Annotated in this window: 47 protein-coding genes (1 of these 47 running past the window's edge); 29 read left to right on the plus strand and 18 right to left on the minus strand. The window is 69.3% G+C overall.

Going from position 1 to position 55,394, the window contains the following annotated elements; all coding sequences use genetic code 11:
* Positions 1-334, minus strand: partial view of an amino acid ABC transporter substrate-binding protein gene (locus HV742_RS17460; protein ID WP_175145988.1) — the start only. It extends 830 nt beyond the left edge of the window; 334 of the gene's 1,164 nt are visible here — the first part of the coding sequence; the start codon lies at positions 332-334; the stop codon falls past the left edge of the window.
* Positions 335-477: 143 nt separating this feature from the next.
* Positions 478-1,626, minus strand: coding sequence for a cystathionine beta-lyase (gene metC, locus HV742_RS17465; RefSeq protein ID WP_175145989.1), 1,149 nt, complete (start codon positions 1,624-1,626; stop codon positions 478-480).
* Positions 1,627-1,734: 108 nt separating this feature from the next.
* Between metC and HV742_RS17470 the strand changes: the two genes are divergently transcribed.
* A complete protein-coding gene (locus HV742_RS17470) occupies positions 1,735-2,649 on the plus strand; it encodes a LysR substrate-binding domain-containing protein (protein WP_175145990.1) in 915 nt (304 codons plus the stop codon).
* Here the strand turns inward: HV742_RS17470 and HV742_RS17475 are convergent.
* The 3 genes from HV742_RS17475 to HV742_RS17485 form a co-directional block, all read right to left on the minus strand.
* Positions 2,639-4,756: a TonB-dependent copper receptor gene (locus HV742_RS17475; protein ID WP_175145991.1), complete on the minus strand. Its 2,118-nt coding sequence runs from the start codon at positions 4,754-4,756 to the stop codon at positions 2,639-2,641. The two genes, HV742_RS17470 and HV742_RS17475, sit on opposite strands and share 11 nt — an antisense overlap.
* Positions 4,757-4,844: 88 nt before the next feature.
* Complete coding sequence (locus tag HV742_RS17480; RefSeq protein WP_175145992.1) at positions 4,845-5,243, minus strand: DUF2946 family protein; 399 nt, start codon at positions 5,241-5,243, stop codon at positions 4,845-4,847.
* The gene (locus HV742_RS17485; RefSeq protein WP_175145993.1) at positions 5,244-5,510 is read right to left on the minus strand and encodes a hypothetical protein; all 267 of its coding nucleotides are present in this window, start codon (positions 5,508-5,510) and stop codon (positions 5,244-5,246) included. It abuts the gene before it with no gap.
* 231 nt (positions 5,511-5,741) lie between these two features.
* Between HV742_RS17485 and cysP the strand changes: the two genes are divergently transcribed.
* From cysP to cysW, 3 genes are all read left to right on the plus strand, one after another.
* On the plus strand, positions 5,742-6,758 hold the full coding sequence (gene cysP / locus HV742_RS17490; RefSeq protein ID WP_054474425.1) for a thiosulfate ABC transporter substrate-binding protein CysP: 1,017 nt from the start codon (positions 5,742-5,744) through the stop codon (positions 6,756-6,758).
* An 80-nt stretch (positions 6,759-6,838) separates the two neighbouring features.
* Entirely contained in the window at positions 6,839-7,681 is an 843-nt protein-coding gene (cysT, locus tag HV742_RS17495) for a sulfate ABC transporter permease subunit CysT (RefSeq protein WP_059270443.1), read from the plus strand.
* Positions 7,682-7,684: 3 nt separating this feature from the next.
* Positions 7,685-8,512 carry a sulfate ABC transporter permease subunit CysW gene (gene cysW / locus HV742_RS17500; RefSeq protein WP_175145994.1) on the plus strand — a complete coding sequence of 276 codons (828 nt, stop codon included), beginning with the start codon at positions 7,685-7,687 and terminating at the stop codon, positions 8,510-8,512.
* Between the two features lie 12 nt (positions 8,513-8,524).
* Here cysW and HV742_RS17505 read toward each other — a convergent pair whose 3' ends face one another.
* Positions 8,525-9,853 carry an LLM class flavin-dependent oxidoreductase gene (locus HV742_RS17505; RefSeq protein ID WP_175145995.1) on the minus strand — a complete coding sequence of 443 codons (1,329 nt, stop codon included), beginning with the start codon at positions 9,851-9,853 and terminating at the stop codon, positions 8,525-8,527.
* A 237-nt stretch (positions 9,854-10,090) separates the two neighbouring features.
* Between HV742_RS17505 and HV742_RS17510 the strand changes: the two genes are divergently transcribed.
* From HV742_RS17510 to HV742_RS17545, 8 genes are all read left to right on the plus strand, one after another.
* Positions 10,091-11,617 (plus strand): amidohydrolase family protein, encoded by a 1,527-nt coding sequence (locus tag HV742_RS17510; RefSeq protein ID WP_175145996.1) that lies wholly within the window; start codon positions 10,091-10,093, stop codon positions 11,615-11,617.
* An 81-nt stretch (positions 11,618-11,698) separates the two neighbouring features.
* Positions 11,699-12,790, plus strand: coding sequence for an ABC transporter substrate-binding protein (locus tag HV742_RS17515; protein WP_169536147.1), 1,092 nt, complete (start codon positions 11,699-11,701; stop codon positions 12,788-12,790).
* Between the two features lie 12 nt (positions 12,791-12,802).
* A complete protein-coding gene (locus tag HV742_RS17520; protein WP_254601156.1) occupies positions 12,803-13,636 on the plus strand; it encodes an ABC transporter permease in 834 nt (277 codons plus the stop codon).
* Positions 13,633-14,457: an ABC transporter permease gene (locus HV742_RS17525; protein WP_169536149.1), complete on the plus strand. Its 825-nt coding sequence runs from the start codon at positions 13,633-13,635 to the stop codon at positions 14,455-14,457. The genes HV742_RS17520 and HV742_RS17525 overlap by 4 nt, the downstream gene beginning before the upstream one ends.
* An 18-nt stretch (positions 14,458-14,475) precedes the next feature.
* On the plus strand, positions 14,476-15,342 hold the full coding sequence (locus HV742_RS17530; protein ID WP_063583901.1) for an ABC transporter ATP-binding protein: 867 nt from the start codon (positions 14,476-14,478) through the stop codon (positions 15,340-15,342).
* 104 nt (positions 15,343-15,446) lie between these two features.
* Complete coding sequence (locus tag HV742_RS17535) at positions 15,447-16,823, plus strand: LLM class flavin-dependent oxidoreductase (RefSeq protein ID WP_175145997.1); 1,377 nt, start codon at positions 15,447-15,449, stop codon at positions 16,821-16,823.
* 164 nt (positions 16,824-16,987) lie between these two features.
* On the plus strand, positions 16,988-17,701 hold the full coding sequence (locus HV742_RS17540; RefSeq protein WP_175145998.1) for a glutamine amidotransferase: 714 nt from the start codon (positions 16,988-16,990) through the stop codon (positions 17,699-17,701).
* 68 nt (positions 17,702-17,769) lie between these two features.
* A complete protein-coding gene (locus HV742_RS17545; RefSeq protein ID WP_175145999.1) occupies positions 17,770-19,257 on the plus strand; it encodes a hypothetical protein in 1,488 nt (495 codons plus the stop codon).
* A 43-nt stretch (positions 19,258-19,300) separates the two neighbouring features.
* Here HV742_RS17545 and copD read toward each other — a convergent pair whose 3' ends face one another.
* The 3 genes from copD to HV742_RS17560 all read right to left on the minus strand — a co-directional run bounded on the left by copD (position 19,301) and on the right by HV742_RS17560 (position 21,135).
* Complete coding sequence (gene copD, locus HV742_RS17550) at positions 19,301-20,188, minus strand: copper homeostasis membrane protein CopD (protein WP_068952028.1); 888 nt, start codon at positions 20,186-20,188, stop codon at positions 19,301-19,303.
* A gap of 1 nt (position 20,189) precedes the next feature.
* Positions 20,190-20,546 (minus strand): copper homeostasis periplasmic binding protein CopC, encoded by a 357-nt coding sequence (copC, locus tag HV742_RS17555; RefSeq protein WP_049073851.1) that lies wholly within the window; start codon positions 20,544-20,546, stop codon positions 20,190-20,192.
* A 160-nt stretch (positions 20,547-20,706) separates the two neighbouring features.
* Entirely contained in the window at positions 20,707-21,135 is a 429-nt protein-coding gene (locus HV742_RS17560; RefSeq protein WP_063580875.1) for a hypothetical protein, read from the minus strand.
* 130 nt (positions 21,136-21,265) lie between these two features.
* Between HV742_RS17560 and HV742_RS17565 the strand changes: the two genes are divergently transcribed.
* Entirely contained in the window at positions 21,266-21,970 is a 705-nt protein-coding gene (locus HV742_RS17565) for a ProQ/FinO family protein (protein WP_068952026.1), read from the plus strand.
* Between the two features lie 90 nt (positions 21,971-22,060).
* On the opposite strand, the gene HV742_RS17570 is transcribed toward HV742_RS17565, so the two are convergent.
* On the minus strand, positions 22,061-23,038 hold the full coding sequence (locus tag HV742_RS17570) for a Bug family tripartite tricarboxylate transporter substrate binding protein (protein WP_175146000.1): 978 nt from the start codon (positions 23,036-23,038) through the stop codon (positions 22,061-22,063).
* Positions 23,039-23,168: 130 nt separating this feature from the next.
* The gene (gene garD / locus HV742_RS17575) at positions 23,169-24,743 is read right to left on the minus strand and encodes a galactarate dehydratase (protein WP_175146001.1); all 1,575 of its coding nucleotides are present in this window, start codon (positions 24,741-24,743) and stop codon (positions 23,169-23,171) included.
* 244 nt (positions 24,744-24,987) lie between these two features.
* Here garD and kdgD point away from each other — a divergent pair, with 244 nt between their 5' ends.
* From kdgD to HV742_RS17590, 3 genes are all read left to right on the plus strand, one after another.
* Complete coding sequence (kdgD, locus tag HV742_RS17580; RefSeq protein WP_049073860.1) at positions 24,988-25,902, plus strand: 5-dehydro-4-deoxyglucarate dehydratase; 915 nt, start codon at positions 24,988-24,990, stop codon at positions 25,900-25,902.
* A 61-nt stretch (positions 25,903-25,963) separates the two neighbouring features.
* On the plus strand, positions 25,964-27,544 hold the full coding sequence (locus HV742_RS17585) for an aldehyde dehydrogenase (NADP(+)) (protein WP_175146002.1): 1,581 nt from the start codon (positions 25,964-25,966) through the stop codon (positions 27,542-27,544).
* A 268-nt stretch (positions 27,545-27,812) separates the two neighbouring features.
* Positions 27,813-30,092, plus strand: a complete 2,280-nt coding sequence (locus HV742_RS17590) for a TonB-dependent receptor (protein ID WP_175146020.1) — start codon at positions 27,813-27,815, stop codon at positions 30,090-30,092.
* Here the strand turns inward: HV742_RS17590 and HV742_RS17595 are convergent.
* Together HV742_RS17595 and HV742_RS17600 are read right to left on the minus strand one after the other, a co-directional pair.
* Entirely contained in the window at positions 30,070-31,422 is a 1,353-nt protein-coding gene (locus tag HV742_RS17595) for a sensor histidine kinase (RefSeq protein WP_254601160.1), read from the minus strand. The genes HV742_RS17590 and HV742_RS17595 overlap by 23 nt on opposite strands.
* Complete coding sequence (locus tag HV742_RS17600) at positions 31,382-32,065, minus strand: response regulator transcription factor (protein WP_175146003.1); 684 nt, start codon at positions 32,063-32,065, stop codon at positions 31,382-31,384. The genes HV742_RS17595 and HV742_RS17600 overlap by 41 nt, the downstream gene beginning before the upstream one ends.
* Positions 32,066-32,278: 213 nt before the next feature.
* Between HV742_RS17600 and HV742_RS17605 the strand changes: the two genes are divergently transcribed.
* Genes HV742_RS17605 through HV742_RS17620 form a run of 4 tightly spaced genes read left to right on the plus strand, consistent with a single transcriptional unit; the run spans position 32,279 to position 35,813 of the window.
* On the plus strand, positions 32,279-33,400 hold the full coding sequence (locus tag HV742_RS17605) for an ABC transporter substrate-binding protein (protein ID WP_175146004.1): 1,122 nt from the start codon (positions 32,279-32,281) through the stop codon (positions 33,398-33,400).
* A gap of 20 nt (positions 33,401-33,420) precedes the next feature.
* Positions 33,421-34,497, plus strand: a complete 1,077-nt coding sequence (locus HV742_RS17610) for a FecCD family ABC transporter permease (protein WP_175146005.1) — start codon at positions 33,421-33,423, stop codon at positions 34,495-34,497.
* Between the two features lie 31 nt (positions 34,498-34,528).
* Entirely contained in the window at positions 34,529-34,984 is a 456-nt protein-coding gene (gene azu / locus HV742_RS17615; protein WP_175146006.1) for an azurin, read from the plus strand.
* Between the two features lie 4 nt (positions 34,985-34,988).
* On the plus strand, positions 34,989-35,813 hold the full coding sequence (locus HV742_RS17620; RefSeq protein WP_175146007.1) for an ABC transporter ATP-binding protein: 825 nt from the start codon (positions 34,989-34,991) through the stop codon (positions 35,811-35,813).
* On the opposite strand, the gene ilvA is transcribed toward HV742_RS17620, so the two are convergent.
* Positions 35,810-37,396 (minus strand): threonine ammonia-lyase, biosynthetic, encoded by a 1,587-nt coding sequence (gene ilvA, locus HV742_RS17625; protein ID WP_175146008.1) that lies wholly within the window; start codon positions 37,394-37,396, stop codon positions 35,810-35,812. The genes HV742_RS17620 and ilvA overlap by 4 nt on opposite strands.
* Positions 37,397-37,675: 279 nt before the next feature.
* Positions 37,676-39,202: a winged helix-turn-helix domain-containing protein gene (locus HV742_RS17630; RefSeq protein ID WP_068980817.1), complete on the minus strand. Its 1,527-nt coding sequence runs from the start codon at positions 39,200-39,202 to the stop codon at positions 37,676-37,678.
* Between the two features lie 442 nt (positions 39,203-39,644).
* Between HV742_RS17630 and HV742_RS17635 the strand changes: the two genes are divergently transcribed.
* The gene (locus HV742_RS17635; protein ID WP_054416996.1) at positions 39,645-41,873 is read left to right on the plus strand and encodes an NADP-dependent isocitrate dehydrogenase; all 2,229 of its coding nucleotides are present in this window, start codon (positions 39,645-39,647) and stop codon (positions 41,871-41,873) included.
* Positions 41,874-42,007: 134 nt separating this feature from the next.
* Here HV742_RS17635 and HV742_RS17640 read toward each other — a convergent pair whose 3' ends face one another.
* From HV742_RS17640 to HV742_RS17650, 3 genes are all read right to left on the minus strand, one after another.
* Positions 42,008-42,649 carry a VTT domain-containing protein gene (locus HV742_RS17640; protein WP_175146009.1) on the minus strand — a complete coding sequence of 214 codons (642 nt, stop codon included), beginning with the start codon at positions 42,647-42,649 and terminating at the stop codon, positions 42,008-42,010.
* A 140-nt stretch (positions 42,650-42,789) separates the two neighbouring features.
* Positions 42,790-43,590 (minus strand): ABC transporter permease, encoded by an 801-nt coding sequence (locus HV742_RS17645; RefSeq protein ID WP_175146010.1) that lies wholly within the window; start codon positions 43,588-43,590, stop codon positions 42,790-42,792.
* Entirely contained in the window at positions 43,581-44,195 is a 615-nt protein-coding gene (locus HV742_RS17650) for an ABC transporter ATP-binding protein (protein WP_254601161.1), read from the minus strand. The genes HV742_RS17645 and HV742_RS17650 overlap by 10 nt, the downstream gene beginning before the upstream one ends.
* Before the next feature lie 375 nt (positions 44,196-44,570).
* Here HV742_RS17650 and HV742_RS17655 point away from each other — a divergent pair, with 375 nt between their 5' ends.
* From HV742_RS17655 to fauA, 8 genes are all read left to right on the plus strand, one after another.
* Positions 44,571-45,968 carry a lysine N(6)-hydroxylase/L-ornithine N(5)-oxygenase family protein gene (locus HV742_RS17655; protein ID WP_175146012.1) on the plus strand — a complete coding sequence of 466 codons (1,398 nt, stop codon included), beginning with the start codon at positions 44,571-44,573 and terminating at the stop codon, positions 45,966-45,968.
* A 17-nt stretch (positions 45,969-45,985) separates the two neighbouring features.
* Positions 45,986-46,591, plus strand: coding sequence for a GNAT family N-acetyltransferase (locus HV742_RS17660; RefSeq protein ID WP_049073894.1), 606 nt, complete (start codon positions 45,986-45,988; stop codon positions 46,589-46,591).
* Positions 46,588-48,441 (plus strand): IucA/IucC family protein, encoded by a 1,854-nt coding sequence (locus HV742_RS17665; RefSeq protein ID WP_175146013.1) that lies wholly within the window; start codon positions 46,588-46,590, stop codon positions 48,439-48,441. Before HV742_RS17660 ends, HV742_RS17665 begins: the two co-directional genes overlap by 4 nt.
* Positions 48,396-49,187 carry a siderophore ferric iron reductase gene (locus HV742_RS17670; RefSeq protein WP_063581818.1) on the plus strand — a complete coding sequence of 264 codons (792 nt, stop codon included), beginning with the start codon at positions 48,396-48,398 and terminating at the stop codon, positions 49,185-49,187. The genes HV742_RS17665 and HV742_RS17670 overlap by 46 nt, the downstream gene beginning before the upstream one ends.
* 39 nt (positions 49,188-49,226) lie before the next feature.
* Entirely contained in the window at positions 49,227-50,393 is a 1,167-nt protein-coding gene (locus HV742_RS17675) for an aromatic ring-hydroxylating oxygenase subunit alpha (RefSeq protein ID WP_054416988.1), read from the plus strand.
* 207 nt (positions 50,394-50,600) lie between these two features.
* Positions 50,601-51,515 carry a helix-turn-helix transcriptional regulator gene (locus HV742_RS17680; protein ID WP_254601165.1) on the plus strand — a complete coding sequence of 305 codons (915 nt, stop codon included), beginning with the start codon at positions 50,601-50,603 and terminating at the stop codon, positions 51,513-51,515.
* Between the two features lie 131 nt (positions 51,516-51,646).
* Entirely contained in the window at positions 51,647-52,876 is a 1,230-nt protein-coding gene (locus HV742_RS17685; RefSeq protein WP_054504313.1) for a multidrug effflux MFS transporter, read from the plus strand.
* A gap of 155 nt (positions 52,877-53,031) precedes the next feature.
* On the plus strand, positions 53,032-55,248 hold the full coding sequence (fauA, locus tag HV742_RS17690; protein ID WP_175146014.1) for a TonB-dependent alcaligin siderophore receptor FauA: 2,217 nt from the start codon (positions 53,032-53,034) through the stop codon (positions 55,246-55,248).
* Positions 55,249-55,394 lie beyond the last annotated feature (146 nt).

Raw genomic sequence — 55,394 nt, forward strand, 5'->3', positions numbered from 1 at the left:
AGGTGTCGACGTCCAGGCCCTTCCAGTTGCCGTCCTTGTCGGGCGCCGAGAAGCCGGTGGTGCCATGGCCGGAACCGCAGATGACGTAGCCGCGGGCGCGGATCTGGTCGACGGTGGGGCTGTTGGCCTGGGTGACGGCCGCCGCCACCGGCGAGGCGCCGGCGGCGGGCGCTTGTGTCGCGGTTTGTGTCGCGGTTTGTGTCGTGGCTTGTGTCGCGGTTTGTGCCTCGGGTTGCGCCGCGGACTGGGCGGCGGCCTGGGCCGGCACGACGGTCGGCACGCAGGCCGCGATGGCCAGGGCGAGACAACGGTAAGTCTGCTTGAAGCTGAACATGGCAATTCCCCTTGCTATGTGGTGAGCGCCTCGGGGCGCTTCGTGCCGGTCGGCCATGCGCGGCCGGCCGGTGTGTTGAACTGGATTCGGCGCAAAGCGCCGTCCGGGCGGGTCGGGCGCCCGCCTCGCGCCCGGCCGCGCGCTCAGCGTCGCGCCTGGTACGCCGCCAGCGCGCCGCGCAGGTCGTCCTTGAGCGTGTCCACATCCTCCAGCCCGATCGATAGCCGCACGATCGGCCGGTCGGTCGCCGGGTAGGCGCGGCCCGCCTGCAAGTCGGCCGGGTAATAGGCCGCCAGGCTGTGCACCCCGCCCCAGCTGGCGCCGATGGCGAAATGGCGCAGCGAATCGAAGAAGCCGTTGAAGGCCGCCTCGGGCGCCGGCGCCAGCACCATCGAGAACAGGCAGCCGTTGGTGTGGAAGTCGCGCCGCCACAGGGCGTGGCCCGGGTCCGACGGCAGCGGCGGGTACAGCAGGCGCTCGACCTGCGGCTGGCTTTGCAGCCACTTGGCCACGCGCAGCGTCGCGTCGCTCTGCGCGCGCAGCCGCAGCGCCAGCGTCTCCAGGCCGCGCAGCACCAGGAAGCAATCGTCCGGGCTGACCTGCTGGCCCAGGATGCTCTGGGTCTCGCGCAGCACGGCGTAGTGGCCGGCGTCGTTCATGCTGATGCTGCCCATCAGCACGTCGGAGTGGCCGCCGAAGAACTTGGTGGCGGCCTCGACGCTGAAGTCGACACCGTGCGCCAGCGGCTGGAAGCCGAGCGGGCTGGCCCAGGTGTTGTCCATCATGGTCAGCACGCCATGGCGGCGCGCGGCGGCGGCGATGGCGGGCACGTCGACCATTTCCATGGTGACGGTGCCGGGCGCCTCCATGCAGATCATGCGGGTGGCCGGGCGGATCAAGGCCTCGATGCCGGCGCCGATGGACGGGTCGTACAGCTCCACGTCCACGCCCATGTGCGCCAGCCATTTCTCGCCGAAGGTCTTGAGCGCGCCATAGCAGGCGGCCGACAGCAGCAGGTGGTCGCCGCCGCGCACGAAGCCCATCACCACCGTCATCAGCGCCGCCGCGCCGGACGGCGTGATGACGCAATGGCGGCCGCCTTCCAGCGCGGCGATGCGGTCTTCCAGCAGGCGCGCCGTGGGCGTGCCGGTGACGCCGTAGCTGAAGCCGTCGGGCTGGCGGTGCTTGCGGTTGACGAAGGCGTCGAGCGAATCGAACACCACGGTGGAGGCCCGCTGGACGGCGGGCGAGAGACTGGCGAAATCTCTATTAGTCTGATTGATAGCTTTCATCTACTCTATTTGCTGGGCTTAGGAGTGATCGGGAACAGCGCCAGTGTCTGTCTTTCCCACCATTGCCTCAACAATCGAAAAAACTTAGTCAATAAGCGGGACTTATAGATGGACATGCGCGAGATCCAGGTCTTCCGGGCCGTGATGCAGGCCGGCACCACCAGCAAGGCCGCCACCCTGCTGGGCATTTCGCAGCCGGCGGTGAGCCAGGCCATCCGCAAGCTGGAAACCTCGTCGGAACTGCGCCTGTTCGAGCGCGTGCGCGGCCGGCTGGTGCCGACCCAGGAGGCCGGCGCGCTGATGGAGGAAGTGGACCGCTGCTTCGCCGGCTTCGAGCTGATCGAGCACCGCATCCGCAGCCTGAAATCGTTCGGCGTCGGGCGCCTGGCGGTCGGCTCGCTGCCGGCGCTGGGCACCGGTTTCATGCCGCGCGCCATTGCCGCCTTCGGCCTGCAGGACCGCCGCATCCAGATGTCGTTCCAGATCATGAGTTCGCGCGAGGTGCTGCGGCAGGTCGCGGCCGGCCAGCTCGATTTCGGCCTGATGGCCGACGAGCTGTCGGTGGCCGGCCTGGAGCACTCGGAATTCCTGCGGCTGCCGGGCGTGATCGCCATGCACAGCCGCCATCCGCTGGCGGCGCGGCCGCGCATCACGCTGCGCGACCTGACCGAACACCCCTTCATCGCGCTCAACCCCGAGGACGCCAGCCGTCGACGGCTGGAAGCCGCGCTGCACGACCAGGGCCTGGCGCTGCGGCCGGTGCTGGAGACGCCCTACTCCAATTCCGTCTGCGAGTTCGCCCTGCACGGGGTGGGCATCGGCATGGTGCATCCGGTCATGGCGCTGGACTACCTGGCGCGCGGGCTGGCCATCAAGCCGCTGGAACTGGACATCGGTTTCACCTGCCTGCTGGTGTTCCGGCCCGGCACACCGCTTTCGGAAAACGCGCGGGCGTTGCTGAAAGCGATGCGCATCGAGCTGGAACGGGACCTCAAGCGGATCCGGACGGCGCTCAGTACTTGAAGCTCAGGCGCGCCCAGAGGGTGCGGCCGGGTTCATTGAAGGCCGTGTTGGCGGCAAAGCCGAAGCCGGCGTCGCCCGCCAGGTTCAGGTGCTCGGCGTAGGTCTTGTTGAACAGGTTGTCCACGCCCAGCGACAGCTTGACCTGCTTGCTGACCGCGTAGCCGCCGTTCAGCGAGAACACGCCGAAGCCGGCGCTGGGGCCGAAGTCCTTGCCCACCACGTTGCCCTGGTTCAACGCGTAGCGGCGCTGCGCCGCCACCAGCCGCCACAGCGCGCCGGCAGACCACGTGCCGTCGTCGTAGGCCGCGCTGAGCTTGGCTTCCAATGGCGGCATCTGCGGCAAGGCGCGGCCGTCGCTGCGATTCTGGCCCCAGGCATACGCCAGCGTCGCGCCCAGCTTCCAGCGCGGCGCCGCCTGGTAGGACAGCCCCAGTTCGCCGCCGGCGATGCGGGCGTCGATGTTGGCGGCCTGCGTCGAGCCGCCGTGCATGCCATGGCCCCCATGCATGCCACCCATGCCCCCCATGCCCCCCATGCCCCCCATGCGGCTCTTGGCGTAGTCGAACAGGATGAAGTCGTCGACATAGCCGGCGTAGCCGGACACCCAGGCATCCACGGTCTCGGTCTTGTACTGCGCGCCGAAATCGATCTGCGTCGTCTTCTCGGGCTTGACGCCGCGGAACGCGTTGACCGACCCGTCGGGCCCCTTTTTCGGCGAGAACAGCTCCCAGTAGTCCGGGAAGCGTTCCGCGTGGCCCAGGCCGACGTACACCGTGGCCGGCAGGTCCGCCAGGTCCCGCTCGTAGCGCAGGAACCCGCTGGGCAGCGTCTCATTGCGGCGTTCGCCGGCCGTGGGGTTGGGCCTGGCCATCATCATGGACCCGCTGCTGAGCCGGAAGTCCTTGGCCGAGGCCCAGTCCACCCGCGCGCCGCCGATGACCCGACTGTCCTGCGTGGCGTGCCAGGTCAGTTCGCCGAACAGGCCGGTGTTGGCGAAGCTCGCGTCCTTGACCCAGCTCTGCGAGCGGTACGAGACCGTGTCCGTGCCGCTGCGCGAGCGGTGCCGGCTCTGCTGGAAATCCAGGCCGGTCACCAGGCTCAGGTCCGGCGCCAGGTTCCAGGTGCCGGCGATGCGGCCGCCCCAGGTCGCGCGATCCACGTCCGAGGCCATCGCCATCGGCATCATGCCGTGCGGGTCCGGCGTGCGCAGCGTGTAGTTGTCCATCACGTGATCGGCGTAGTTGTAGTAGAGCTGCGCCTCCAGCTTGTCCAGCACGCCGCCCAGGTTGCGCTTCTCGAAGCGCAGGCCGAAGCTTTCGCGCTTGAACTGCGAGCCGTCCATGCCGCGCCCGGCGTAGCGCGCGTTGCCATCGCCGGTGCCGGCGGTCAGCTCGTACAGGGTGTCGGCGTCGGGCGTGAAACCCAGCGCCAGGTCGGCGTTCCACTTATCCCAGCGCGACGGCACCTTGTTGCCGTCGCCGTCCTTGTAGTCCTGGGCGTGCGAATGGTTGGCGGTGATGCGGGTGTAGACCTTGTCGTTGCCCACGGTCAGGTCGGCGGCCTGGTCGTTGCGGCCGTTTGATCCGCCCACGAGGCTGCCGTCGAAGCGCACGCCAGGCTCGGTGAAACGCGGCGTGTCGCGGTCGAAGCGGATGGTGCCGGCCGAGGCGCCCGGCCCCCACAGCACCGTCTGCGGGCCCTTGATGACGGTCAGCTTGTCGAAGTTCTCGGGCGAGATGTACGAGCTGGGCGCGTCCATGCGCGCCGGGCAGGCGCCGGGCATCGAGGTGCCGTTGGTCAGGATGTTCAGGCGCGAGCCGAACATGCCGCGCAATACCGGATCGCCGTTGGTGCCGCCGTTGCGGATGGCCGAAAAACCGGGAATGGTCTTGAGGTAGTCGGTGCCGTCGCTGGCCGGCAGGGGCTGGCGCGGGATCTTCGGGTCGGTGGTGAAGGTCAGCGGCGCGCTCGGGGCGACGCCCGTGATCACCACCGGATCGGTGATGGTGATGGCGTCGGCGCCGGCGGCCTGCGACCAGGCGGGAAACGACGCGGCCAGGGCGGTGACCAGGCAGGTCGCCCGCAGGATGTCCTTGTTCTTGTGCATGAGAGTCTCTGGATCTGAACGGGCTGGACGCGCGCGACCGCGCGGGCCGCAAGCAAGGCGCGCCAGCAACAACGGGAACGGGTGGGGTTCAGGCCAGGACGGGCGGCGCGCGCGACTGCCGTGGCAATCGCGCCTGCGCGCTGGAGAAGTGGATGTCGACAGTGGGCGCCGGCAGCGCCTGTCGCGTCGGGGGCAGGCGCCAGGCCAGCGGCAACGGTCCGGGTAGCGCGGCGGCGCCGAGCATGGCGCAGCCGGCGAAGCAGCAATGCGGCAAGGCGCCACTGTGTTGTTGCGCGTCCTGCGCGACGCCGCCCTCGGCGTCCAACGTGACCACGCGCGGACCGCTGGCCGTGCAGATGATGGTGGTGGCGCCCGGCGCGGCGCCGGGACCGGGCAAGGCGGCGGAGGCGATCAGCGCCTGGAACACGAACAGGAACGCCGCGACTAGCGCGGTCCATCGTCTCCCGGTATTGGCGCCCGTGTGCATTCACATCCCCTCGAAGGCGCCGATGGTAGCACGCAGGATCCGGCCCAAAAGATGCGCGGCTCCTTGTAGGACGCTCGGAGACGTGCCATCGGCCGCGGCCGATGCGCGGGCTTGATCCGCATCAAGCCCGCGCATCGGATCAGGCCGGCTGGCGCAGGCGGGCTGGCCGTTGATGGCGCCATGGATCCGCATGACTTCGGCCATCTGGCCGCCGACACTGCGGCCCGGCTTGAGCGCGGTCATCGGCCCCCGAAAGACCGTGGCCATGTCCTTGCCGCGCAGCCTACCCGTCCCGGGACGCATCGTGAGCGCCTCCGGTCCGAGAAACCGCCACATGCCGGAAAACGCGGGTGCGGCGGGCCGGTTACAACGCCCGGCTATGAGTTAACGGTAATTGAATATTTCCAAATACCGGGCGGCATAAGCATCATGCGGTATCGGGGCCTTCCGCCCCGGCCGCGGGTTTCCCGCGTAGCGCCTTTCATCCGGAGAAGCCCTTTGCTCAAACGACTGCTCGCCTCGGCCCTGACGCTGACGGCCCTGGCCGCCAGCGCCGCGCAAGCCCAGCAAGCGCCCCAGGCCCTGCTCAATACGTCCTATGACATCGCGCGCGAACTGTTCGCCGCCATCAATCCGAAATTCCAGGCCGACTGGAAGGCCAGGACCGGGCAGGACGTCACGATCGAACAGTCGTTCGCCGGCACCTCGCGCCAGGCGCAGTCGATCATCCAGGGCCTGAAGGCCGACGTGGTCACCTTCAACCAGGTGCCCGACGTCGACATCCTGGCGCAGAACAAGCTGCTGGCCGCCGACTGGCAGAAGAAGTTCGCCAACAACAGCTCGCCCTACTACAGCACCATCGCCTTCCTGGTGCGCAAGGGCAATCCCAAGAACATCAAGACCTGGGACGACCTGGTGCGCGACGACGTCAAGCTGGTGTTCCCGAATCCCAAGACCTCGGGCAACGCGCGCTACTCGTACCTGGGCGCCTGGCTCTACGCCAACGAGAAGTTCAAGGGCGATGACGCGCAGACCCGCGCCTTCGTCGGCAAGCTGCTCAAGAACGTGGAGAGCTTTCCCACGGGCGGCCGCGGCGCGACCGTGGCGTTCGCCCAGAACAACCAGGGCGACGCGCTGCTGACCTTCGAATCCGAGGTCAACAACATCGCCAAGGGCGACGAGTTCAAGGCGCAGGGCTTCGAGGTGGTGGTGCCGCCGGTCAGCGTGCTGGCCGAGTTCCCGGTGGCGGTGGTCGACAAGGTCGCCGACGAGAAAGGCACGCGCAAGGTCGCCGAGGCCTATCTGCAGTTCCAGTACTCGCCCGCCATCCAGAAGCTGCTGACCGACTTCAACTACCGGGTGCATGACCCGGAGGCGGTCAAGGCCGCGGCCAGCCGCTTTCCGTCGATCCGGCTGATCAATCCGCAGGACGTGCTGGGCTCGTGGGACCAGATCACCAAGACCCACTTCGCCGCCAACGGCGTGCTCGACCAACTGCTGGGCGCCGGCCGCTGACACGCCGCGTCGATCCCCGCCTTCCGTCTCGTCAGCCGGCCGCCCGCGAGGGTGGCTGGCGTTTTTACGTTCAGGTCCGCATGTCCACGTTCTTCCGGCAGCATCCCGTCCTGCCCGGCTTCGGTCTCAGTTTCGGCGTCAGCAGCCTGTTCATCACGCTCGTGATCCTGTTGCCGCTGTCGGCCCTGCCGCTCTACAGCAGCCAGATGAGCTGGGGCCAGTACTGGCAGGCCGTCACCGACCCGCGCGTGCTCGCCAGCTACCGCGTCACGCTGCTGGCGGCGTTCTATTCGACCGCCGTGGTGCTGGTCATCGGCCTGTTGCTGGCCTGGATCCTGGTGCGCTACCGCTTCCCCGGGCGGGCCCTGCTGGACGCCGCCATCGACCTGCCGTTCGCGCTGCCCACGGCCGTGGCCGGGCTGACCCTGTCTGTGCTGCTGGCGCCGGGCGGCTGGGTCGGCCAATGGTTCGCGCCGCTGGGCATCAAGATTTCGTATGCATTCCCGGGCCTGGTGATCGCCATGATCTTCACCAGCCTGCCGTTCGTGGTGCGCTCGGTGCAGCCGGTGCTGGCCGACATCGGGGCCGAATACGAGGAAGCCGCCCGCACGCTCGGCGCCAGCCCGGGCCAGACCGCCTGGCGCATCCTGCTGCCGGCGCTGGTGCCGGCCCTGTTCACCGGCGGCTCGCAGGCCTTCATCCGCAGCCTGGGCGAGTTCGGCGCGGTGGTCATGATCGCTGGCAACATTCCCTACAAGACCGAGGTGACGTCGTTGATGATCTTCAGCCGCCTGGCCGAATACAACTACCCCGCCGCCGCCGCCATCGCCACCGTGGTGCTGGCGGCCTCGCTACTGCTGCTGTTCGCCCTGCAGGCGCTGCAGGGCCGCCTGCTGCCGTGGCAGCGCGTGCCGGGGATCTGAGCCATGACGCGCCCCTCCCCCTGGCCGCGCCGCCTGTTGATCGGCGCCGGCCTGCTCGCCGCCCTGCTGTTGCTGGCCTTGCCGCTGGCGCTGATCTTCGCCCGGGTGATCGCCGGCGGCTTCGACGCCCTGCTGCAGAACCTGGGCGCCAACGACATGCGAGCGGCCATCGGCCTGACCTTGCTGGCCGCGGTGGTCAGCGTGCCCGTCAACCTGGTGTTCGGCGTGCTGCTGGCCTGGTGCGTGACGCGCTACGACTTTCGTGGCCGCCGCCTGCTGGTGGCGCTGGTCGACATCCCCTATGCCACCTCGCCGGTGGTGGCCGGGCTGTGCTACCTGGTGGTGTACGGCCTGGAAGGCATCTTCGGCCGCTGGCTCAGCGGCCACGGCGTGCAGCTGATGTTCGCCTGGCCCGGCATCCTGATGGTGACGGTGTTCGTGACCTCGCCGTTCGTCGCGCGCCTGCTGATTCCGCTGATGCAGGCGCAAGGCCAGGAAGAGGAACTGGCCGCGCTGACGCTAGGCGCCAGCGGCTGGCAGATCTTCCGCCGCGTGACGCTACCCAACATCAAGTGGGGCCTGCTGTACGGCGCGGTCATCACCAATGCGCGCGCGGTCGGCGAGTTCGGCGCGGTGTCGGTCGTGGCGGGCGCCATCCGGGGCAAGACGCTGACGCTGCCGCTGCTGATCGAACAGCTCAACGACGACTACAAGACCGTGGCCGCCTTCACGGCGGCGGCGCTGCTGGCCTGCATGGCGCTGCTGACACTGGTGGTCAAGACCTATATGGAGCGGCGCCGGGGCGAGGCCCGCCCCGCGCCGACGCACTGATCGCGGCGCCCGTCACGGCGTGAAATGGCGGTTGGCCGGACGCGGCAGCCCCAGGTTCTCGCGCAGGGTGCGGCCCTCGTACTCGCGCCGGAAGATGCCGCGCCGTTGCAGTTCCGGCACGACCTGGCCGACGAAAGCGTCCAGGCCGCCGGGCAGCCACGGGAACATGACGTTAAAGCCGTCGGATGCCTCGGTCTCCAGCCATTCCTGCATCTGGTCGGCGATGCGCGCGGCGGTGCCGACCATCGCCAACCCGCCATAGCCGCCCAGGCGCTGCGCCAGCTGGCGCACCGTGAGCGATTCGCGCTCGGCCAGGCGCAGCACGCGTTCCTGGCTGCTCTTGCTGGCGTTGGTCTCGGGCAACGGCGGCAACGGCGCGTCCGGATCGAAGCGCGAGGCGTCGCATCCCAGCGCGACCGACAGCGAGGCGATCGCGCTTTCGTAGTGCACCAGGCTGTCCAGGCGCGCCCGGATGGCCCGCGCCTGGTCATCGGTCTCGCCCACCACCACCAGCACGCCGGGCAGGATCTTGAGATGGTCGCGGTCGCGCCCCAGCGCGTCCATGCGGCCCTTGACGTCGGCATAGAAGCGTCGCCCGTCCTCCAGCGTGGCAGAGGCGGCGAATACCACCTCGGCGGTCTCCGCCGCCAGCTGCCGGCCGGGCTCGGAGGCGCCGGCCTGCACGATCACCGGCCAGCCCTGCACCGGCCGCGCGATGTGCAGCGGTCCGCGCACCGACAGGTGTTCGCCGTGGTGATCCAGCGTGCGCAGGCGCGCCGGGTCGAAATAGATGCCGCTGTCGGCGTCGCGGATGAAGGCGTCGTCGGCCCAACTGTCCCACAGGCCCGTGACCACGTCGTAGAACTCGCGGGCGCGGGCATAGCGCCGGGCATGGTCGGGCTGTTCTGTGCGGCCAAAATTGAGCGCGGCGTCGGGATTGGAGGTGGTCACGATGTTCCAGCCGGCGCGCCCCTGGCTCAGGTGATCGAGCGAGGCGAAGCGCCGCGCCACGTGGAACGGTTCATCGAAGGTGGTCGACGCGGTCGCCACCAGCCCCAGCCGCTCGGTGACCTGGCTCAGCGCGGACAGCAGCGTGAACGGCTCGAACGAAGTGGCGGTATGGCTGCGCTTGAGCGCCTCGATCGGCATGTTCAGCAGCGCCAGGTGGTCCGCCATGAAGAACGCGTCGAAGCGCGCCCGTTCCAGCGCCTGGGCGTAGCGCTTGAGGTGCTCGAAGTTGAAATTGGCGTCGCGCTGGGCGCCGGGGTAGCGCCAGGCGCCGGTGTGGATGCTGACGGGGCGCATGAACGCGCCCAGCTTGAGTTGACGTTGCGCTGGCATGACAAGAACCCTGTTTTCGCCGAAACGAAAAAGATAGCGCGCCCCGGCGGCCAGGCGAACCAACCTGGCGCTATATGGCTATAAGCCGGCGCGTCGAGCGCGCGCCGGTTATTTGGTCATGACGCACAACTAAACAACCAATCCTTCGTTGGGCGCCGCGCGGCGCTCCCGTAATGTTTGCCAGGCAAGCAGGGACTTCCCCTGCGCCTCGCGACATGACCCACGGAGAGCGCCAGCATGAACCAGCCTTTGCACCCGAGCCACGCGTCACGGTCCGCCGCCGTCAAGGCGACCCTGGATTTCCCGGTGATCGACACCGACGTGCACGTCAACGATTACGCGCCGGTCCTGGAGGACTATGTCCAGCACTACGGCGGCGGCAAGCTGGTGGATGCGCTGCGCAAGGCGCTGGGCTCGCGCTTCGCCACCAAGAGCGGCGGCAAGGACTGGTACCAGCAGACGCCGGCCGAGCGCCAGGACAACCGTACCCTGCGCTCGCCCTGGTGGGCGCGGGTCACGCGCAACACGCTGGACCTGGCCACCTACACCCTGCCCGAGCTGCTCAACGAGCGCCTGGCCGAGCAAGGCGCGGACTACTCCGTGCTGTTCCCCAATGACGTGCTGGCGCCGCTGGCCGCGGGCGACGAGTTCCGCCAGCCGCTGCACCGCGCCATCAACCACTTCCATGCCGACCAGTACCGCAAGTACAGCGACCGCCTGACGCCGGTGGCCGGCATTCCGCTGAACACGCCGCAGGAAGGCATCGAGGAGCTTGAGTTCGCGGTCAAGACCCTGGGGCTGAAGGTCATCAACATCGCCGGCGGCGTGAAGCGGCCGATCAAGGCGATCGCGCGCAAGTATCCCGCCGCCGACTATCCCGAGATCTCGAAACACGCCAGCTACATCGACTTCTACGGCATCGACAGCGAGTACGACTACGACCCGTTCTGGGCCAAGGTGGTCGAGCTGGGCGTGCCAGTCACCACGCACTACGGCAGCCAGGGCTGGACCGGCCGCCATTCCATCAGCAACTACATGTTCAACCACATCGGCCACTTCGCCGATGGCTCGCAGGCCTTCGCCAAGGCGCTGTTCTTCGGCGGCGTCACGCGGCGCTTTCCGAACCTGCGCGTGGCGCTGCTGGAAGGCGGCGCCGACTGGGGTTCGCACGTCTACACCCACCTGGTGGACCGCTGGGAAAAGCGCAACCGCGCGGCGGTGCAGAATTACAACCCGGCCAACGCCGACGTGGCGCTGCTGCACGAACTGTTCCAGCGCTACGGCGCCGATTTCATCCGGGGCCGCGACATCGACCCGCAGCAGTTGCTGCGCGACAGCCTGGGCATCTCGGCCCTGCCGCACAGCCGCGACCCGCATCCGGACGAACTGGACGACTTCGCCGCCGCCGGCATCGAGTCGGTCGAGGACATCCGCAAGCGCTGGGTCGACAGCTTCTACTTCGGCTCGGAATCCGACGACCGCACCGTGGCGGCGGCCTTCAACGACAAGGTCAACCCGCTCGGCGTGAAGATCAACGCCATCTGGTCCTCGGACATCGGCCATTGGGACGTGCCCGACCTCACCGCGCCGCTGGCCGAAAGCTGGGACCTGGTCGAACAGGGCGTGATCAGCGCGCAGGACTTCAAGGCGCTGGTGTTCGGCAACCCCTACCGCTTCTATACCGAGGCCAATCCGGCCTTCTTCCAGGGCACCGCCATCGAGCGCAAGCTCGCCGCCGCCGCGCCCGCGCGCGCGGCCGCCTGATCCCGCCCGCCGCTGTTTGCCTGACCGCCGGGCGGCGTGATGCCGGCCGGTTGCCCGATCCTTTTCTGAATGAGTCTTTCCATGAAGTCATTGATGATCCTGAGTAAACGCGTTGCCGCGCTGGGCCTGGTGGCCCTGGCGGCGTGGGGCGGCAGCGCCCGGGCCGCCGACGTGATCCGCGTCGGCGTGGCCACGGCCGGCGGCGGCGACCCGATCACCTGGGGCGGCTCGCCGGGCGGCGTAGTGCGCGTCAATCAGTGGCTGGAACAGGCCTTCGCCGCGGACGGCGTCAAGGTCGAGTGGCTGTTCTTCAAGGGCGCCGGCCCGGCCGTCAACGAGGCGCTGTCGAACAAGCAGATCGACTTCGCCTACCAGGGCGACCTGCCGCAGGTGGTGGGCCGCGCCAACGGCCTGAAGACCAAGCTGCTGCTGGTCAGCGGCGCGCGCAACAACCTGTACCTGGTGGCGCCGCCGAATTCCCCGCTCAAGTCCATCGAGGACCTGAAGGACCGCAAGGTGTCGATCTTCCGGGGCACCAACGGCCACCTGGTGGCGATCAACGTGCTGGCCGCGCATGGCCTGGCCGAGCGCGACATCAAGGGCGTCAATCTGGATGCCGGCAGCGCCCAGGCGGCGCTGGTGTCCAACGGCGTGGACGCGGCCTTCGGCGGCTACGAATGGTTCAAGGTGCGCGACCAGGGCCTGGCCAAGGTCATCTACAGCACCCAGGGCCAGGACCCCGCCTACACCCGCCAGGCCTCTCTGCTGGTGCGCGAGGACTTCGAGCGCGAGAATCCCGCCCAGGTGCAGAAGGTGGTGGACGTGTTCGTGCGCGCCGCGCAGTGGTCGTCCGACGAGAAGAACCGCGACGCGCTCTTCAAGATCTGGGAAAAGAGCGGCGTGCCCTACGCCTCGTGGCAGGCCGAGTTCGACAAGCAGGACCTGGCCTCGCGCAACTCGCCGCTGATCGACGACTTCATCATCGCCCGCTACAAGGCGGTGGTGGCCGACGCCGCCAAGCTCAAGCTGATCCGCCGCGAGGTCTCGCTGGACGGCTGGTTCGATCCGCGCTACCTGCAGAATGCGCTCAAGGCCCAGGGGCTGGAGCGCTACTGGACCGCGTTCGACGCCGCCGGCAAGCCGGTATCGGGCCCGGCGCAGGCCGCGCGCTGACGGGACCGCGCCATGGCCTCTCTTTCCCATCACGCCCTGCCGCGCCTGGCCCCGGCGCCGGCCTGGGCTCGCCAGGCGGCCTGGACCGCCGCGCCCTGGCTGCTGCCGCTGGCCTTGCTGACGCTGTGGCAAACCGGCGCCAGCCAGGGCTGGATCTCGCCGCAGGTGCTGCCGCCGCCCGCCTTTGTCTGGGACACCCTGCGCGACCTGGCCACCAGCGGCGACCTGTGGCTGAACACCCGCGCCAGTCTGCAGCGGGTGCTGGTCGGCTTCGCGCTGGGCAGCCTGCTGGGGCTGCTGCTGGGCACGGCGATGGGCCTGTCTCGCCGGCTCGAGGCCTACGTGCTGCCAACCTTCAACGCGCTGGTGCAGATTCCCGTGCTGGCCTGGCTGCCGTTCGTGCTGCTGATCGTCGGCATCGGCGAACCGCTCAAGTACATCCTGATCGCCAAGGCGGCGCTGGTGCCGGTCACGCTCAACACCTTGCAGGGCTTTCGCCAGGCCAGCCCGGCGCTGCGCGAAGTGGCGCGGGTCTATGGCTACAGCCGGCGCCAGGAGGTGCTGGAGGTGGTGGTGCCGCTGGCCCTGCCGACGCTCTTCACCGGCCTGCGCCTGGGCTTCACCAAGGCCTGGCTGTCGCTGGTGGTGGTCGAGCTGGTGGCGTCCAGCGAGGGCCTGGGCTACCTGATCGTCTATGGCCGCCAACTGTTCCAGCTGGACCTGGTGATGGCCGCGGTGATCGTGGTGGGCGCCATCGGCTACGCCATCGACCGGCTGCTCGACTGGACCGAGACGCGCCTGATCCACGGCCGCCGCCGCGCCGCCAACGTGCAGGTGCGGCCATGAACGCGCCCACGCCTTCCTCGCGCGACGCGGCCGAGCTGGCGCTGGCGCAACCGCTGGCCGTGCGCGGCGGCGGCCGCTGGCGCGGCCTGGTGCTGCCGGTGGCCGCCATCGCGCTGTGGTGGCTGCTTGCCCGCGCCGACCTGGTGAACTCGGCCCTGCTGGTGTCCCCCGGCAAGGTGCTGGCCACCGCCGCCGACCAGATCGTCGGCGGCAAGCTGTGGCGCGCGCTGGGCGCCAGCCTGGGCCGCGAGCTGACCGGGTTCGCCATCGGCACGCTGTCCGGCCTGCTGCTGGGGGTGCTGCTGGGCCTGTCGCCCGTGTTCAACCGGCTGGTGGGGCCCAGCTTCAACACCTTCAAGCAGATCTCGCTGTTCGCCTGGATTCCGCTGATCTCGGTGTGGTTCGGGCTGGGCGACACCGCCAAGGTGGTGTTCCTGTCGCTGGCGGCGCTGGTGCCGGTGGTGGTCAACACCTGCGATGGCGTGCGCAACGCGCCGCCCAAGCTGCTGGAGGTGGCGCGGGTCTACGGCTACAGCCGCTGGCAGACCTTCGCCCTGGTGGTGCTGCCGGCCGCCGCGCCGGCGATCTTCACCGGCGTCTACCTGGCGCTGATCTATTCCTGGCTGGCCACCATCGGCGCCGAATACCTGCTGGTGGCGGGCGTCGGCATCGGCAACCTGCTGATCGAGGGCAGCGAACATTTCCAGATGGACCTGGTGATCTTCGGCATGTTCGTGGTCGGGGTGATCGGCTGGCTCATGAATGCCCTGGCCCGCGTGGCCGAACGGCGGCTCGCGCGCCTGCGCGGGCAGGACCAATAACCGCAGGAAAACTCAGGCATGACTCAACCTACTTCGCTGGACCTGTCGCTGCAGGCGGTCGGCAAGCGTTATCCCAGCGCCCAGGCCGAGGGCGGCGTGCTGCAGGTGCTCACGGGCGTGGACCTGGACATCCCCGCCGGCCAGTTCGTTTCCATCGTCGGCGCCAGCGGCTGCGGCAAGTCCACCCTGCTGCGCCTGATCCTGGGGTTGGACGACAGCTTTGAAGGCGCCATCACGCTGGGCGGCGAGCCGGTGCGCGGCACCGGGCCGGAACGCGGCATCGTGTTCCAGGACCACCGCCTGTTCCCGTGGCTGACGGTGGCGCAGAACATCGCCGTGGGCCTGCGCAACGCGGCGATTTCCAACAACGAAAAGCGCGACCGGGTGGCCGAGCACATCGCCCTGGTGGGGCTGGAAGGCTTCGAGCAATCGTATCCCCACCAGATCTCGGGCGGCATGGCGCAGCGCGTGGCGATCGCGCGCGGCCTGGTCAACCGGCCGCGCGTGCTGCTGCTGGACGAACCCTTCGGGGCGCTCGACGCGCTGACCCGGGCGCGGCTGCAGACCGAGTTGCAGCGCATCTGGCAGAAGGAGCGCATCACCATGATCCTGGTGACGCACGATGTCGAGGAAGCGGTCTACCTGGGCGACCGGGTGGTGATCATGCAGCCGCGCCCGGGGCGCATCCGCCGCATCGTCGACGTGCCGCTGGCGCATGCCCGCAACCGCAGCGATCCACGCTTCATCCGCCTGCGCGACGACGTGCTGTCCGACTTCCTGGAGCCGGACGGCGCGCCCGCCGACGACAGCCCGCCGCTGGGCGCGGAGGCGGCCGGCGGCGTGCCGGCGCTGCCGTCGCTGGCCTCGCTGCGGATGGCGTGGTGATGCCAGCGACGGCCACGCCACTTGCCACGCCCTGACCGCCTGTTTCCTCACTTGCCGACGGCCGCCGCCCGAGCGAGGCCGCCATTCCTTCTGGAGTGAATTCCATGACCCGCCCCTCGCGCCAGATCAAACTCGGCGCCTTCCTGATGCAGACCGGCCACCACATCGCCGCCTGGCGCCATCCCGAGGCCCAGGCCGACGCGCCGGTCAACTTCCGCCACTACGTCGAACTGGCGCGGCGCGCCGAGGCCGCCAAGTTCGATGCGATCTTCCTGGCCGACTCGGTCGGCGTGCGCAACACCGACCTGCCGTCGCTGTCGCGCACCGCGCGCAGCGACCATTTCGAGCCGCTGACGCTGCTGTCGGCGCTGGCCGCCGTGACCGAGAAGATCGGCCTGATCGCCACCGTCTCCACCACCTACAACGAGCCCTACCACGTGGCGCGCAAGTTCGCCTCGCTCGACCACATCAGCGGCGGCCGCTCGGGCTGGAACCTGGTGACCTCCAGCGGCCAGGGCGAGGCACAGAACTTCAACCTGGACGAACACGTGGAACACGCCCGCCGCTACGCCCGCGCCGCCGAATTCCACGACGTGGTGCTGGGGTTGTGGGACAGTTGGGAGGACGACGCCTTCCTGCGCGACAAGGCCAGCGGCCAGTACTTCGACCCCGCCAAGCTGCATCCGCTGCGCCACCGCGGCGAGCATTTTTCGGTGCGCGGGCCATTGAACGTGTCGCGCTCGCCGCAGGGCCGGCCGGTGGTGGTGCAGGCCGGCGCCTCGCCCGCCGGCCGCGACCTGGCGGCGCGCACCGCCGAGGTCATCTTCGTGGCCCACCAGACCTTCGACGAAGCCCAGGCGTTCTACCGCGACATCAAGGGCCGCGCCGTGGCGTACGGCCGCGATCCCGACGACATCAAGATCATGCCCGGCATCTTTCCCGTGATCGGCCGCACCCAGGCCGAGGCCGAGGACAAGTTCGCGCGCCTGCAGGACCTGATCCATCCGGTGGTCGGCGTGCAGTTGCTGTCCAATATGATCGGCGGCTTCGACCTGTCGGGCTACCCGGTCGACGGACCGCTGCCCCACATTCCAGAAACCAACGGCGGCAAGAGCCGCCAGCAATTGCTGATCGATCTGGCGCGCCGCGACAACCTGACGATCCGCCAGCTGTACCTGCGCATCGCCGGGGCCCGCGGCCACCAGCAGGTGGTCGGCACGCCGCAAAGCGTGGCCGACCAGTTGCAGCAGTGGTTCGAGGAGGACGGCGCCGACGGCTTCAACATCATGTCGCCGTGGCTGCCCGGCGGGCTGGATGACTTCATCGAGCTGGCGCTGCCGGAACTGCGCCGCCGCGGCCTGTTCCGCACGGAATACGACGGTTCGACGCTGCGCCAGCACCTGGGCCTGGCGCGGCCGGCGCACCGCGCGGTCGCCAAGGCGCGGGACGCCGCCCGCGCGCGCGAGCCCGTCACGCTGTGAACCGGCGGGTGTCGCGGCAGGCCAGGCTCGTGCAAAGGCGTCGGCGCCGGGCCGATATCAATCCCGCTCATAGCAGATAGCCGGACAGGGCTATTGATGAATGCGCGCGGCGGCCTCATCATTGCGCGGGACCGATCCGGGACCCGCCGATTACGCCATCCCCCATGCCTCACCGACCGCTAGCCATCCTGCAAATGGGCCGACCGCCCGAAGACCTGCGCGCCACCCATGGCGAACAGGCCGATTGGGTCACGGCCGCCCTGGCGGGCATCGACTCGCCCCTGACGGTGGTCCACCCGGCCGCCGAGGAGGCCCTGCCCGATCCGGCCTCGCTGCGCGGCGCCGTGCTGACCGGCTCCTGGGCCATGGTCACCGACCGGCACCCCTGGAGCGAACGCACCGCGCAGTGGCTGCGCGAGGCGATGGACGCGCAGTTGCCGTTGCTCGGCATCTGCTATGGCCACCAACTGATGGCCCATGCCTTCGGCGGCACGGTCGACTACCATCCGCGCGGCCGCGAAATCGGCCTGCATGCCGTCGCCCGCCTGCCCGCCGCCGAGGCCGACCCGCTGCTGGCGGGCCTGCCCGATCATTTCGCCGCCCACCTGACGCACGAGCAGAGCGTACTGCGACCGCCGGCCGGCGCCACCGTGCTCGCCGGCACCGCCCACGATCCGCACCAGATCCTGCGCTACGGCCCGCACGCGCTGTCGGTGCAGTTCCATCCCGAGTTCACCCCGGGGCTGATGGACGCCTGCCTGGCGCGCCGCCAGGATTTCCTGGCGGCCGAAGGCCACGACGTGGCGGCGCTGCGCGCGGCGTTGGGCCCCACGCCCCACGCGCTGGGCATCCTGCGCGCCTTCGCGGCGGCCTGCTGAGCCGTGCGCGCCCGCGCATCCGGCCCGCGCCGCGCCCGCCGCGCCTGTCCGCGGGCGGGTGTCGCGCCATGATGTATCTGCTCTGGTCCGTGCCGGCGCTGGTGGTCATTGGCGCCATCGCCAGCGGCCGGCTCAATACCACCCTGGCGGCGGTGCTGGGGCTATTGGCGGCCATTCCGGTGGCGCTGTTCACGGCCCCCGCTGCTTTCGGCGCCGGCGCGCTGGGCGGGGCCCTGACGCGCGGCCTCTGGATCGGCGGCGTCATCACGCCCTACATCCTGGGCGGACTGCTGTTCTGGCAGATGGCGGCGCGAGGCGCCCCGTCCGCGGCCGCCACGGCGGGCGCGGACGCGGCCGGAGCGCCGCTCGATCCCCTGGCGCGGCGCCGCCTGCTGTTCTTCGCCTGTTTCCTGGTGGGTCCGTTCGCCGAATCGGCCACCGGCTTCGGCGTCGGCATGCTCGGCACCGTGCTGCTGATCCGCCCGCTCGGTTTCAAGCCGCGCGAACTGATGGTCTTCGCGCTGCTGAGCCAGACCCTGATCCCCTGGGGCGCGATGGGCAGCGGCACGCTGCTGGCATCGGCCTACGCGCGCGTGCCGCCGACGCAACTGGCCCTGTACGGCATGGTGCCCGTGGCCCTGATGATGGCGGCATGGATGGCGCTGTTCTGGATGACGGCGCGGCGCGCGGGCCTGCCGGCAACGACGGCCGAACGCGGGCGCGAGGCAGCGTGGATGCTGGCCAGCCTGGTCCTGCTGAGCGCCGCGACGGCGCTGCTGGGCCCGGAAACCGCGTTGCTGGCGGCCTATGGCCCGCTGATCGTGCTGCGCTTCGTGCTGGACCGGCGTCCCGGTCGCGCGCAGTTGCGGACCGCGGCCAGCGGCGCACTGCCCTACATCGTGCTGATCGCCTGCCTGGTCGCCACGCGCCTGGTGCCGGCGCTGAACCAGGGCCTGGCCGGCCTGGCGCGTTTCAGCCCCTATCCCGACCTGCCCGCCTGGGCGCCCTTCCTGCATGCCGGCAGCTGGCTGATCGGCGGCGCGCTGCTGATGGCGGCGCTGCGCCGCCAGCCCGGCCTGCTGGCCGGCAATGCGCGCCACGCCTGGCGCACCGGCAAGCATGCGGTACTGTCCGTCTTCCTGTTCGCGATGATGGCCGAGGTGCTGGCCGGCGCCGGCATTTCGCAGGCCTACGCCGATGGCCTGTTCCGCGCCCTGAATGATTGGACCTTGTTGATCACGCCCCTGATGGCCGGCGCCTTCGGCATCCTGGCCAACAGCGGTAACGCGCCCAACAGCCTGTTCATGCCGTCGCAGCTGTCACTGGCGCAGCACGCCGGCCTGAGCCTGCCCGCGGCCGCGGCGCTGCTGCACGTATCCGGCACGTCGATGGGATTTTTCTCGCCGGTGCGCATGTCCATCGCCGCCGGCCTGGCGCATGGCCACGGCCAGGAACGCCAGGTCTACGCGCGCTTGTTGCCGTTCGCGCTGGCCGCCTTCGGCCTGCTGCTGGCGCTGGCGTTGCTGCTGGTGCTGGCGGGAGGACGGCCCGCATGACGGCACCTCGTGCCGCCGTCATGCCGGGCAAGCGCGCCGCCGGCTACGATGGCGACATCAACCCCAATCCCCCCACGATGATCAGCACCGCGGCGCCCAGCGCCAGTTCCCGGCAGGTATTGCGCCGGATGGCATGCAGCGCCTGGACCGGATCGCGCCGGATGCGCGGGATCCAACGATAGCGGTTGACCAGCGCCAGGCCCGTCATCGCCAGGGCCAGCGCGACCTTGAGCAGCAACACCCCCACATAGGCCCACCCCGGATGCGGCAGCGTCGGCCCCAGAATCAGCGCCGCATTGGCCACGCCGCTCAGCAGCAGGACCATGACGGCGACATGCCCGCAGGCGGAAAACCGCAACAGCGCGCCGGTGGCCTCGGCACGGTCCCCCGGCTGGCGCCAGGCCGCCAGCCATGCCAGGAACACCGGCAGCGATCCGAGCCAGAACGCGGCCGCCAGCACGTGCAGATAGTCATTGAGCGCGTGCGCCATGCCCCAGCCGCCTTCGTGCATCGCCGCGTGGCCCGTGAAAGCCAGCGGCGCCAGCGCCACCGCCGCCGGGCCGGCCAGCCACGACGGCCGGCCCGGCCGCAGCCCCAGCGCCACGCCCAGCACGGCGGCCGCGCACAACGCGCGCACCGTCCAGGCCTGGCCGTAGCGGGTCTGCTGGGTCACCGTGTCCAGCAAGTCGCCGTCCAGTATCGCGCGCCAGTCGCCGGCGATAGTGGCGGCCTGCAACGGCAGCAGGCACAGCGTCGCCACCAGCCCCGCCGCGCCGACGCGCAGCAGGGCCGGCCGCAGCGCCGCTTCCGCCGCCACGCCCAGGCGCGGCGAGCCGCCCACGGCCAGCATGGCGCTGGCGCCGAACAGCACGGCCGCCGCGCCGGCGCTCACGGCGCGGCACAGCGCAAACACGACCCACAACGTGTCCATCTCAGGGCTTGACCGTGAACGTCCAGGCCCCATTGGTCTTGTGGCCGTCCTTGGACAGGGCCTGCCATTTCACGGTATAGGCGCCCGCCGGCAAGGGGTTGGCGACGGGCAGCACCAGCGTCTTGTCATCGCCGGGCGCGGGCGCCGCCTTGGCCTGCACCGCCTGCTTGCCGGCCGCGTCCAGCACTGTCAACGAGGAAAACGCGGGCTCCAGCCCTTCGGAGAAGCTGGCCGTCACCGAGGACGGCGCGGCTACCTCGGCCTTGTCGGCCGGCGTGGCGCGTTGCAGGTGGGCATGGGCCCAGGCCCATTGCGGGGCGAGCGCCAGCGTGGCGGCGATGAATACGGGTTTGAACATGATCGGACTCCAAGGGTTCGGCGGCGCCAGGCCGCGCGGAAAAGGATGGCGCGTGCGCGAGGTCGCGCGCACGCGAAGTCGGAAGACTCGGGATCTGGGGCGGGCGCGTCCCCGGCATCGCGCGCCACGGACGTGGCGCGCGCCGGGACGGGCGCAGTGATCAGGCCGCGCGCGGCGGCGCGCGCGATTGTTGCGGTAGCCAGGCCGGCGCGCCATGCGGGCATGGCGTGGCCCGCGCGGGGCGCGGCAGGGCTGGGGCCGCCAGCGGCAGGCGCCAGGCCAGCCCCGCGAACGCAGGCGGACCGGCGCCGGTCAACATGGCGCAACTGGCGGCGCAGCAATGCGGCAGGGTGCCGCCCACGCCGTGGGGAACGGGGGGAACGGCCGGGGCCGTGTCGGCGGCGGCATCCGCGCCATCCAGCGTCACGACGCGGGGACCGCTGGCCGTGCACAGGATGACGGAAGCCCCTGTTGCGGCGTCCATCGGCAGGGGCGCGCCAAGCGCCGTCGAGGCCACCAGCGACTGGAAAACCAGCAGCCCCGCCGCCAGCCACCCCAGCGCGCGGCGGGCGGCGGCGGACGTGCGCATAAACGTAACCGGCGTGTGCATCCCCATGGTGCCGACGAGCTTACGACGGCCGCCGGACGCCCGCAACTTCAATCCGACACGCCACAACTGTTATGCTGCACGCTTTCAACATTTGAAGTCGCAGCACACCATGGGTCTAGAACAGCTCGCCGCAATCCGAGAACTGCTGTTGAAGCAGGCTCCCGAAGAGGCGGCTTCCAAAAAGAAAACCGCCCGTCCGGCCGGCAACGACGCGGGGTCGCGCAAGCCGGCCGCGCGTCCGTCCGACGATGCGGCTGCCGCCCGGAAGAAACCTGCGCGTTCGCCGGCCGGCGAACGACGCGAGGCGCCGGCGGTCGACCCGGTGCTCATCGCCATTTCGCGACTGCAGCGGCAATTCCCCAAGGCCTTCCCCAAGAAGCCGGCGCCCAAGGTGCCGCTCAAGCTGGGGGTGCTGGAAGATCTGGTGCAGCACGCCAAGACCCTGCAGCTCAGTCCCGATGAGATCAAGCAGGCCGTCAAGACCTGGTGTGACGGCCGCCGCTACTGGGATTGCATGGTCGAGTCCGCCGCGCGCGTGGACCTGAACGGCGAACCCGCCGGCGCCGTCACCGCCAACGAGGCGCAGCACGCCAAGCGCATGGCCTCGCGTCGCCACGCCAAGGCGGGCGGCGGCCGTGGCGGCAAGGGCAATGCGAACAAGGGCAAGCCGGCCGCGGAAGGCGCCAAGCAATCGGCGCAGGCCGAGGCCGCCGCGCCCGCCGATACGTCCGTGGACGCGCCGGTCGACACGTCTGTCGATACCTCGGTGGCAACGCCGGCCCAGGCGCCGTCGGATACGCAGGCCACCGACTGATCGCGGCATTCCAAAAAAAGCGGACCGTGCGGCGCCAGGCGCTCCACGGTCCGCGGTCTTTTGGAGGGCCGGGCGTGCCGGCCGCCCGCTTCAATCCAGCCGGATATCCGCGCTCTGCACCACCTTGGCCCAGCGCGCCCGCTCGCTGTTGAAGAACTGCGCCAGTTGCGCCGGGTCGCGCACCACGATCTCGGCGCCCTGCTCGTTCAGCTGCGATTTCACGTCGGGCTGGTTGACGATCTGCCCCATCAGCGTGGCCAGCAGGCTGGCGGTCTTGTCGGTGGTGGTGGCCGGCGCCATCACGCCCTGCCAGGTGCCGGACTCGAAGCCCGCCACGCCCTGCTCCGAAATCGTCGGGATGTCGGCCACCAGTTGCATGCGTTCCCTCTTGGAAATCGCGATCGCGCGCAGCTTGCCGCCCTTGATGTGCGGCAGCGTCGCCAGCAGGCCGTTCATGATGACCTGGGTCTGGCCGCCGATGGTGTCCGTCACCGCCTGCGAGCCGCCCTTGTAGGGCACGTACTCCCATTGCGCGCCGGTGGCCTGCTGCACCGCCACCGCCGCCAGGTGCGGCGCGCTGCCGATGGCGGTGACGGCGAAATTCAGGCGTTGCTTCTTCGACAGCGCCACCAGCTCCGGCACGGTCCTGGCGGGTACATCAGGATGCACCGCCAGCACGTGCGGCGAATACGCCAGCATGCCGACCGCGCGCAGATCCCTGGACGGATCGAAGCTGAGCTTGGTGTAGACCGACGGGCTGATCGCCAGCGCGCCGACATCGCAGAGCAGCACCGAGTGGCCCTCCTGCGCCGACTGCGCCACGATGCCGGCGCCCAGGTTGCCGTTGGCGCCGGGTTTGTTCTCGACCACCACCGTCTGTTTGAGCGCTTCGGCCAGGCGCGGCGCGATCACGCGCGCGATGATGTCCGACGAACCGCCGGGCGGATACGGCACCACGATGCGCACCGGCCGCGTCGGCCATGCCTCCGCCTGGGCCCAGGCCGGCGTCAGGCGCGCCAGTCCCAGCGCGGCGGCGCCGGCCAGCAGGTGCCTTCTGTTTGAATCCATGTTGTCTCCGTTGTCGTTGTAAGGGGTGTGTCCAGGCCGGCCGCGGCAGGCCTGGTCCGGCCCCCGCCGCCATGCGCCGGGAAGCCGCCGGCGTTGGCGCCGCCCTCGGGCGCCGCCAACGGGAAAAGCCTCAGGTCACCGGACCCGGATTGAACAGCGCCAGGGCGTTGTGCAGTTTGAGTGTCTCGGCACAGGTCTGGCGCCGGCCGCTGGCCACGTCCAGCATCAGGCGGAACAGCTCCCAGCCCACCTCCTCGATGGAGGCCTGCCCGGTGGCGATGCGGCCCGCGTCCACGTCCATCAGGTCGTGCCAGCGCCGCGCCAGGTCGCTGCGGGTGGCGACCTTGATCACCGGCACCTGCGCCAGCCCGTAGGGGGTGCCGCGCCCGGTGGTGAAGATGTGCAGGTTCATGCCCGCCGCCAATTGCAAGGTGCCGCAGATGAAGTCGCTGGCCGGCGTGGCCGCGAAGATCAGGCCCTTGCGCGTCAGCCGTTCGCCCGGCGACAGCACGCCGTCGATATTGGACGTGCCGGACTTGATGATCGACCCCATCGCCTTCTCGACGATGTTGGACAGGCCGCCCTTCTTGTTGCCCGGGCTGGTGTTGGCGCTGCGGTCGGCGCTGCCGCGTTGCAGGTATTCGTCGTACCAGGCCATTTCGCGCACCAGCGCCTGCGCCACTTCCGGCGTGGCGGCGCGCGCGGTCAACTGGTCGATGCCGTCGCGCACCTCGGTGTTTTCCGAGAACATCACGGTGCCGCCGGCGCGCACCACCAGGTCGGCCGCGAAGCCCACCGCCGGATTGGCCGTCACCCCCGAGAACGCGTCGCTGCCGCCGCACTGCACGCCCACCACCAGCTCGGACACCGGACAGGTTTCGCGGCGGCGCTGGTCCAGGATCCGCAGATGGCGCTCGGCGGTGCGCATGATGTTGGCGATCATGGACTCGAAGCCCACGTGTTCGTCGTCCTGCAGCACGATGGTATCGACGCCGCCGTCCGCCGCCATGCCCCCGCCAGCGCGGATCGGGATCGCGCCGGGCGCCAGCAGGCGCTCGGGCTGCAGTTTCTCGCATCCCAGGCTCACCACCATCGTGGTGCCGCCAAAGTTGGGATTGCGGGCGATGTTGTGCAGCGTGCGCACCGGAATCGCCGCGCCCGGCGCGTCGATGGCGACGCCGCAGCCATAGGTGTGCTCGATGCCCACCACCCCGTCGACATTGGGATAGCGCGGCAACAGCTCGCGGCGGATGCGCTCGACCGCGTGTTCGACCACGCCCTGCACGCATTGCACCGTGGTGCTGATCGCCAGGATATTGCGCGTGCCGACGGTGCCGTCGGCATTGCGGTAACCCTCGAACGTGTAGCCTTCCAGCGGCGGCAGCGGCGCGCGCTTGCGCGTGCCGACCGGCAGGTCCTGCAGCGTGCGCGCGGCGGGCATGGTGGTGACGCGCTCATTGACCCAGCTGCCGCGCGGCAGGTCGCGCGCGGCGTAGCCCACGATGACGTTGTAGCGGCGCACCGGCTCGCCCTGCGCCAGGTCGCGCAGCGCCACCTTGTGGCCTTGCGGCACGGCCTCGACCAGCGTCAGGCCGTCGGGCAGCGCGGCGCCGGCCGCCAGGCCGCCGTCATTGGCGACGATGGCGACGTTGTCCTCGGGATGAATCTTAATCAGCACGGGCGCTGGGCCAGCCGCGGGCAGCATGGGGGAGTCCTCTGCGAAAGTGGCGTCGCGGTAGGCGGCGCGCGATACGTTATCGTACAACTTAGATAATTATGCGTTGGACGGGCTTGTCACGCATTGCGGATTTCCCCAATTCCTTCCTCTAGACCTCTCGGTAACGGGTTGAGCCGGCCAAAATCATGTTGTACGATGACGTACCTATTTAACCGATCCGCGCGACAGGCTCGCCTGCCTGCGGTCACCCGCCACTTACGGAAACCCGCCCATGACCACGCCGCAGGAGCTCAAGGCCATCGTCTCGGAAGGACTGCTCTCCTTCCCCGTGACCGATTTCGACGCGCAAGGCAACTTCAACGCCAAGACCTACGCCCAGCGCCTGGAATGGCTGGCCCCCTACGGCGCCACCGCCCTGTTCGCCGCCGGCGGCACCGGCGAGTTCTTCTCGCTGGCCCCCGACGAGTATTCGGATGTCATCCGCACCGCCGTCACCACCTGCGCCGGCAAGGTGCCGATCCTGGCCGGCGCCGGCGGCCCCACCCGCCTGGCCATCGCCTACGCCCAGGAAGCCGAGCGCCTGGGCGCCAAGGGCGTGCTGCTGCTGCCGCACTACCTGACCGAAGCCTCCCAGCAAGGCATCGCCGACCACGTCGAACAGGTCTGCAAGTCCGTCAAGATCGGCGTCATCGTCTACAACCGCGCCCAGTCGCGCCTGTCGGCCGACCACCTGGCCCGCCTGGCCGAGCGTTGCCCCAACCTGATCGGCTTCAAGGACGGCGTCGGCGACATCGAAGCCATGGTCCGCATCCGCCGCAAGCTGGGCGACCGCTTCTCCTACCTGGGCGGCCTGCCCACCGCCGAGGTCTATGCCGCCGCCTACCGCGCGCTCGGCGTGCCGGTGTATTCATCGGCCGTCTTCAACTTCGTGCCCAAGACCGCGATGCAGTTCTACCGCGCCATCGCCGCCAATGACCACGACACCACCAACCGCCTGCTCGACGAGTTCTTCCTGCCCTACCTGGAGATCCGCAACCGCTGCGCCGGCTACGCCGTCAGCATCGTCAAGGCTGGCGCCAAACTGGTCGGCCATGATGCCGGCCCGGTGCGCGCCCCGCTGACCGACCTGCGTCCCGAGGAACTGGAGATGCTCGACGCCCTGATCCGCAAGCTGGGCCCGCAATAGGCCCGCGACGCGCCACACCTGTTCGCCCCCGTTCCGGGGGCGTTTTCATTCGGAGAGATTCATGACCTTGACCGGCAATATGTTGATCGGCGCCCAGTCCGTAAAAGGCGCCGGCGCCCCGCTGCACGCCATCGACCCGGCCCGCGGCGAACCGCTGCAACCCGGTTTCTGCGCCGGCACCGCCGAGGACGTGGCGCGCGCCGCGGAACTGGCCGCCGCCGCGTTCGACCCCTACCGCGCCGCGCCGCTCGAGACCCGCGCGCAATTCCTCGAAAGCATCGCCGAAGGCATCCTGGCGCTGGGCGATGCGCTGATCGAGCGCACTCACCTGGAAACCGGCCTGCCGCTGGCCCGCCTGCAGGGCGAGCGCGGCCGCACGGTCGGCCAGTTGCGCCTGTTCGCGCGCGTGGTGCGCGACGGCTACTTCCTGGACGCCACCGTCGACCCCGCCCAACCCGACCGCCAGCCGCTGCCGCGCGCCGACCTGCGCCTGGCCAACGTGCCGCTAGGCCCGGTGGCCGTATTCGGCGCCAGCAACTTTCCGCTGGCGTTCTCGGTGGCGGGCGGCGACACCGCGTCGGCGCTGGCCGCCGGCTGCCCGGTGATCGTCAAGGCCCACAACGCCCATCCCGGCACCTCCGAAATGGTGGGCCGCGTGATCCAGCAAGCGGTGGCCAAGCACGGCCTGCCTGAAGGCGTGTTTTCGCTGCTGTTCGGCGCCGGCAACGAGATCGGCACCGCGCTGGCGACGCACCCGGCCATCACCGCGGTCGGCTTCACCGGCTCGCGCCGCGGCGGCCTGGCCCTGGTGGCGGCCGCCAACGCGCGCCCGGTGCCGATCCCGGTGTATGCCGAGATGTCCAGCATCAACCCTGTCTTCCTGCTGCCCGCCGCCCTGGAAGCGCGCGCCGAAACCATCGCCAAGGGCTTCGTCGAATCGCTGGTCATGGGCGTGGGCCAGTTCTGCACCAACCCCGGCCTGGTGATCGGCATCGAAGGCCCGGCGCTGGAGCGCTTCCGCCAGGCCGCCGGGCAGGCGGTGCAGGCCAAGGGCGCCGCCACCATGCTGACCCCCGGCATCTTCGCCGCCTACACACAGGGCGAACAGGCCCTGGCCGGCCACGCCAGCGTCGCCACGCTGGGACGCGGCGAAGCCTCGCGGCCCGCCGCCAACGCCGCCGGCCCCGCCGTCTTCGGCACCGACGCCACCCGCTTCCTGGCCTCGCCCGAGCTGGAGGCCGAAGTGTTCGGCCCCGCCTCGCTGGTGGTGGCATGCCGCGACGCCGCGCAGATGCGCGCGGTGGCCGAGCACCTGGAAGGCCAGCTGACCGCGACCCTGTTCGTGGACGAGGCCGACGCAGACATGGCGCGCGGCCTGCTGCCGGTGCTCGAACGCAAGGCCGGCCGGATCCTGGCCAACGGCTATCCCACCGGCGTCGAAGTCAGCCATGCGATGGTGCACGGCGGCCCGTTCCCGGCCACCTCCAACCCCGCCTCGACCTCGGTCGGCGCCACCGCCATCCGCCGTTTCCTGCGCCCGGTCTGCTACCAGGACCTGCCCGACGCGCTGCTGCCCGACGGCCTCAAGCGCGCCAATCCGCTCGGCCTGCCGCGCATGACCGACGGCGTGCTCGCCGCCTGACGCCACGCCGCCGGACGGCACGCGTCGTCCGGCGTTTCCGCGCGCCCCCGCGCCACGGCGGTCCGGCAGGACTGCCGCCTCGCGCCCCTCTTGCACGGTCCGGGACCAAGCCTTAACGAGATCTTGAGATGAGCCTTCCTAGAATCGCTAACGATTCTCATTGGCACTTATTCTGGAACTCGACATGGCGCAGTACAACACCCCTTCCCGCGGCGCTCTGGCGCTCACCCCCCCTGCCCGCGGCACGCTCGCGCTCAGGACCCTGGGCATGGCGCTTGGCGCCGCCGCCAGCGCGCAGGCGCAGCCGGCCAGCGACAACGCCACGGTGCTGGCGCCGGTCACGGTGCAGGCCGACAGCCCCGCGCCCTACAAGGCCGACCGGGTGCAATCCGGCAAGTTCACCGAACCGCTCCTGAACACGCCCCAAAGCATCACCGTGGTGCCCCGCGAGGTGCTGGAGGAGCAACAGGCCCAGAGCCTGCAGGACGTGCTGCGCAACGTTCCCGGCATCACCTTCAGCTCCGGCGAGGGCAACCTGGGCTGGGGCGACATGTTCACCATCCGCGGCTTCTCGGCGGAACAGAGCATCACCATCGACGGCATCCGCGACGCCGGCATGTCCAGCCGCACCGACATCTTCAACCTGGAGCGGGCCGAAGTGTTCAAGGGCACCGGCTCGATCGAATCCGGCGTCTCGGCGGTCGGCGGCAGCGTCAACCTGGTCAGCAAGGAAGCCCGGCTGGGCTCGTTCTACAAGGCGTCCGGCGGCCTGGGCACCGACCACTACCGCCGCATCACGGCCGATCTGAACCAGGAACTGACCGACAGCTCGGCGCTGCGCATCAACCTGATGCGTCACCACAACGGCGTGGCCGAGCGCGACGTGACCGAGTTCGACCGCTCCGGCATGGCGGCCTCGCTGGCGCTGGGGCTGGGCACGCCCACCCGCGTCACCCTGAACTACCTGCACCAGGAAGACAACAACATTCCCGACGGCGGCGTGCCGATCCAGCGCGGCACCGGTGGCCAGCGCATGCCGAACGTGTCGCGCAACGCCTGGTACGGCGATCCGTCGCTGTACACCGAACAGACCCGCACCGACCAGGCCACCCTGAAGGCGGAACACGATTTCAACGACCGCGTGCGCCTGTCCAACATCAGCCGCTGGGAGCAGACCGACCGCATCGGCGTGCTGTCGCCGGCGCGCCTGAACAGCGCCTCGCGCACCTCCTACGGCTACGCCGGCGCCGGGCCGCTGGTCAACAGCGCCGACGGCGTCCCGTCGTACAGCGGCTATGTGGCGCTGGACAACCCCAGCCCCTATGGCCAACTGCGCGGCAACGACTTCGGCACCTCCAAGCGCTACACCATCCTGGCCAACCAGACCAACCTGAGCCTGGATTTCCAGACCGGCGCCATCAAGCACCAGCTGGTGACCGGTGTGGAGTTCTACAAGGAAACCTACGGCGACCACGAACGCACCATCAGGGCGCCGTCGACCAACCCGACCTTCGACCTGCGCAACAACGGCGGCGTCGACATGGGCGGGGTCGATAAGGTCAAGGGCGCCGACGGCAACCGCGCCGAGGTCTTCAACACCGGCCTGTACGTGGGCGACACGCTGACGCTGACGCCGCAATGGCTGCTGCAGGGCGCGCTGCGCTATGACCGGTTCCGCGTCACGCAGGTCACCGGCTCCGCCGGCAAGCACGGCACCAACCGGGTCGAGGACGGCGCCTGGAGCGGCCGCCTGGGCGTGACCTACAAGCCGGTGCCCGAGGCCAGCCTCTACGCCGCCTACAGCCAGGCCGCGCAGCCGTCCGCGCTGGGCGCCTCGACCAACAACAACATCTACGGCGCCACCGGCGGCGACAGCTACAAGCCGGCGGTGTCCAAGACCTACGAGCTGGGCGGCAAGTGGGACCTGGCCCAGGGCGACCTGTCGCTGACCGGCGCGGTGTTCCGCACCGAGCTGTCCGACTCCTGGGAGTATGGCGACGACGCCACCGACGTGGTGCGCGCGCTGCCCGCCAAGCGGGTCGACGGCATCGAGCTGGGGCTGGCGGGCAACCTCACCCCGCGCTGGTCGGCCTTCGCCGGCGTCAGCGCCATGAAGAGCCGCATCACCAAGGGCGCCAACAGCGGCGAGGAGGCCAAGAACGTGCCCGACCTGACGTTCAACCTGTGGACCACGTACGCGGCCACCGACAAGCTTTCGCTGAGCTATGGCGCGCAATATGTGGGTAAGCGGCGCTACACCGATAACAAGTACGTGGGTGGCAAGAACAACAATAGTTCCACGGTGTCGGGTCCGTCCGGCACTCATCCCATCTGGATACGCGACGACGAGAAGGCGCCGTCCTACTGGCTGCACTCGGTCGCCGCGCGCTATCGCGTCGACAAGTCGCTGACCCTGGGCATGAACGTGGAGAACCTGTTCAACAAGTTCTACTACAGCCGCGTCGGCGCCTCGCTCGACGGCTTCCAGCTGTATGGGGTGCCGGGCGCCGGGCGCACCGTGACCTTCACGGCCGACCTGTCGTTCTGAGGTCCACCCGGAACACGCTGCCCTGCCCTGGCGCTGACCGCAGCGCGACGCGCCAGCCCTGGTGCTCGCAGATGCGCCGCACCAGGGACAGGCCCAGTCCCAGGTTGCCGGCATCGGGCTGCGCGCCGCGCACGAACGGGCTGAAGACGGCTTCCTGCCGTTCCACCGGGATGCCCGGGCCGTCGTCGGCCACCTGCAGGTAGTCAGGACCGGCGCTGATCGTGACCCGAGCGCCCGGACCGGCGTATTGCAGCGAGTTGCGGATCAGGTTGGACAGCAGCGCGCGCAGCAAGGGCGCGGGATAACGCGGCGCGTCGGCCTGCGCGGCCGCCGCCTGCGCATCGTCTGGATCCGCCACGCTCGCCTGCGCCGGCGCTTCGAGTACGAGCGACATGCCGCGCCGCTGCGCCATCGCGCTCCAGGCCGCCAGTTGTTCACGCGCCGCGCCGCCGGCGCTTTCGCGCTTGAACTGGTCACTGGCGTCGCGCCCGCGCGCCAGCATCAGGTAGGTATCGAGCCGTTCGCCCATGTCGGCCGCGGCCGCGGCGATGCGCCGCACGCGAGCGCTGCCGTCGGCGTCCAGGCCGGGTTCGTCCAGCAGCAGCTCGCAGGAGCTGGAAATCACCATCAGCGGCGTGCGCAATTCATGGCCGACGTCCGCCGTGAACAACTGTTCGCGCCGCAGCGCCTGTTCGAGCTGGTTGTAGGTGGCGTCGAAGGCGTCCGCCAGCCGGCCGATCTCGTCCGGCGGATAGTCCGCCGCCAGGCGAGTCTGGGGCGGCTGCGCGCCGCGCGCCGTGACCTGCGCCGCCAGCCGCGCCAACGGCCGCAACATGCGCCGCGTCGCCAGCGTGCCCAGCACGAACGCCAGCACCAGGCCGCCGGCCAGGCCGCTGACCACGGTCCAGTGCGAAGTGGACTGGTTGCGTTCGTACTCGGTGTAGTCGCGCAGCAGCATGTAGCGCTGGCCGTCCTTGTCGTCCACCATGACGTGCCAGACGCGGCCGTCGCGCTCGATCTTGTGAAAGCCCGGCGCCAGGCCCCGCAGCCCCGCCGGAAACGCCTCGCTGCCCGGCGCGCCATGGAAGAAACGGTGCGGCCGTCCGGGATCGACGCCGGCCAGGAAATCGTTGCGCACCCGTTCCACCGCCATGCCCATGTCGATGCGCTGCAGGTGGACTTCAAGTGTGTTCACGCTCCAGATCGAGACCCAGGTCAGCGCGCCGCCGACCAGCAGCGCCAGCAGCAGGTAGGTGCGCACCAGATAGCGCGCCAGCCCGCGCCGCGCGCTACGCATCGTCAACGGCCCGCAGTTGGTAGCCGATGCCATGCACCGTGTGCAGCAGCGGCGTGGCGAACGGCTTGTCCACCACCTGGCGGATCTGGTGGATGTGCGTTCGCAGGCTGTCGCTGTCCGGCGGCGAATCGCGCCACAGCGCCTCTTCGAGCCGGCCGCGGTGCACCACCGCCGGACTGGCGCGCATCAGCAGCATCAGCAGTTGCAGCGGCGACGGCGGCAGCCGCAGCGCCTGCCCGCCGCGCGCCAGCGCCAGCGTGCCGGTATCCAGCGTCAGGTCGCCGACCCGCAGCACCCGCGCCGCGCCGGCGCCGCTGGCGCGGTGCAGCAGCGCCTTGGCGCGCGCGGCCAGCTCAGCCAGGGCGAACGGCTTGACCAGGTAGTCGTCGGCGCCGGCGTCGAACCCCGTCAACCGGTTGTCCAGGGTATCGCGCGCGGTCACCATGATCACCGGCGTATCGCAGCCGGCCTCGGTGCGCAGCCGCCGGCACAGGTCATAGCCGTCCAGCCGCGGCAGCATCAGGTCGAGCACGATCAGGTCGAAACCGCCCTCGGCCGCCATGACGTAGCCGCGCAGCCCGTCCTCGGCGCAGTCGACGATGTAGCCGTGGCGCGTCAGGTGGTGCGTGATGTTGGCGAGGATATCGGGGTCGTCTTCGATGACAAGAACACGCATGGGCGGAGCGGGGAATGGAAATCAATCTCAGATTGTAAGCGCGGCCGCGATCCGGTCATGGACGCCCATCGGTTCGCGGCGCTGCCGCCACAACCTGGCGCGCGTCTTAACGAATTCTTGAACCCCGATGGCGGAGACTGCCTGCCGATAGGAATGGTTCGCGTTACCCGCAAGCCCGCGGGGCGTGTCGTGGCCACTGGATCGGGATCTCCCATGCGTTTGAAAATCATGTTCCGCGCGGCGCTGGCCGCCGCCGCCCTGCTCTGCGCCCTGCCCGGCGCCCAGGCGCGCCAGGTGACCGACCTGGCCGGCCGCGTCGTCACCGTGCCCGATCATCCGCGGCGGGTGCTGCTGGGCGAAGGCCGCTTCGTCTTCGCCATGGCGCTGCTGGACCGCGCCGACCCGGTGGCGCGCGTGGTCGGCTGGCAGGGCGAACTCAAGCAACAGGATCCCTATTCCTGGCTGCAGCTGATCAAGCGGTTCCCCAAGGCGGCCGAGGTGCCGCTGATCGGCACCACCTCGGAGGCCAGCGTCAGCCCGGAGAAGATTGTCTCGCTCAAGCCGGACGTGGCCATCTTCAGCCTGAGCGGCCACGGCCCGGGCCGCAACAACCCGATGATCGCGTCACTGCAGCAGGCCGGCATCCCGGTCGTGTTCATCGATTTCCGCCAGCATCCGGTCAAGAACACCGTGCCCAGCCTGCGTATCCTGGGCCAGGCGCTCGACCGCCGGGAACAGGCCGAGCGCTACATCGCCTTCTATGAATCGCACCTGGCCAAGGTCCGCGAGCTGGTGCAGCCGGTGCCGCAGGCCGAGCGTCCGCGCGCATTCGTCGAGATGCTGGCCGGCGTGTGGCCCGCCTGCTGCCACACCACCGGCAACGGCAGTTTCGGCGACCTGCTGGAAGCCGCCGGCGGCGTCAACGTCGCCGCCCCGGTGCTGCCGGGCGCGATCGGCGACGTCAGCATGGAGTTCCTGCTCCAGGCCCAGCCGCAGGTCTACATCGCCACCGGCAGCCGCTCCGACCCCGGTCGCCCCGGCCTGCTGGTCGGCCCCGGCGCCGCGGCCGATGTCTCCGCCGTCAGCCTGTCCATCCTGCTGCGACGCGACGGCATCCGCGACCTGGACGCGGTCAAGCGCGGCCGCGCCTTCGGCATCTGGCACGCGTTCTACAACTCGCCCTACAACATCGCGGCAATCGAAGCGATGGCCAAGTGGCTGTACCCCGAACGCGCCGCCGCGCTGGACCCGGACGCCACGCTGGCCACGCTGTACCGCGACTTCCTCGACGTGGACGGCGCCGGCACCTACTGGACCGCACCCGTCGCCCGTTGACGGCAGGCAGGCACGCCATCATGCAGACTTCCGCTACCGTCCTCGCCGCCGACGGCGTCCTGGACGATCCCGTCGCCCGCTACCATCGCACCCGCCGGCGGCGGCTGGCCCTGGCCCTGGCGCTGGCCGTGGCCATCGCCATCAGCCTGCTGGCCGACATCGCCACCGGCCCGGCCGGCCTGGCGCCGCTCGACCTGCTGCGCACCCTGCTGCACCCCGACGCCGCCGACGCCGGCACCCGCGTCATCGTCTGGCAGTTCCGCCTGCCCTACGCCCTGATGGCGCTGCTGGTGGGCCTGGCCCTGGGCCTGGGCGGCGCCGAGATGCAGACCATGCTGGACAACCCGCTGGCCAGCCCCTATACGCTGGGCGTGTCGGCCGCGGCCGCGTTCGGCGCCTCGCTGGCCATCACCCTGGACTGGCACGTGCCGGCGCTGCCGCCCGGCATGGTGGTGTCGCTGTCGGCCTTCGCCAGCACCCTGGTGTCGGTGCTGATCCTGGAGCGCGTGGCGCGCTGGCGCGGCGGATCGACGCTGGGCGTGGTGCTGTTCGGCATCGCGCTGGTGTATTCGTTCCAGGCGCTGGTCATGCTGCTGCAGTTCATCGCCAGCGAGGAAGCGCTGCAAGGCATCGTGTTCTGGACCATGGGCAGCCTGGCGCGCGCCACCTGGACCACCGTGGGCGTGATGGCGGCCGCGCTGGCGCTGGCGTTGCCGTTCTCGCTGCGCGACGCCTGGAAACTCACCGCCGTGCGCCTGGGCGAGGAACGCGCCGCCAGCTTCGGCATCGACGTCAAGCGCCTGCGCCTGGTGAGCCTGCTGCGGGTCAGCGCGCTGGCGGCGCTGGCGGTGTCGTTCGTCGGCACCATCGGCTTCGTCGGCCTGGTGGCGCCGCACATCGCCCGCCTGCTGCTGGGCGAAGACCATCGCTACTACCTGCCTGGCAGCGCGCTGGCCGGCGCGCTGATCCTGTCGCTGGCCTCGGTCGCCTCCAAGACCGTGCTGCCCGGCGCGCTGGTGCCGGTGGGCATCGTGACCTCGCTGGTCGGCATTCCCTTCTTTCTCACCATCGTCATCCGCGCCCTCAAGCGCGGCTGACGCCTTTCCCTGTCCCCGGAGACGCCTCCCCATGCAAACCCGTTACCCGCTCGCCCTCGTCGCCCTGCTGGCCGCCGGCGCCGCCCACGCCGCCGATCCCGCCTGCGGCATCGACGTCGAGGGCCAGCCCGGCAAGAAGTTCGCGCCCAACCACATCGTGGTCCCGGCGACCTGCAAGGACTTCACGGTGCGCCTCATCCACACCGGCAAGAACAGCAAGGAAAAGGCCGGCCACAACTGGGTGCTGACCAAGACCGAGGACATCGACGCGGTCATGGTCGACGGCATCAAGGCCGGCGCGGCGCACGACTTCCTGGCGCCGGGCGACGGTCGCATCCTGGCCAGGACGCCGATGCTCGGCGGCGGTGAAACCGCCACCGTCACCTTCCCCGTCAGCCGCCTGGCCGCGGGTGAGTCCTACACCTTCTATTGCTCGTTCCCGGCCCACGCCCAGCACATGCGCGGCACGCTGGCACTGCAGCGCTGACGCCATGGCCTCGCTGGAGATCCGCGCGCTGACCGCCGGCTACGGCCACCGCCCGGTGCTACGCGCCCTGCGGGCCGCGCCGCTGCCCGAGGGCACGCTGACGGCGCTGCTGGGGCCGAACGGCAGCGGCAAATCGACCCTGCTCAAGACGCTGGCGGGGCTCAATCCCATGCTGGACGGCGACCTGCGGCTGGACGGCGCGGATTTCGCCGGCCTCTCTCCGGCCCGCCGCGCCGAGCACGCCATGTACATGCCCCAGGCCCTGCCCAAGGGCGTGCACATGACCGTGCTGGAGTCGGTGCTGGTGGCGGCCCGCTCGGGCCGCGCGCGCCAGGGCGGCGACGCCTTGATGCGCGAGGCCATGCAGGTGTTGACCGAACTGGGCATCGGCCATCTCGCCAGCCGCTACCTCGACGAGCTGTCCGGCGGCCAGAAGCAGCTGGCCTCGCTGGCGCAGGCGCTGGTGCGGCGGCCGCGCCTGCTGCTGCTGGACGAACCGCTGTCGGCGCTGGACCTGAACTACCAGTTCCATGTCATGGACGTGCTGCGGCGCCAGACCGTCCGCCACCGGCTCATCACGCTGGTGGTGCTGCACGACCTGAACATCGCGCTGCGCCACGCCGACCATGCGCTGTTGCTGCACGGTGGCGTCCTGCTGGCCGAAGGCCCGCCGCAGCACGTGGTCACGCCCGATACGCTGCGCCGCGCCTATGGCGTGCTGGCGCGCGTGGAGCGCTGCCCGCAAGGCCAGCCCCAGGTGCATGTGGACGGGTTGGCCCATCATGGGCTGGCCCATCACGGGTTGGCCGATCATGGGCTGTCCGCCTAGATCAGGAACTGCCGGTACGCCTCGTTCGCCGTCTCTTCCCAATGCGCGTAGCCCAGCTGCGCCAGGAAGCGGTCCAGCGCCGCGTCGTCCGCCAGCGGCGCCTGGATGCCCACCAGCACCGAGCTGAAGTCCGCGCCCTGGTTACGGTAGTGGAATAGGCTGATGTTCCAGTTCGGCGCCATTGCCGACAGGAACTTCATCAGCGCGCCCGGACGCTCCGGAAACTCGAAGCGGAACAGCCGTTCGCCGCCCGCCAGCGGCGAGCGTCCGCCCACCATGTAGCGGATGTGCTGCTTGGAGACTTCGTTGTGGCTCAGGTCGCTGACCGCGAAGCCTTCCTGCTCCAGGCCGCGCATGATGTCCGCGGCCTCGCCGCGGCGCGCGATCTGCACGCTGACGAAGATGCGGGCGGTGTTGGCATCGGCGATACGGTAGTTGAATTCGGTCACGCTGCGCTGCCCCATCACCGCGCAGAAGCGGCGGAAGCTGCCGCGCTCCTCGGGCAGCGTCACGGCGAACACGGCTTCGCGCGCCTCGCCCACCTCGGCCCGGTCCGCCACGAAGCGCATGCGGTCGAAATTCATGTTGGCGCCCGAGGTGATCGCCACCAGCGACTGGCCCTGCGCGCCTTCGCGCTCGACGTACTGCTTGAGCCCGGCCAGCGCCAGCGCGCCCGCCGGTTCCAGCACGCTGCGGGTGTCCAGGAACACGTCCTTGATCGCCGCGCAGACCGCGTCGGTATCCACCAGGATGACTTCGTCCAGATACTGGCGGCACAGCCGGAAGGTCTCTTCACCCACCAGCTTGACCGCCGTGCCATCGGAGAACAGCCCCACTTCGGCCAGGCTGACCCGCTCGCCCACCTGGATCGACTGCGCCATGGCGCTGGAATCGACCGTCTGCACCCCGATCACCTTGACCGACGGATCCACCGCCTTCATGTACACCGACACCCCCGCCGCCAGGCTGCCGCCGCCGATCGGCACGAACACCGCGTCCAGGCGCCCCGGGTGCTGGCGCAGGATCTCCATGCCCACCGTGCCCTGGCCGGCGATGACGTAGGGATCGTCGAACGCCGGGATGAAGGTCAGGTCCTGGTCGCGGGCCAGCGTCTGCGCGTAGGCGTAGGCATCGCTGTAGGAATCGCCCGCCAGCACCACCTGCACCGTCGGGCCGCCGAAGGCGCGCACCGCGTCCACCTTCACCTGCGGCGCGGTCTGCGGCACCACGATGGTGGCGCGCACGCCGAGCCGGGCGGCGGAGATTGCCACGCCCTGGGCGTGGTTGCCGGCCGAGGCGGTGATGACGCCGCGTTCCAGCGCCGCCTGCGGCGTGTTGCGCATCTTGTTGTAGGCGCCGCGCACCTTGAACGAGAACACCGGCTGGTTGTCCTCGCGCTTGAGATGCACGCGGTTGCCCAGCCGGCGCGACAGGCCCTGGGCCAGGTCCAGTTCGGTTTCGCGGGCGATATCGTAGACCCGCGCCGTCAGGATCTGGCGCAGGTATTCCACGGGCGCGGCATGGCCCGGCGTGAAGGGGTCGGTGTGGGACGTCTTGGCGGTGGCGGCTTGCGGTTGTTGCATGAAGACTCTCTGCGGCGTGGGGGCTGGGCCCGGCAGAGGCGGCAACAAAAAACCCGCCTCGTGGGGCGGGTTTGTTTGACTGACTGCGGTCGCGCGTTAACCCACCATTCCAGGAATGATGGTAATAATCAGCGAAATGCGGACGGCGCGGGAAGTCATGGGCCGTAGCTTCCCGCAAGCGGGGCCATTTGTCAAATCGCGCATCAACTCGAACCGCGCCGCCCGCCTCGCCGACGCGGCGGGGCACATGGCGAGTACCTGGCGAATACAACAGGGTGCCTACAGATAGACGCCCACCCGCGACGGCAGGTCATCGATCGGCCGGTGCCTGGCCAGCTGCGCCAGCACGCCCCGGAACATGTTCTTCCTGCCGGCCGCGTCCGGCACCCGCCGCACGAACAGGTATTCGAAGTGCGCCAGCAGGCGCCGCAGCAGGTCTGCGTCCAGGGCCAGCAGGATCTGCCGCAGATCGTCGGGCAGGACCTCGTCCGGCGAAGACAGGAACAGCCCCATCTGCGTCCGCGTCAGCGGCTTGGTCCGGTACAGCGTCTCGCAGGCCGCCTGGCAGGCCTGGCGGTCGTCCAGCGCCAGCAGCGTGGTGCACTTGAGCACCATCAGGAACACCTGGAATTCCGACCCCGGCTCGGCCAGTTCGATGCCCTGGTCGAAGTGGTCGATGGCTTCGCGCAGACGGCCACGGTTCAGGCGCAACTGGCCCATCACCGAAAACGCCGAGGCGAAGGCGGTGCCGTGGCTGAAGGCGTCCTCGGCCAAGGCCTCGGCCAGCTCCAGGTGGTCGTGGCTGACAAAGCACAACAGCTTGGCCGCCGCCAGCGCCAGCAGCGGATTGGCGCGCACGCGCGGCAGCGCCTGGAACACCAGGGCCTCGATCCGCGGCTCCAGTTCGGCCGGATCGCTGGACAGGTCCAGCACCAGCCGCGCATACAGGTGCGACGCCCACATCAGCGCGGTGTGAGGATCGTCCGGACTTTCGGCGCGCAGCTTTTCCAGTTCCGACGCCGACTCCAGCCAGCTTTGCGGCGTGCGCGACAGCAGTTGCGCGGCGCGATGCAGGCGCAACTCGATGGGCTCGTCGGTGGGGCCGGCCAGTTCGCCGCGGGCCCGCGCCAGACTGCGCCAGATCTCGCTCTTGATGGAGGCGGCGAAGGTGGAAGCGGCGCTGCGGCCGACCGCGGCCTCGTCGGCCGGGGCGATGGTCCAGCGCTCGGCGCGCAGCGCGGCGCCGCTGGCGGCCTCGCGCAGCACCACCGCGCAGTGCACGCCGGCTTGGTCCTGGCGCAGCCCGACCTCGACACGAAACGGCGCCTGGGCCTCGTTGGCCGCCGCCAGCGACAACAGGCTGACGCCGCGCTCGCTCGGCAGGCGAGCCCGCAGGGCGCCGGCCAGATCCACCAGGAAGGCCTTGACCCTGGGTTCGGTCCGCAGGGCCTCGGGGCCGGCGGCCGGGCCGATGGCGACGTAGACATCGCCGCCCGGCTCCGGCTCGGGCGCGGCGATCCAGCTATAGCCTTCGCCATAGCTGGTGGCGATGAAGCGCGGCGCGCGGGCCGAATCGCCCAGCTTGCCGCGCAGGCGGTTGATCATCAGGTCAACGCTGCGTTCGAGCGCGTCGGCCTCGCCGCGCTGGGTCGCGTCCAGCAGGCGCTGGCGCGGCAGGATCTGGCCCATGTGCCCGACCAGCAGCGCCAGCGCCGCGCTCTCGACCGGCGTGAAGTGGATCGTCTGGCCATCGGGACGGCTGGCGTAGTGGAACTTCGGATCGAACGACAGACTGCCAAACCGCATTGCATCTCCACGCGCCGGGCTGCACAACGCCCATCGTCATCCGGCGCCCCGCTCTTTTCCGCCCGCGGACTGGCGCGAACGGATGCGGAATATTAGCCATAACTTCCATGCCGATACCAGCAAGTTATGGTCATTTGGCGCCATTCCTGGAAACAAAAAGGCACTTTTCCGCCCCGACCGCACGGCCCGCGGACGATTGGCGCCCATTTCCGCGCGCGCCAGACGGGGCGCGGTATTACAATGTTCGATTCGTGGCAGTCGTACCTTCCAGGCGGTCGGGCAATTGGACCAGCACATAAAGGACGGGCGGCGCCATGTTGAGCCGATCGGGGCCTGCCCGGGTCTGCCCATACGAACCCACTCTCGACAACATCTACCGGCTGACGCCGCATAGCATGTTCGGGTTTGCGCCTAGCGCCACCGCCGAACAGATTCAAGGATCATGTCTCTTACTCCGAAGATTATCTACACCCTCACCGACGAAGCTCCGGCGCTTGCAACCCGTTCCCTGCTGCCGATCGTCCAGACCTTCGCGAAGTCCGCTGGCATCACGGTCGAGACCCGCGACATCTCCCTGGCGGGCCGCATCATCGCCCTGTTCCCCGACTACCTCGACGACAGCCAGAAGCTGGGCGACGCCCTGTCCGAACTGGGCGCCCTGGCGGTCCAGCCCGAAGCCAACATCATCAAGCTGCCGAACATCAGCGCCTCGATGCCGCAGCTCAAGGCCGCCATCAAGGAACTGCAGGACCAGGGCTACAAGCTGCCCGACTACCCGGACGCCCCGGCCAACGACACCGAGCGTGACGTCAAGGCGCGCTACGACAAGGTCAAGGGAAGCGCCGTCAACCCCGTGCTGCGCGAAGGCAACTCCGACCGCCGCGCCCCGCTGTCGGTGAAGAACTACGCCCGCAAGCACCCGCACAAGATGGGCGCCTGGACGGCTGACTCCAAGGCCCACGTGGCGCACATGGACAGCGGCGACTTCTACGGCACCGAAAAGTCGGCCCTGATCGCCGAAGCCGGCGACGTCAAGATCGAACTGACCGCCGCCGACGGCACCAAGACCGTGCTGAAGGAAAAGACCCCGGTCAAGGCCGGCGAGATCATCGACGCCGCCGTGCTGTCGACCGCCAAGCTCAAGACCTTCCTGCAGGCCCAGATCGACGACGCGCGCGCCCAGGGCGTGCTGTTCTCGGTGCACCTGAAGGCCACCATGATGAAGGTCTCCGACCCCGTCATCTTCGGCCACGTGGTGTCGGTGTTCTACAAGGACGTGCTGGCCAAGCACGCCGCCGTCCTCAAGCAGGCCGGCTTCGATCCCAACAATGGCATTGGCGACCTGTACGCCAAGATCCAATCGCTGCCCGCCGACCAGCAGGCCGCGATCACCGCCGACATCGACGCCGCCTACAAGACGCTGCCGCAGCTGGCCATGGTGAACTCCGACAAGGGCATCACCAACCTGCACGTGCCCAGCGACGTCATCGTCGACGCCTCCATGCCCGCCATGATCCGCGACTCGGGCAAGATGTGGAACGCCGAAGGCAAGCTGCAGGACGCCAAGGCCGTCATCCCCGACCGCTGCTACGCCGGCGTCTACCAGGCCGTCATCGACGACTGCAAGCAGCACGGCGCCTTCAATCCGGTCACGATGGGCAGCGTGCCCAACGTCGGCCTGATGGCCCAGGCCGCCGAGGAATACGGCTCGCACAACAAGACCTTCGTGGTCCCCGCCACCGGCACCGTGCGCGTCACCGACGCCTCGGGCAAGGTGCTGCTGGAGCAGGCCGTCGAGGCCGGCGACCTCTGGCGCATGTGCCAGACCAAGGACGCCGCGATCCAGGACTGGGTCAAGCTGGCCGTCACCCGCGCCCGCGTCAGCCAGACGCCGGCCGTGTTCTGGCTGGACGAAAAGCGCGCCCACGACGCCCAGGTCATCGCCAAGGTCAAGCAGTACCTGAACGACCACGACACCAGCGGCCTGGATCTGCGCATCCTGCCCCCGGTCGAGGCCACCAAGTTCTCGCTCAAGCGCATCCGCGAAGGCCTGGACACTATCTCCGTCACCGGCAACGTGCTGCGCGACTACCTGACCGACCTGTTCCCCATCATGGAACTGGGCACCAGCGCCAAGATGCTGTCGATCGTGCCGCTGGTCGCCGGCGGCGGCCTGTTCGAAACCGGCGCCGGCGGTTCGGCGCCCAAGCACGTGCAGCAGTTCCTGGAAGAAGGCTTCCTGCGCTGGGACTCGCTGGGCGAGTTCATGGCCCTGGCCGCGTCGCTGGATCACCTCGGCCGCGCCTACGACAACGCCCGCGCCCTGGTGCTGGGCAAGACGCTGGACCTGGCCACCGCCAAGTTCCTGGACGAGAACAAGTCGCCCGACCGCAAGGTCGGCGGCCTGGACAACCGCGGCAGCCACTTCTATCTGGCGATGTACTGGGCCCAGGCCCTGGCCGAGCAGACCGACGACCGCGCGCTGGCCGCGCTGTTCGCCCCGGCCGCGGCCGCGTTCGCGCAAGGCGAAGCCAAGATCCTGGAAGAGCTCAAGGCCGCCCAGGGCAAGCCGGTCGACATCGGCGGCTACTACCAGCCCAACGAAGACAAGGCCAGCCGCGCCATGCGCCCCAGCGCCACGCTGAACCAGGTGCTGGCCAGCATCGGCTAAGCCCCGTCACGCCCCCGGGCCAGCCGGCCCGGTCGCGCCAAGGCCGGCGGTTCCTCACGGAGCCGCCGGCTTTTTTCTTGCTTTATCGTCGTGGCCGGCCCTTGTCGCCGGCGACCGGCCGTCCCTCGCGGCCGCTAGGCTTGCGAGACTCGCCGCGCCCGGCGGATCTGCAGCCATTGCAGCGCCACCGGAATCAGCGACAGCCCGATGATGATGACCGACACCCAGTGCAGGTTGGCGCGCACCCAGGCGATCGAGCCGAGCCAGTAGCCGGCCAGCAGCATCGAGCCGCACCAGAGGATGGCGCCGACCACGTTGTAGACGAAGAAGGTGCGGCGCGGCATCTGCGACAGTCCCGCCACGAACGGCGCCAGCGTGCGCACGATGGGCACGAAGCGCGCCACCGTGATGGTCATGGCGCCATAGCGGGCGAAATAGTCGCGCGCGCGTTCCAGGTGGTCCGGCTTGACCCAGCGGCTGTGGGCGAGCTTCTGCCCCCAGCGGGACGAGGCGATGGCATAGTTGAGCGCGTCGCCGGCAATGGCGGCGGCCGTGATGGCCGCCAGCGACACCAGCGGATCGATGCCCGCCAGGCCCAGGAAAGCGCCGGCCGCGAACAGCAGCGAATCGCCCGGCAGGAACGGCATCACCACCAGGCCGGTCTCGATAAACACGATGGCGGCGATGATGCAGGTGCCCAGCACCCAATTCTGCGCCAGCAGCGCCATCAGGCCCTGCTCGCTGGTCAACCACGCAAACATCTCGGTAATGCTCATACGGATCCCGCCCTTCTTTTGCGGCCGGTGACGCCGGCCATTCCATGGAGGGGCGAAGTATGCGGCAGAGCCCGTCGATATTTCATCAAATTTGCCGGCGCGGCCTGGTCGACGCGAGGCGGCCATGGGCGCCACCCGCGCTAGCGCTCCGCCATCAGCCGATCGAGCCGCAGCCGGCCACGATCGTCCGTCAGCCGCCGCATGGCGCCGTAGGCCGCGCCCATGGCCGCCATGCCGCTGGCGCCGCAGAGCAGGAACATCAACAGGATCTGGTACTTGGCGGCATCGATGGGATCCATGCCGGCGATGATCTGGCCGGTCATGATGCCGGGCAGCGTGATGATGCCCGCCGCCGACATCTGGTTGATGCTGGGCACGATGCCGCGGCGCACGGATTCCCGCAGCAGCGCCGCGAAGGCCTGGTGCGCCGTGGCCCCCAGGGACAGGCGCGCCTCGATGGCCAGCTTTTCGCGGCGCACGCCGGACAACACGCTGTCCAGCGCCAGGCTGGCCGCGTTGAGCACGCTGCCCAGCACGATGCCGACCAGCGCGATCGTGTAGCGCGGGTCGTACCAGGGCTCTGGCCGCAACGCGGTCGACAGGATGAACAGCGCGGTGATGACCGTCGTGGCGACGACGGCCATGGCGCCCACATAACCGTTGCCGTGGCCGGCCAGGCGCGCCTTGGGCCGGGCGGCGACCTCGCGCGCCGCCAGCGCCATCATCACGGCCACCACCAGCGCGGTCAGCCAGGGCGCCGCGTGCGCGAACACGATGCGCAGGATGTGGCCGACCAGCAGCAGCTGCACCACGGTGCGCAGCGCCGCCCACAGCACCTGCTTCTGCAGGTTGAGCCGCAGCGCGAAGGAAATGCCGGCCGACAGCACAACCAGCAGCGAAGCGATGATCAGGTCCGTGGCCTGCAGTTTGATCACGTCCATTGCGGCTCCAGCTTGCCCTGCGCCATGCGCCAGCCGCGGCGGGCCAAGCGCCGGGCCTGGTCGGGGTTGTGGGTCACCATCAGGATGGCCGCGCCGCCGTCCAGGTAGCGGCGCAGCTCGGCTTCCACCAATTCGGTGGCGGCGGGATCGAGCGCGGCGGTGGGTTCATCCAGCAACAGCGCGCGCGGCGCCAGCGCCAGTGCGCGCGCCAGGGCGGCCCGCTGGCGTTCGCCGGTGGACAGCTCCTGCACCAGCGCGTCCATTTTCCCGGCGGGCAGGCCCATGCGCTGCATCAGCTCGGCGGCCCGCGCGCGATCGGCGAAGTGCGGAGCGACATGGTCGTCCCACCAGCCGGCCTCGGCCTGGCAGTAGATCACCTGGCGGCGCCATTGGTGACCGCGCATGCCCGAACGCGGCGCGCCGTCGAGTTCGATTTCGCCGTGGCCGGGGTCCAGGTCGGCGACCTGGCGCAACAGCAGCGATTTGCCCGACCCCGAAGGGCCAGTGATGGCGGCGCATTCCCCCGCCGCGAGATCCAGGCTGACGGGCGACAAGCGCTCGCTGTAGACGCCGCGCAGCCTGAGCACGGGACGTTTATCTGACATGGCGGCAAGCATAACCCGCGCGCGTCCGCGCCGCACCGGCGCGTTGCCGGCGCTGGCGCCGCATGAGGATATGCCCGCCGATCGCGTCCCTATGCGCTTTGCCACCCTGCATATGAGCGCCGCCTGCATGGCGCGGGCGATGCGTCGCGCCCGGCGCGCATTTGCTAGAGTGCCAATATTGCAAATGAAAATCATACCCAAACAGATGTTGAATTCATGCAATACCGGCGATGGAAATTCTTTGTTGTTGCAGTGGACCGACGGCCCGGCGAGCCGCTCGCGTCCCGTTCCGCCTGACTAGCCGGCCCTGTTCCGAGTATGCCCGCCCCGGGCATCGTCCGTGCAACGAGAGACTCCGCAAAAGGCGTAACCATCATGAACCGTGAAATCTATGACTTCGTCGCGATCGGCCTAGGCCCTTTCAATCTCAGCCTGGCCTGCCTGTCGGCCCCGCTGCCCGGCGTGCGCGCCCTCTTCCTGGACAAGAAGCCGGCCTTCGACTGGCACCCCGGCATGCTGATCGAGGCCTCCACCCTGCAGAATCCGTTCCTGGCGGACCTGGTCAGCCTGGCCGATCCGCGCAGCGAATACAGCTACCTGAACTACAGCAAGCAGACCGGCCGCATCTATTCGTACTACATGCGCGAGAACCACTATCTCACGCGCGCCGAGTACAACCGCTACTGCAAGTGGGTGGCCGCGCGCCTGCCCAACCTGCGCTTCAACAGCGACGTGCAGAGCGTGCTGCACGACCCCGAGACCGACACCTACCTGGTCACCGGCCAGCACAGCGTCAATGGCGAACGCTTTATGGTCCGCTGCCGCAAGCTGGTGCTGGGCCTGGGGTCGCAGCCGGTGCTGCCGCCCTGCTGCGACCGGCGCGAGGCGCCCTACATCCACAGCGCCGAGTATCTGCGGCACAAGGAGCAACTGCAGCGGCGCGCCTCGATCACCATCGTCGGCAGCGGCCAGAGCGCGGCCGAGGTGTTCCACGACCTGCTGCGCGACAGCGACGAACACGACTACAGCCTGGCCTGGATCACCCGTTCGCCGCGCTTTTTCCAGATGGAGAACACCAAGCTCACGCTGGAGCTGATCTCGCCGGACTACACCAACTACTTCTACGACCTGCCCGAAGACCGCCGCCGCCAGATCCTGGCCGAGCAGAGCAGTCTGTACAAGGGCATCAACGCCTCGCTCATCAACCAGATCTACGACCTGCTGGACGAGAAGATCCACAACGGCGACCGCCGCTATACGCTGCTGACCAATGCCGAACTGCGCGCCAGCCGTTACGACCGCCACGCCGCCCGCTACCACCTGGAGTTCCGCCACGTCGACACCGGGCAGGTGTTCTCGCACGCGGCCGACGGCCTGGTGCTGGCCACCGGTTATGCCCGCAGCATCCCCACGTGCGTCAATCCGATCCACGACCGCATCGCCTGGGCCGAGGACGGCAACTACCAGATCGCCCGCAACTACACCATCGACCACGGCGGCAACGAGATCTTCGTGCAGAACAGCGGCCTGCTCAGCCATGGCGTCACCAATCCCGACCTGGGCTTCTGCTGCTACCGCAATTCGCAGATCCTGCGCGAACTGACCGGCCACGAGCACTACGCCATCGAGCCGCGCACCGCGCTGCAGGACTTCCGTCCGCCGGCCAGCGGCGTGCTGGCGCATCGCGCGGCCCAGCCGGCGCCGGCGTGCCGCGGCGCCGTCGCGCCGGAACTGATGCCCATGCTGGACGGCCATCGCGCCGCCACCGTCTGATGCCCCGGGAGCCCGCCATGATCACCATGACCGCCGCCTTCCTGGGCGAGATCGACCGCCAGGCGCGCAGCCACTACGACGAGGGCGCGGGCCTGGCATTGCGCCCGCTCGATCCCGCCGGCGACGCCGCCCTGCTGCGCCAGTGGTTCGCGATGGACTACGCGCGTTTCTGGTCGATGCAGACGTTCACCGAAGCGCAGGTGCGCGACTTCTACGAAGCGCTGGTCGACAGCGGCCATGCCGGCGCCTGGCTCGGCAGCCACGACGGCCGCCCGGCCTTCCTGGTGGAATGCTACGACCCCGCCCACGACCAGGTCGGCGAGCACTACCCGGTGCGCCCCGGGGACCTCGGCATGCACATCTTCATCGGCCCGCCGCGGGTCCGCATCCCGAACTTCAGCCGCAACGTGCTGGCCTTCGTGATGCGCTTTATGTTCGACCGCCTCCAGGCCCGGCGCGTGGTGGTGGAACCCGACAGCAACAACAGCAAGATCCATGCGCTCAACCTGGCCATGGGTTTTGTCTATGCCGGCCAGGCGCGTTTTCGCGAGAAGACCGCCAGCATCGCCTTCTGCACCCGGCAGCAGTTTGAACAGGCCCAACTCCAGGAGTCTTCCCTATGAGCACCCAGCCCCATCCCGCCCAGATCGCCAGCCACCTCGCGCCCGAGGTCTGGGACAAAGTGAACCGCCTGTTGGTGAAGAAGGCCATCTCGGAATATGCCCACGAATGGCTGCTGGAACCCGAACGGCTCGGCCCCGCCGAGGCGCCCGGCTTTGACCGCTACCGCCTGGTGCTGGCCGACGGCCATGCCGAATACCAGTTCGATGCGCAGTTGATGGCCATGCGCCACTGGCGCATCCCGCCCGAATCCATCAGCAAGACCATGGCCGGCACGCCCGCGCCGCTGGACGCGCTGCAGTTCGTCATCGAGATCCGCGACAAGCTCGGCATGCCCGAGGACCGCCTGCCGATCTACCTGGACGAGATCACCAGCACGCTGCACGGCAGCGCCTACAAGCACACCCGCGCCGCGCCCACGGCCGCCGAATTGGCGGTGGCCGATTACCAGACCATCGAGACCTCGATGATCGAAGGCCATCCCAGCTTCGTCGCCAACAATGGCCGCCTGGGTTTCGACGCCGAGGACTACCACGTCTACGCCCCGGAATGCGCCAGCCCGATCCGCGTGATGTGGCTGGCGGTGCACAAGGACAATGCCCACTTCGCCTGCCTGTCGACCATGGACTACGACAGCCTGCTGCGCGACGAACTGGGCGCGGACACCGTCGCCCGCCACACCCAGACCCTGCGCGATCAGGGGCTGGACCCGGCCGACTACTACTTCATGCCCTCGCATCCGTGGCAGTGGTTCAACAAGCTGTCGCTGGCGTTCGCCCCCTACGTGGCCACGCGCAAGATCGTGTGCCTGGGCTATGGCGACGACGATTACCTGGCGCAGCAGTCGATCCGCACCTTCTACAACATCAGCCAGCCCGGCAAGCACTACGTCAAGACCTCGCTGTCGATCCTGAACATGGGCTTCATGCGCGGCCTGTCGCCGTACTACATGTCGGGCACGCCGGCCATCAACGAGTACCTGCACGGGCTGATCTCATCGGACCCGTGGCTGCGCCGCAACGGCTTCGCCATCCTGCGCGAAGCGGCCTCGCTGGGATTCCGCAACTATTACTACGAAGCGGCCATCTCGGTCGACACGCCCTACAAGAAGATGTTCTCGGCGCTGTGGCGCGAGAACCCGACCGCGCTGATCGGCGCCAACCAGCGGCTGATGACCATGGCGGCGCTGCTGCACGTCGATCCGCGGGGCGGCGCCTTGCTGCCCGAGCTGATCCGCGCCTCGGGTCTGGACGCGGCCGCGTGGCTGGAGCGCTACGTCGATGCCTACCTCACGCCGCTGGTGCATTGCTTCTACGCCCATGACCTGGTGTTCATGCCGCACGGCGAGAACGTCATCCTGGTGATCGAGGACCACGTGCCGGTGCGCGCCTTCATGAAGGACATCGCCGAGGAGTCGTCGATCCTCAACCCGAACGCCGCCCTGCCCGAGAACGCCCGCCGCCTGGCCGCCGACGTGCCCGAGGAATACAAGCTGCTGACCATCTTCGTCGATGTGTTCGAGGGCTACTTCCGCCACCTGGCGCAAGTGCTGGCCGACCACGGCGTGATGCACGAGGACGCCTTCTGGAAACTGGTGGCCGGCCGCATCACCGCCTACCAGGAGGCCCATCCCGAGCGGCTGGAAAAGTATCGCCAGTACGATCTGTTCGCTCCCGAAATGATCCATTCGTGCCTGAACCGCCTGCAACTGGCCAACAACCTGCAGATGGTCAACCTCGCGGACCCCATCGGCAGCTTCCAGATGGCGCCCAACCTGGCCAACCCGATCGCCCGCTATCGGCCGCAATGGCTGGGCCAGGGCCAGGCCGACACCGTGCGAGCGCTTGCGTGAACCACGACCTGGACGACCTGCTGGCGCTGACCGGCCGCCTGGTGCCCGGACTGTCGGGCCAGGTCGCGGCGGCGCCCGGGCCGGGCATCCGCCCGGGCGCCGACAACACCCAGGCCATCGCGCGGCTGCGCGATGTCTGGGGGCAGCGTTATCCGGAGGCCGGGCCGCACTACCTGGCTTTGCGCTGCTGGGGGCTGCTGATCTGGCAGCCCGTCTACCTGAGCGTGATCGCCGCGCACCGCAGCGAGATCGTGCCGGACCTGTCGCGCATGACCCAGCCGGTGCCGGACGACGGCTTCATCATCGGCTACACCCTGGAGCGCCATGCCCCCTTGCGCGCCGGCCTGCGCGAACGCATGCAGGCCGCCGCCGCGCAACTGCGCAATATCTGCGCCACCTTCTACCGCGAATTGACCCAGGTGCTGCGGGTCAGCCCGCGCGCCGCCGAGTGCATGCAGGCCGATTGCGTGCTCTACGCGCTGCTCGCGGCGCGCCATGACGACGGCGACGCCGCCAATGCCTGGGCCCAGCGGCAGGCCGGCGCCTGGATGGACCTGCTCGGCGTCCCGGGACGCAGCGGCTACCTGACCTGGCGGCGCGCGGACCTGCCGGTCATCGCCGTGGACCGGCAGGTCTGCTGCCACTACTTCCGCAGGCGCGACAGCGACTACTGCAGCACCTGCCCCAAATTGGATCTTGCCGAACGCATGACCCGGATCGACGCCGAGAGCGCCGTGCCCGCCTGAGGGCGGCCGGGCCTTGCGGGATGGCACAAGGAGTCGGAAATGACGGACATTGGCCGCCTTGAGCATGTGCGCGAGGCGTTGAGCCCGCTGCACGTTCGGGCCTATTTCGACGAAGCCCTGTTCGCCCGCGAACAGGAACGGATATTCAAGCAATCGGCCCTGTACGTGGGCCACGAGAAAGGCGTGCCCGAACCGGGCGACTGGCGCCGCCTGCCACACGAGGACGGCGGCCGCGTGCTGGTGCGCAACGCCCAGGGCGTCGAGCTGGTCTCGAACGTCTGCCGCCACCGGCAGGCGCTGATCCTGGGCGGCGAGACCGGCGCGGTCACCGGCCCCGGCAACCCCGCCGGCAACCTGTCGGCCAGCGGCGGCAACATCGTCTGCCCGCTGCATCGCTGGACCTATGACAACCGCGGCCAGATCCTGGGCGCGCCGCAGTTCCCCAGCACGCCGTGCCTGAACCTGCCGCGCTTCCCCTTGAAGAACTGCCATGGCCTGCTGTTCGAGGGCCCGCGCGACCCGCGCGCCGACCTGGGCCACCTGTTCGAGCGGCCCGAATTCGATTTCTCCGACTACGTGCTGGATCACGTCGAGGTGCACCAGTGCAACTACAACTGGAAGACCTTCATCGAGGTCTACCTTGAGGACTATCACGTCGGGCCGTTCCATCCCGGGCTGGGGCGCTTCGTCACCTGCGACGACCTGAGCTGGGAATTCGGCCGCCGGCACAGCCTGCAGCGCGTGGGCGTGCACGATTCGCTGGAAAAGCCCGGCTCCGACGTCTACCGCGACTGGCACGACACGCTGATGCGCTATCGCGATGGCTCGGCGCCCGAGTTCGGCGCGATCTGGGTGACCTACTTCCCCACCCACATGATCGAGCTGTACCCGCACGTGCTGGTGCTTTCCACGCTGTACCCCAAGAGTCCGCAGGAAACCATCAACATCGCCGAGTTCTACTACCCGGAGGAGATCGCGCTGTTCGAACGCGAATTCGTCGAGGCGCAGCGCGCGGCCTACATGGAGACGGCGGTCGAGGATGACGAGATCGGCGAACGCATGGACGCCGGCCGGCTGGCGCTGCTGCGCCGCGGCACTTCCGAAAGCGGCCCCTACCAGTCGCCGATGGAAGACGGCATGCAGCATTTCCACGAGTGGTATCGCGACATCATGGGAGACGAGCTGGGCGATTGCGCGGCGCCTTGAGGCAGGTGTCGGGGGGGCATGGGCATGGCGCCAAAAAATGGTGCCACATGGGTGAGAATAGCTGCAACAATGCGAACATATGTTATTCTCATTCTCACATCCAATGGCTTGTGAACGGCCATCTTAGGGGCTCATCCCGTAACGCGAGTGACGATCTTGAACCCATCACCCTCCCCCGCCCAATTCACCGTCGCCGACTTCAACCGCATGGGCAGCCAGAGCGGTTTCCGCTACCGCCTGCCGCAGTTGAATGGCGCGCTGCGGGGCGATCCGGAAACCCTCTGCATCGCCGAAGGCCGGGTCGAGACCCACGCGATCCGCCCCGGCCTGACGCTGGTGCTGTCCGATGTGCGCGTGCACCAGCACTACGAAGCCACCTCGATGATGTCGCCGCGTTTTTCGGCCATCGTCATGCTGCAGGGCAACGCCCAGACCCGCATCGATCGCCATGACGACGTCAGGCTGGCCGCGCACTGCGGCGTCAGCGCGCTGTACGGCGACACCGTCGCCATGACCGGCATCCACGCGCCCGGCCAGCGCCTGCGCAGCGTCAACCTGTCGCTGTCCGACCCGGATGGCGCGGGCGACGACCCGACCAGCGAGCTGATCTGGAAAGCGCTGCGTTCGCCGTCGCTGCGGCTGCGCCGCTGGCAGGTGCAGGGCCATCTGCTGCAGGCCATCGAACACCTGCTCGATTGCGGCTGGGACGGCCCGCTGCAGGCCATGCTGCGCGAAGGCGTGGCCACGCAGCTGCTGGCGCACGCCCTGGCCACGCTGGAACAGCGCGCGCCGGCCGACAGCGCCGTTTCCGAGCGCGATCGCCAGTTGCTGGAACGGGTGCGCGAACGCCTGTACAACGCACCCGGCGAGGAACATACGCTGGACGACCTGGCGCGGCTGGCCTGCATGAGCCCCAGCACGCTGCGCGCCAAGTTCCAGGCCACCTACCAGCGCTCGGTCTTCAGCTGGCTGCGCGAGCGCCGCCTGGAGGTGGCGCGCGAACAGCTGGCCCAGGGATGCAGCGTGCAGCAGGCCGCGCACTTCGTCGGCTACCGCCACGCCACCAACTTCGCCACGGCGTTCCGCGAACGCTACGGCATCGCGCCCAGCGAACTGAACTGAGCGCCGGTTCGTGCACGGCTTACGGCGGCGCCCATTGCTCTCGCGGCGTTCTCCATTCCTGCAACCCGCCATGACAGGCGACCATGCGACAGCGCTTCCCAGCCCGGGAAGCCCCTGCCATGGATGCCGTCGTGTCACGCCGCGAACCCCTGCCTTCCTTTCCCGTCATGGTGCTGATGCTGGGCCTGCTGTCCTGTGTCGCCCCCGCCACCATCGACGCCTACCTGCCCGCATTCGGGGCGCTGGGCCGGGAATTCGCGGTTCCGCAGGAAACCGTACAACTGACGCTGGGCGTGTACATGGCGTGCTATGCCTCCATGCTGCTGCTGCATGGCACGCTGTCCGACTCGCTGGGGCGGCGCCGCGTCGTGCTCACGGCGCTGGGGGTGTACGTCGCCGGCGCGCTGATGGCGGCGCTGGCGCCGAGCTTCGGCTGGCTGCTGGCCGGGCGCGCGGTGCAGGGCCTGTCGGCCGGCGCCGGCATCGTGGTCGGACAGGCCATCATCCGCGACTGCTACGACGGCGCGGTGGCGCGCCGCGCCATGTCTTACCTGATCCTGGTGTTCAACCTGTCGCCGGCGCTGGCCCCGATCCTGGGCGGCTACCTGGCCGCGCACCAGGGCTGGCGATCCGTGTTCCTGCTGCTGACCGCGCTGGCCGGCGCCGCCTGGCTGCTGTGCGCGCGGCGCCTGCCCGAAACGCTGCCGCCCGAGCGGCGCCAGCCGCTGGCCTGGCGCACGCTGGGCGGCAACTATGCACGCGTGCTGGGCAACCGGCGCTACGCCGCGCTGGGCGCGGCGTTCAGCCTGCTGTTCGCCGCCCAGGGGTTCCTGATCGGGGCGGCGCCCGATTTCATCGTCAACGTCCTGGGTTTACCGGAAACCGATTTCGCCTATCTGTTCGTGCCGCTGGTGGCCGGCGCCATGGCCGGCGCGCTGCTGGCCGCGCGCAAGGCGGGGCACTGGTCGGATGGGCGCATCACGCTGCTGGCCTATCTGCTGATGGGGGGCAGTTGTCTGGCCTATGTGCTGTACATGGCCGCCGCCGAGCCGCCGCGCCTGCCCTGGGCGGTGCTGCTGCCCGGCCTGTACACCTGCGGCCTGGCCATGGGCGTGCCGGCCATGACATTGCGCATCCTGGGGCATGTGCCGGACCTGTCGGGCACCGCCGCGTCCGTCCTCGGCTTCATGCAGATGCTGACGTTCTCCGTGGCCAGCGGCTGGGGCGTGCCGCTGGTCTATGGCCAGCCGCTGCGGCTGGCGGCGGCCATGCTGGCCTGCGTGGCGGCCAGCGCCATCGGCTGGGCCTGGCTGCACCGCCGCGCCGCCCCCGTGGCCAAGACCGAGGCCGGCCTGGGCTAGCCTGCCGGCCCGCGGGTTTCGAGCGGGCCTATTCGCGCGGCGGCGCACCGGGCCCATGGCATTCTCCATATGCATCACGTCGTTCGGCATACGTCAGCACAACGGTAAAAATCAATAATTCTCATTACCAAATTTTTCCGCTGGAGCTTGTCCTCATGCCGTTCGTACCGCCCCTGCCCGCCGCGCGTCCGCGCCGGGTGCGCCCCCTTGTCTACGCGATTCAGACGGCCCTGTTCTGCTCCGCCCTTACCCACCAGCAAGCCACCGCCCAGAGCGCCGCCAGCGCCGATAGCGGCGACGTGGCGCAACTGCCCGCCGTCACCGTCAGCGGCGCCGGCATCCCGGGCACCACCGAAGGCACCCATTCCTACACCACCGATGCCATGAACACGGCCACCGGCCTGACGCTGTCGCCGCGCGAGACGCCGCAGTCCGTCAGCGTGGTGACGCGCCAGCAGATCGAGGACCAGGGACTGCGCGACACCGGCGCGATCCTGGCCAGCGCGCCGGGCATCTCGGTCTCGCGCAACGACAGCAACCGCTTTGCGTTCTCGTCGCGCGGCTTCGATATCGACAACTTCCAGTTCGACGGCCTGAACTCGCCCATCCTCAGCCTGTGGAACTACGGCGCCACCGACATCGACTCGGCCATCTACGACCGCGTCGAGATCGTGCGCGGCGCCACCGGCCTGATGACCGGTTCGGGCAATCCGTCGGCCGCCGTCAACTTCATCCGCAAGAAGCCGCTGCGCGAGTTCGCCTTGTCCGGCAGCGCCAGCGCCGGCAGCTGGAACCAGGTCGGCGGCAACCTGGACCTGTCGGTGCCGGTCACCGAAGGCGGCCGCATCCGCTCGCGCTTCGTCGCCGCCTATGACCAGGGCGACAGCTACGTGACCTTCCTGGATTCGCGCAAGCGCACCTTCTATGGGGTCATCAGCGCCGACCTCACGCCGGACACGGTGCTGACCGCCGGCATCGAGTATTCCCGCAACCAGAGCAACGGTTTCGGCAGCGGCTTTCCGCTGTTCTACAGCGACGGCTCGCGCACCGACTTCAACCGCTCGGTGGCCAACAACACCCGCTGGGCCCGCATCGACACCGAGTCCACCACCACCTTCGTCGACCTGACGCATCGCTTCGCCAATGACTGGAAGGTGCGCGCGGCCTACAGCCACAACGACGGCGACTACCGCATGAAGCAGCTGTTCCGCGGCGGCTACCCCGACCGCGTCACCGGCGCCGGCATGACCAGCGCGTACAACAACTATGATGGCGACCGCTCGCGCGATGACATCCACCTGACGGTGTCGGGCCCGTTCCAGTTGTTCGGGCGCAAGCACGAACTGGCGCTGGGCTGGATGAGCGTCAACGACCACAGCAATATCGGCCAGTACCTGCAGACCGGCGCCAAGCCCGCGCTGGGCAGCTTCTTCGACTGGCGCCAGGATCACGTGGCCGAGCCCACCTGGGCCGCCAACAAGACGCCCGCGGACGACCTTCGCGTCAAGCAGACTGGCGCCTACGCGGTGGGCCGCTTCTCGCTGGCCGATCCGCTACACCTGATCCTGGGCGGACGCTGGAGCAACTGGGAAACCAACCAGACCTACTTCGGCAGCAAGCGCCAGTACAAGATCAACGACCAGTTCACGCCCTACGCCGGCCTGCTGTACGACATCAACAGCACCTACACGGCCTACGCCAGCTACACGGAGATCTTCCAGCCGCAGAACGCCCGTTCGCCCAGCGGCTCGATCCTGCCGCCGATCGACGGCAAGAGCTACGAGGTCGGCCTGAAGGCGGCCTACCTGGACGGCTTGCTGAACGCCTCCGCGTCGCTGTACCAGACGCGCCAGAACAACCTGGCACAGGCCATCCCGGGCGAGTCGGTCATCGGCATGCCCGGCACCCAGGCCTACCGCGCCGTCTCCGGCGCCAAGGTCGAAGGCTTCGAACTGGAGACCAGCGGCCAGCTCATGCCCGGCTGGAACCTCGGCGCCAGCTACACCCACTTCACCGCCAAGGACGCCGACGGCAAGCCGATCAACACCAGCCATCCGCGCAGCCTGTTCAAGGTCTACACCACCTACCGCCTGCCGGGCGATCTGCACCGCCTGACCGTGGGCGGCGGCGTCGACTGGCAAAGCCGCATCTACCGCTCCGCCGCCAGCCCGCGCGGCAATGTGGATGTGGAACAAGGCAGCTACGCGCTGGTCAACCTGATGGCCCGCTTCGACTTCAGCAAGCAGGTCTCGGCCACCCTCAACCTGAACAACGTGTTCGACCGCAAGTACTACGACCAGATCGGCTTCTACAGCCAGGGCTGGTATGGCGCGCCGCGCAACGTCATGCTGACGCTGCGCGCGCAGTACTGAAGCGGCGGCCGCCAACCCACCAAGGAGCTTCCCGGCACAATGCGTTTGCATCGACTCATCGCGGTGCCCTGGCGCCGCCGCGCCGCCCTGTGCGCGGCGGCGTTGGCCATGGCCTGCACCCTGTCGGCGTGCGACCGGCCCGCGCC

Source organism: Achromobacter ruhlandii (assembly GCF_902859695.1).
GTDB lineage: Bacteria > Pseudomonadota > Gammaproteobacteria > Burkholderiales > Burkholderiaceae_B > Achromobacter > Achromobacter ruhlandii.

Bases quoted from the DNA above. Each gene is read 5' to 3' on its own strand.
- HV742_RS17650 (WP_254601161.1), bottom strand. From the start codon at position 44,195: ATGTCAGATAAACGTCCCGTGCTCAGGCTGCGCGGCGTCTACAGCGAG.
- HV742_RS17680 (WP_254601165.1), top strand. From the start codon at position 50,601: ATGGGCAGCCAGAGCGGTTTCCGCTACCGCCTGCCGCAGTTGAATGGC.
- HV742_RS17635 (WP_054416996.1), top strand. From the start codon at position 39,645: ATGTCTCTTACTCCGAAGATTATCTACACCCTCACCGACGAAGCTCCG.
- HV742_RS17660 (WP_049073894.1), top strand. From the start codon at position 45,986: ATGATCACCATGACCGCCGCCTTCCTGGGCGAGATCGACCGCCAGGCG.
- HV742_RS17560 (WP_063580875.1), bottom strand. From the start codon at position 21,135: ATGCGCACGTCCGCCGCCGCCCGCCGCGCGCTGGGGTGGCTGGCGGCG.
- HV742_RS17485 (WP_175145993.1), bottom strand. From the start codon at position 5,510: ATGGCCACGGTCTTTCGGGGGCCGATGACCGCGCTCAAGCCGGGCCGC.
- HV742_RS17665 (WP_175146013.1), top strand. From the start codon at position 46,588: ATGAGCACCCAGCCCCATCCCGCCCAGATCGCCAGCCACCTCGCGCCC.
- HV742_RS17535 (WP_175145997.1), top strand. From the start codon at position 15,447: ATGACCCGCCCCTCGCGCCAGATCAAACTCGGCGCCTTCCTGATGCAG.
- copC (WP_049073851.1), bottom strand. From the start codon at position 20,546: ATGTTCAAACCCGTATTCATCGCCGCCACGCTGGCGCTCGCCCCGCAA.
- ilvA (WP_175146008.1), bottom strand. From the start codon at position 37,396: ATGCAACAACCGCAAGCCGCCACCGCCAAGACGTCCCACACCGACCCC.
- HV742_RS17505 (WP_175145995.1), bottom strand. From the start codon at position 9,853: ATGCCAGCGCAACGTCAACTCAAGCTGGGCGCGTTCATGCGCCCCGTC.
- HV742_RS17600 (WP_175146003.1), bottom strand. From the start codon at position 32,065: ATGCGTGTTCTTGTCATCGAAGACGACCCCGATATCCTCGCCAACATC.
- HV742_RS17655 (WP_175146012.1), top strand. From the start codon at position 44,571: ATGAACCGTGAAATCTATGACTTCGTCGCGATCGGCCTAGGCCCTTTC.
- HV742_RS17525 (WP_169536149.1), top strand. From the start codon at position 13,633: ATGAACGCGCCCACGCCTTCCTCGCGCGACGCGGCCGAGCTGGCGCTG.
- HV742_RS17585 (WP_175146002.1), top strand. From the start codon at position 25,964: ATGACCTTGACCGGCAATATGTTGATCGGCGCCCAGTCCGTAAAAGGC.
- HV742_RS17570 (WP_175146000.1), bottom strand. From the start codon at position 23,038: ATGGATTCAAACAGAAGGCACCTGCTGGCCGGCGCCGCCGCGCTGGGA.
- kdgD (WP_049073860.1), top strand. From the start codon at position 24,988: ATGACCACGCCGCAGGAGCTCAAGGCCATCGTCTCGGAAGGACTGCTC.
- HV742_RS17565 (WP_068952026.1), top strand. From the start codon at position 21,266: ATGGGTCTAGAACAGCTCGCCGCAATCCGAGAACTGCTGTTGAAGCAG.
- HV742_RS17470 (WP_175145990.1), top strand. From the start codon at position 1,735: ATGGACATGCGCGAGATCCAGGTCTTCCGGGCCGTGATGCAGGCCGGC.
- HV742_RS17645 (WP_175146010.1), bottom strand. From the start codon at position 43,590: ATGGACGTGATCAAACTGCAGGCCACGGACCTGATCATCGCTTCGCTG.
- HV742_RS17480 (WP_175145992.1), bottom strand. From the start codon at position 5,243: ATGCACACGGGCGCCAATACCGGGAGACGATGGACCGCGCTAGTCGCG.
- HV742_RS17590 (WP_175146020.1), top strand. From the start codon at position 27,813: ATGGCGCTTGGCGCCGCCGCCAGCGCGCAGGCGCAGCCGGCCAGCGAC.
- HV742_RS17510 (WP_175145996.1), top strand. From the start codon at position 10,091: ATGAACCAGCCTTTGCACCCGAGCCACGCGTCACGGTCCGCCGCCGTC.
- HV742_RS17595 (WP_254601160.1), bottom strand. From the start codon at position 31,422: ATGGCATCGGCTACCAACTGCGGGCCGTTGACGATGCGTAGCGCGCGG.
- HV742_RS17605 (WP_175146004.1), top strand. From the start codon at position 32,279: ATGCGTTTGAAAATCATGTTCCGCGCGGCGCTGGCCGCCGCCGCCCTG.
- HV742_RS17610 (WP_175146005.1), top strand. From the start codon at position 33,421: ATGCAGACTTCCGCTACCGTCCTCGCCGCCGACGGCGTCCTGGACGAT.
- HV742_RS17545 (WP_175145999.1), top strand. From the start codon at position 17,770: ATGATGTATCTGCTCTGGTCCGTGCCGGCGCTGGTGGTCATTGGCGCC.
- fauA (WP_175146014.1), top strand. From the start codon at position 53,032: ATGCCGTTCGTACCGCCCCTGCCCGCCGCGCGTCCGCGCCGGGTGCGC.
- copD (WP_068952028.1), bottom strand. From the start codon at position 20,188: ATGGACACGTTGTGGGTCGTGTTTGCGCTGTGCCGCGCCGTGAGCGCC.
- HV742_RS17540 (WP_175145998.1), top strand. From the start codon at position 16,988: ATGCCTCACCGACCGCTAGCCATCCTGCAAATGGGCCGACCGCCCGAA.
- HV742_RS17475 (WP_175145991.1), bottom strand. From the start codon at position 4,756: ATGCACAAGAACAAGGACATCCTGCGGGCGACCTGCCTGGTCACCGCC.
- HV742_RS17630 (WP_068980817.1), bottom strand. From the start codon at position 39,202: ATGCGGTTTGGCAGTCTGTCGTTCGATCCGAAGTTCCACTACGCCAGC.
- HV742_RS17675 (WP_054416988.1), top strand. From the start codon at position 49,227: ATGACGGACATTGGCCGCCTTGAGCATGTGCGCGAGGCGTTGAGCCCG.
- HV742_RS17620 (WP_175146007.1), top strand. From the start codon at position 34,989: ATGGCCTCGCTGGAGATCCGCGCGCTGACCGCCGGCTACGGCCACCGC.
- cysT (WP_059270443.1), top strand. From the start codon at position 6,839: ATGTCCACGTTCTTCCGGCAGCATCCCGTCCTGCCCGGCTTCGGTCTC.
- HV742_RS17515 (WP_169536147.1), top strand. From the start codon at position 11,699: ATGAAGTCATTGATGATCCTGAGTAAACGCGTTGCCGCGCTGGGCCTG.
- HV742_RS17530 (WP_063583901.1), top strand. From the start codon at position 14,476: ATGACTCAACCTACTTCGCTGGACCTGTCGCTGCAGGCGGTCGGCAAG.
- HV742_RS17640 (WP_175146009.1), bottom strand. From the start codon at position 42,649: ATGAGCATTACCGAGATGTTTGCGTGGTTGACCAGCGAGCAGGGCCTG.
- garD (WP_175146001.1), bottom strand. From the start codon at position 24,743: ATGCTGCCCGCGGCTGGCCCAGCGCCCGTGCTGATTAAGATTCATCCC.
- cysW (WP_175145994.1), top strand. From the start codon at position 7,685: ATGACGCGCCCCTCCCCCTGGCCGCGCCGCCTGTTGATCGGCGCCGGC.
- metC (WP_175145989.1), bottom strand. From the start codon at position 1,626: ATGAAAGCTATCAATCAGACTAATAGAGATTTCGCCAGTCTCTCGCCC.
- HV742_RS17520 (WP_254601156.1), top strand. From the start codon at position 12,803: ATGGCCTCTCTTTCCCATCACGCCCTGCCGCGCCTGGCCCCGGCGCCG.
- azu (WP_175146006.1), top strand. From the start codon at position 34,529: ATGCAAACCCGTTACCCGCTCGCCCTCGTCGCCCTGCTGGCCGCCGGC.
- HV742_RS17670 (WP_063581818.1), top strand. From the start codon at position 48,396: ATGGCTGGGCCAGGGCCAGGCCGACACCGTGCGAGCGCTTGCGTGAAC.